Here is a 57,671-nt window from a genome sequence, read left to right on the forward strand (position 1 = left end):
TAGTCGCCGCGTCGGGTCTGCAGGTCGAGGGGGTTCACGGAGGTGGCCAGCACGCGCACCAGCACCTGACCGGGTCCTGGAGTGGGTCTCGGCAGGTCTCGGGTGGCGAACGCGGTGTCCGCGTCACCGAAGCGGACCAGTTCCACCACGCGCATCGAAGTCGACATGCCGCAACCTTAGATCTACATATCGCGAATCGTCAATATGTGCGGTGCGTTACGATCGCCGCATGTTCTCGGAGGCGGAGTTGCTGGCTGTGTTCCGGGCCCTGTCCAACCCGACCCGCCGTCAGATGCTGGTGTGGCTCAAGGAGCCGATGAGCTTCCCCGGTCAGGAGCCCGGCGACGTCGAGATCGGCGTCTGCGTGACCGACATCCAGCGGCGCGTGGGTCTGGGGCAGTCAACCACCTCGCAGTACCTCGCAACGCTGCGGCAGGCGGGGTTGGTGATCGCCACCCGCCGGGGCAAGTGGACCTACTACCGCCGCGACGAGGCGAACATCGCCCGCCTCCTGGAGACCCTGCGCGACGTGTTCTAGGCGCCCGCGCGTCAGGGTGACTGCGGTTGCCGCAGCCCCTGGAGTAGCAGTGCGATCAGTCGGCGGGGGTCGTAGCGCGGGTCGCTGTCACGCCCGATGCAGAGGTTGCCGATGCCGCGCATCAGTTCGTAGGCGTGCGTGCCGGGCTTGATTTCACCTGCGGCGACCGCGGCGTCGAGCAGTTGGGAGCAGACCGGCACCAGGCGGTCGAGGAAGTAGGCGTGCAGCGCGTCGAATCCGCTGTCCGATTGCAGCGTGTTGGCGAGTCCGTGCTTGGTGACCAGGAAGTCGACGAAGAGGTCGACCCACTGGCGGAGCGCGGCGAGCGGGGAGTCGGCGTCGGCCAGCAGGGTCGCGCCGGCCTCGGCGCACGCTTCGACCTGATGGCGATAGACGGCGACGGCGAGGTCCGCCCGGGTCGGGAAGTGGCGGTAGATCGTCCCGATGCCGACGCCGGCCCTGGTTGCGATCTCGCGGATCGGCGCATCGATGCCGGAGGTGGCGAACACCTCGGCGGCGGCGGTGAGCAGCGCCTGCTGATTGCGCAGCGCATCGGCCCGCTTGCTTCGGCTCGACGCCTTCACTGGCTGGTCTGAAGTGGGCACCGCGCTCTCCGTCCGGTTGCTGGTTGACTAAGCGGAACAGTGTTCCGTATCGTATCTGGAACAAGGTTCCGCTTTGAGTTTAGTCGAGCTGGCGCCTCATCGCCGCTCACCCCCAGCGCCGCAGGGTCCGGGACCGGCTCCGTGCAGTTCGCCAACACGCACAAATCCGCCATGGAGGAACACAGCCATGCAGTACCGCACCTTGGGTCGCACCGGTGTGCAGGTCAGCTCCCTCGCGCTCGGCGCGATGAACTTCGGGAGGATCGGGCGCACCACCCAGGACGAGGTCACCGCCGTCGTCGATGCCGCCCTTGAGGCCGGCATCAACCTCATCGACACCGCCGACGTCTACAGCGGCGGCGAGTCCGAAGAGATGGTCGGCAAGGCCGTCGCCGGCCGCCGTGACGACGTCGTGCTGGCCACGAAGGCCGGCATGCCGGTGGGGGAGGAGCGCCATCGCCGGGGCAGCTCGCGCCGCTGGCTGGTCACCGCGCTGGAGGACAGCCTGCGCCGCCTCGGCGTCGACCACGTCGATCTCTACCAGGTCCACCGATGGGACCCGAGCACCAGTGACGAGGAAACCCTGTCCGCGCTGACCGACCTCCAACGCGCCGGAAAGGTCCGCCACTTCGGCTCGTCGACGTTCCCCGCGCACCGCATCGTCCAGGCGCAGTGGGCCGCCCGCGAGCACCGGCTGAGCCGCTACGTCACCGAACAGCCCAGCTACTCGATCCTTCAGCGCGGGGTCGAGACCCACGTTCTGCCCGTGACCGAGGAGTACGGCCTCGGCGTGCTGGCGTGGAGCCCCCTGGCCTCGGGCTGGCTGTCCGGCGCGGTCCGCGAAGGCCGGAAGGTCGCCACCAACCGCTCCACCTTCATGCCGCAGCGCTTCGACACCGCACTCCCGTCCAACCGGGCCAGGCTCGATGCGGTCGAGCAGCTGGCCGAGGTCGCCGACGGCGCCGGGCTGACGATGATCCAGCTCGCCCTCGGCTTCGTGACCGCGCACCCCGGCGTGACCAGCGCGCTCATCGGCCCCCGCACGCTGGACCACCTGCACTCGCAGCTCGCCGCCGCCGACACCGTGCTCTCCGGCGACGTGTTGGACGCGATCGACGCCATCGTCGCGCCCGGTGTCGACCTCGCCGCGCACGAGAAGAACGACACCCCACCCGCGCTGCTCGACCCGTCGCTGCGTCGCCGGTAGCCGCTCGGAGAGTAGTACTCGCGCGGGCGCCCCGGTCATCTCCCGGGCGCCCGCCGGGACGGGCGTACGGCCGACCCGGCGCCACCGAAGCCCGGGGCAGGTCAGCGGGTGCGCTCGTAGTGTCGACGCGCCTTCTCGCGGTTGCCGCAGACGGCCATCGAGCACCAGCGGGCGCGGTTGGCGCGGCTGCGGTCGAGCAGGAACAGCTGGCACTCGTCGTTGGCGCAGGGGCGCAGCCGGCCGGGCATGTGCTGCTCGGTGGCGGCCCAGGCGAGGACCATCTCGACGGCCAGCCGGGCGTGCGGGGGAGTCTCGACCGTCCACTGAAGGCCGTCCGAAGTGAACTCCGGGATCTGGTGGACCCCTTCGAGCAACGGACCCAGCGCGGTGGGCGAACACTCTCCGCGCACCACGTCCCGCAGGGCGTCCCGCGTCTTGCGCAGCAGCGCCAGTTCCGTAGGGCTGCCGTCGCCGCCGTGCTCGCGCGCCCAGCGTCTGGCTCCGGCCGGGTCGCCGAGCGCGTCCTGTTCCTCGCCGTTGATCAGCGGCCTGCTGTTGAGCAGGTCCAGCAGTGCGTCCATCGGTCACCCCTCTCTTTCTAACCGGATCGAGTCGCTTGACAGGTTAGCTCACTCATGCTTGCCTGGCGAGAGGCTAACCGGATTGAATGCTTGAAGGGGTTAGATATGAGCTCAGTACGCCATCGGACCGCCGTCGTCGACGGTCATGAGATCTTCTACCGCGAGGCCGGCCCCGCCGACGCCCCTGCGATCGTGCTGCTGCACGGCTACCCGACCAGCTCGTTCATGTTCCGCGAACTGATCCCGCTGCTGGCCGACCGCTACCGCGTCATCGCGCCGGACCACCTCGGCTTCGGCCACTCCGACGCCCCGCCCGCGACGGAGTTCGACTACACCTTCGACGCCCTCGCCGACCTCACCTCCGCGCTGCTCGGCCAGCTGGGCCTGGACCGCTACGCCCTCTACGTCCAGGACTACGGCGCCCCCATCGGATGGCGCCTCGCGCTCAGGCACCCCGAACGGATCTCCGCCCTCGTCACCCAGAACGGCAACGGCTACGAGGACGGTTTCGTCGAGTCGTTCTGGGACGGCCTCTGGGCCTACGGAGCGAACCCCGGCCCCGACACCGAACCCGCCGTCCGCACCGCGCTGAGCCGCGACGCCATCCGCTGGCAGTACGTGCACGGCGTGCCCGACCCGAGCCTGGTCAGCCCGGACACCTGGGAGCACGACCACGCCCTCGTCTCCCGCGAGGGCAATGACGAGATCCAACTGGCGCTGTTCCGCGACTACCAGAACAACCGCCCGCTCTACCCGCTGCTGCACGAGTTCCTGCGCAGCAGCGACGTCCCGGTGCTCGCCGTCTGGGGCCGCAACGACGAGATCTTCGGTCCGGCCGGCGCACGGGCCTTCGCCCGCGACGCCAAGGACGCGGAAGTGCACCTGATCAACGGCGGTCACTTCCTGCTGGAGAGCCACCTGGACGTCGTCGCGGGCTATCTGCGCGGCTTCCTCGGGCGGGTGCTGGCGCCGTGAACCCTTAGAGAAAATCGCGTTTTCGAAAATTTGATTTTCGATATGTGGGGCGGGTACGGTTCACCTGTCAGCATCGAACGACCGGATCAGGAGCGTCATGGCCGAGGCACCGGAGGCATCGCGTCGGCGCAAGCTCACCCCGGAGCGGGAGCAGGAGCTGCTGCGGGTGACGGCGGAACTGGTCGGCGAGGTCGGGTACGACAGCCTCACCATGGCGGAGGTGGCCCGGCGGGCCAAGTGCAGTACGGCCACGCTCTACCGGCAGTGGGAGAGCAAGCCGCGGCTGGTGATCTCCGCGTGGCGGGCGCACGGCCGCGAGCGGCTTGAGGCGTTCGCCGGGATCGACACGGGCGGCCTCCACAGCGATCTGACGACCTATGTGCACCTGCTGGTCACCAACGACCCGGACAAGGAGACCTTCGCGTCGCTGCCCCAGGCGATCGTGCAGGACGAGGCCCTGATGGGCGTCGTCCGAGAGGTGCTGATCCACCCCATCGTCAACGACCTGACCAGACTGCTGGAGCGGGCCGTGGACCGGGGGGAGATCGCCGCGGGGCACCCGGCCCTCGCCGTCGCGGAACAGGTCGTGTTCGGTCCCTGGCTCGCGCTGGACATCCTCTACGGCTCCCCAGCCACCGAAGAACAGCTCATGACCGTCATCGACACCGTTCTGCTGCCGGCTCTCAAGGCTCCGCCCACCGCAGGCTGAGCGGGTCCACCGCCGAATGACCGGGTCCACTGCCCGGTAACCAGGTCCACGGCCGGGCAACCGGGTCCACGGCCCGGTGACCGGGTGAACTGACCACCACGGAGCCGGTTCCGGTTCCGGTTCCGCACGAGCACCGCTCGCAGTCGGCCGCGCGCACCCCGGCGCGCGGCCGACGACTTCACCGTGCCACGACGCGGCCCGAAGGCCGTGTCCCTCCCCGGCACGCCCATCCACCGATCCGCGGATCCGCCTCGGGCCGGAGTCCGTCGCGCCCTCGCGCACCGGTGGCACCACACGCCCATCTGCACTTCCTGATTCGGAGTATCAACCGCATGGCTACGTTCCTGCACGGGGTCGGCAGCTTCGCCTTCCGACGGCGTTGGCTGGTCGTCCTTCTGTGGACCCTCGTCCTGGGCGCCGTGGGGGTCGGCGCCGCGAGCAGTTCGGGGTCGCCCAGCACCGCCATCACGCTGCCCGGCACCGAGGCACAGCGGGCGATGGACCTGCTGGCGGAGAAGTTCCCGGCCGCCAACGCCGACGGGGCCACCGCCCGCGTCGTCGTCCGGGCTCCCGACGGCGAGCAGATCGGCGCCGCCGAACACCGGGCCGCGCTGGAAGCGACCCTGACGGACGTGAAGGAGTCCTCCGACCGCGTCGGCCAGGTCACCGACCCCTTTGCCGCCCGCGCGGTGAGCGCCGACGGCAGCACCGCGTATGCGCAGGTCACCTACACGGCGGCGGACACGGAGCTGACCGACCGCGACCACAGCGGTCTGGAGCGGGCCCTGGAGTCGGGCCGGGACCGGGGCCTGACGGTGGAGGCGTCCGGCAACGCCCTGGCACCCCCCGCGGTGAGCCACACGGCCGAGGTCGTCGGCTTCGCGCTCGCCGCCGTCATCCTGGTCATCACCTTCGGTTCCCTGGTCGCCGCCGGGCTGCCGCTGCTCACCGCGGTGGTCGGCGTGGGCGTCACCATGGCCGCCATCACCGCCCTCAGCGGCCCCCTCGACCTCAACAGCAACACGCCGGCCCTCGCCACCATGCTGGGCATCGCGGTCGGCATCGACTACGCCCTGTTCATCGTCTCCCGCTACCGCTCGGAGCGCGCCGACGGGCACGACGCGCAGGAGGCCACCGCCCGGGCCAACGGCACGGCCGGGTCGGCCGTCGTCTTCGCCGGGCTGACCGTGGTCATCGCCCTCGCGGGCCTCACCGTGGTGAACCTGCCCATCCTCACCTCGATGGGCCTGGCCGCCGCCGGGGCGGTGATCGTCGCCGTACTCGTCGCCACCACCCTGGTCCCCGCCCTGCTGGGCTTCGCCGGGGAGCGCGTCCGCGGCAAGGCCCGCAAGCGGCCCGCCGCCGGACCGACCGGCCAGGACCGGTCGCCGCAGGACCGCACACCGAATGACCGCACGCCGCAGGGTCGTACGCCGCTGAGCCAGCGCTGGATCAGCCACGTCCTGCGCAAGCCCGCGAGGACCCTGGTCCTGGCCGTGCTGGCGCTGGGAGTCATCGCCCTGCCCGCCACCAAGCTCGATCTCGGACTGCCCGACGACGGCTCCAAGTCCGCCTCCTCCACCCAGCGCAAGGCGTACGACATGCTGGCGCAGTCGTTCGGCCCCGGCGTCAACGGCCCGCTGACCGTGACCGTCGACGACCGCGACCCCGCCGTCGCCCGCGACGGCGCAGCGGAACTCGGCAAGACCCTCGCGGCCCGGCCCGACGTGGCGGCGGTGACCCCGGCCGCGTTCAACGAAGCGGGCGACACCGCCATCCTCACCGTCGTCCCCCGGAGCGCTCCGGACAGCGACGCCACGGAAGAACTCGTCGACGAGATCCGCGGCCTGGCCGACACGATGGAATCCGACACCGGGGCGCGCGCCCTGGTGACGGGCACGACCGCGCTCAACATCGACATCTCCGCGAAGTTCAGCGCCGCGATCCTGCCCTATCTGGCACTCGTCGTCTCACTGGCGGTCCTGCTGCTGATCCTGGTGTTCCGCTCAGTCCTCGTCCCCGTCAAGGCGGCCCTCGGCTTCCTGCTGTCGGTGCTGGCCTCCCTCGGCGCGCTCGTCGCCGTCTTCCAATGGGGCTGGCTCAAGGACCTGTTCGCACTGGAGCAGACCGGTCCCGTGATGAGCCTGATGCCCATCTTGATGGTCGGCATCGTCTTCGGCCTGGCCATGGACTACCAGGTGTTCCTGGTCACGCGGATGCGGGAGGCGTACGTCCACGGCGCCGACGCCCGGGCCGCCGTCGTGAGCGGATTCCGGCACAGCGCCACCGTCGTCACCGTCGCGGCCCTGATCATGATCTCGGTCTTCGCCGGCTTCGTCGGCTCCGACGACTCCATGATCAAGTCCCTGGGCTTCGGGCTGGCGGTCGCCGTCGTCTTCGACGCCTTCGTCGTCCGCATGACGATCGTGCCCGCCGCGCTCGCCCTCCTCGGCGACCGCGCCTGGTCCCTGCCCCGCTGGCTGGACCGGGCCCTGCCGGAGGTCGACATCGAGGGCGAGAAGCTCACCCGGCCGACGCCCCCGCCCACCGGTCCGTCCGCCGGTGCCGCGCAGCGCGAGCCGAGCCGTGCGAACGTCGGGGACGCGTCTCACTGACCCGTCCACCCCGGCACAGGCGGTAGGGGGCCCGACCGAAGAGGCCCCCTACCGCCCGCGGGGCTGTCAGCACCGTGGACTTTAGGCCAGCCTTGGCCAGCCTCCCGCCAACAGGGCCCGTACCAGCGCCGTTGTGGATACGTTGAAGGCCCTCGACCGTGGGACGGGAGGGGCAGGGAGCAACAGACGCGAACAGGAAGAGATCGCATGGTCGCGGCACAACCGGCGCTCTGGCGCAAACTCGCGGTGCTCGTGGCCCTGATGCTGGCCGCCTTCACGTTCAACACCGCGGAGAACTTGCCGATCGGCCTCCTGGAGCTCATCTCCGACGACTTACGGGTCTCCCTGTCCGCGGTCGGCTACCTGGTCACCGGCTACGGCGTGACCGTCGCCGTGGTGTCCCTGCCGCTGGCCCACGCCACCCGCGCCATGCCCCGGCGGCACGTCCTGACGGTGCTGCTGGCGGCGCTCGTCGTGTCCAGCCTGATGTCGGCGCTGGCCACCTCCTACTGGGTGCTGCTCGCCGCCCGGCTGGTCACCGCGCTCGCCCAGGCGCTGTTCTGGGCCGTGATGGGGCCGGTCGCGGTGGGCCTGTTCGCTCCCGAGGTGCGCGGGCGCGTGGTCGGGGCGCTGTCCGTCGCCGGTTCGCTGGCGTTGGTCCTCGGTGTTCCCGCCGGCACCTGGCTGGGGCAGCAGAGCAGTTGGACCGTGCCGATCGCGGTGCTGGCCGGGCTCGGGCTGGCCTCCCTGGTGACGATCGCCGCACTGCTGCCGACCTCCCGCCCGGAGGAGGGGCACGCCGCGTACGGCACCGCGCCCGACACCCGCCGGTTCGGCATCGTCCTGGCGACCACGACCCTCTCCGTCACCGGCGCGTTCGCGGGCTTCACCTACGTCGTGAAGTTCCTCGGCGAGGTGAGCGGGTTCTCGGACGGCACCGTCAGCGGGCTGCTCGCGGTCTTCGGGCTCGCCGGCGTCGCCGGGGTGAGCATCACCGGGGCGTTCTTGGACCGCTTCCCCCGCGGCGCCCTGACGACGGCCGTGACCACGCAGGCGGTCGGACTCCTCGGCCTGTACGCGACCGGTTCGTCCCCGGTGGCGGCGGTGGTGTTCCTGGCGCTGCTCGGCGGTTCGCTGGGGCCCGTCTTCATGGCCACCCAGAACGAGATGCTGCAGTGCGCGCCGGCCCGCACGGAGATCGCCCTCGCCGCCAACTCCGCCGCCTACAACGCCGGCATCGCGGCGGGCGCCGCACTCGGCGGGCTGGTGCTGCCGCTCACCGGCGTGCGCGGCGCGTTCCTCGTCGGCGGGCTGCTGACCGTCGCGGCCTGCGCGGTGCTCGTCGTCGGAGAGCGCCTGTGGCCCGCGGCGAAGACGGCACCGGTCGAACCGGAGGAGTCGACGCAGGACGGGGTCGTCGAACGCCGCTGACGCCGACGGGCACACGGGCCCGTCGGCGTTCGCGAGGCCCGGCCGGCCGGTGTCACCAGGCGTACGCCTCCGGCGCCGGCCCCTTGGGACCGGGGAACAGCGCGTCGAGTTCCTTCAGCCGGTCCCCGTCGAGCGAGATCCGCAGCGCGCCGAGGCCGTCCTCCAACTGCTCGACCGTACGGGGCCCGAGGATCGGTGCGGTGACGCCCGGCTGGTGCAACAGCCAGGCCACCGCGACCTGTGCCGGCGCCCGTTCGAGGTCGGCGCACCACTTCTCGTACGCCGCGACCGCATCGCGATGGTGCTGGAGCTGCCGGGCCGACTTCGGCAGGCCGGTGCGGCCCCCGGCGGCGGCGCGGCGCAGCGCCCCGCTGAGCAGTCCGCCGTGCAGGGGGCTGTAGGGCAGCAGCCCCACGCCGTAGTTGCGGCAGGCCGGCAGCACCTCCAACTCGACGGTGCGCTCCAGCAGGTTGTACACGGACTGTTCGCTGACGGGGCGCACGCCGCCGCGGTGCAGGGCGTGTTCCTGGGCCCGGGTCAGGTGCCAGCCGGCGAAGTTCGACGTGCCGAGATACGTCACCTTGCCCTGGGCGACGAGGAGTTCCAGCGCCTGCCAGGTCTCGTCCCACGGCGTCCGCCGGTCGACGTGGTGCACCTGGAGGACGTCGAGGTGGTCGGTGCCCAGGCGCCGCAGGGAGTCCTCGCACGCCTTCTTGATGTGGATCGCCGAGAGCCGCCCCGCGTTGGGCTCGCGCCCCATCATCCCGTACACCTTGGTCGCGAGGACGATCCGATCGCGGCGCGCGGGGTCCTTGGCCAGCCAGGAGCCGATGATCTGCTCCGTCTCGCCCGCCCCGAGCCGTGAGCCGTAGGTGTTCGCGGTGTCGACGAGATTGACGCCCCGGTCCACGGCCCGGTCCAAGATGGCGTGCGCCTCCGGCTCGGGGGTGTGCACGCCGAAGTTCATCGTGCCCAGACCGAGCCGGCTGACCGTGAGACCCGAGCGGCCGAGTTGTGTGTACTTCATGGGCGGTGCCTTCACCTCTCGACGGCGGAGCGGGACGTGGCCGAGCGGACGGCGTCCAGCCGCCGCCCCAGGTCGGTGACGAGCGGCCCCGGGGCCCGCTGGACGACGTAGTGGTCACCCGGGAGCCGTACGACGGTGGCGCGCCCGGTGGTGTGCCGCGTCCACGGCCGGGCGGGCACCTCGTCCCGCTCGCCGTAGTACGCGACGACGTCGCAGGCCAAGGGGGTCGTGGGCGGTCGGTGCCCGGCGTACAGCGCCAGATCGGCCCGGAACGCGGGCAAGGTCAGTTCGACGAGCTCCGCCAGCAGCTCCGCGTCGGCGAGCCCCGTGGCGCGGACGGCCGCCCGGGTCATGCGCTCCAGGGCGGCGTCGTCGAGGCGGGCGTGTTCCGCGGGGTCGACGCGGTCCGGCGAGCAGCCGGCGACCCCCAGCAGCTCCGGCGGCGCGAGCGCGGCGACGTCCCGGGCGAGCCGGGCGCCCAGGCTGTGGCCGAAGTAGACGAGCGGCCGGGGCGCGCCGTGGCGGCGCAGGGCCCCGACGGCGTCGGCGACCTCGCGCGCCGCCGCCGACGAGTCGGTGTGGAAGGGCTCGGTGAACCGTGCGCCGCGGCCCGGCAGACAGACCGCGGCCAGCCGCCAGGACGGCCGGATCCGCGCCACCCAGGAGTTGAAGGCGGACGGGCCGCCGCCCGCGAACGGCATGACCACGAGGTCGAGTTCGGGCTCCGGCGGATCGTGCAGGAGCGTCAGGGCGGGGGGCGTGCGCAGCGCCCCCGGCCCCGTCTCGTACGCATCGGCCATGGTGCCTACTTCCCTTCGTCGGGGCCCGCCGGGGCGGGGGCTTCGGGCTCCGCCGGGTGCTGCGGGCGCAGCCGCGGCACCAGGGCGGCGACGGTGGGCGCCTCGAAGAGGTCGCGGACGCCGACCGCCGCGCCCAGTTGGGTGCGGATGCCGGCCACCAGCCGGGTGGCGAGCAGGGAGTGGCCGCCGAGGTCGAAGAAGCTGTCGTCGACGCCGACCCGGTCGATGCCGAGGACGTCCGCGAACAGGTCGCACAGCGCCTTCTCGTCGGGGGTGCGCGGGGTGCGCACGGTGCGCTGCCCCTCGGCCCGCGGCGCGGGCAGCGCGGCGCGGTCGAGCTTCCCGTTGGCGTTCAGCGGCAGGGCGTCGAGCCGGACGAAGGCGGCGGGCACCATGTACTGCGGCAGGAGGCGGGCCAGGTGGTCCCGGAGCTCCGCGGGCTCGGGCCCGTCGCCCCCACCGCGCGCGCCGGCCCCGTCGCCCCCACCGCGCGCGCCGGCCCCGTCGCCGTTCGGCACGTAGTAGGCCACCAGTCGTCTGTCGCCCGGCCGGTCCTCCCGCACCGTCACCACAGCGCGGGCCACCGCGGGATGGGTGACCAGGGCGCTCGACGCTTCGCCGGGTTCGATCCGAAAGCCCCGGATCTTGACCTGGTCGTCGACGCGGCCGACGAACTCCAAGGTGCCGTCCTGGCGGCGGCGGACGACGTCGCCGGTGCGGTACATCCGTTCGCCCGGGGCGCCGAAGGGATCGGCGACGAACCGGTCGGCGCTCGCCCCGGGGGCGTTGCGGTAGCCGCGGGCGAGCCCCGCCCCGGCGATGTACAGCTCTCCGGGCACGCCCGGCGGGACCGGCCGCAGACGCGGGTTGAGCACCCGGGTGCGGGTGTGGGGGAGGGGACGGCCGATCGGCGGCGGCTCCTCGCCGTCCCCGAGCCAGGCCGCGGTGGTGTAGACGGTCGCCTCGGTCGGCCCGTAGAGGTTGGCGATCCGGGCCCCGGGGGCGGCGCCCCGCACTTCCGCGACGACGTGGGCGGGCAGCGCCTCGCCCGCCAGCACGACGTCACCGACGTCGAGTGCGGCGTCGAGGTGGGCGACGACGTTCGACAGGGCGGACGGCACCGCGCTGACGAGGCTCCCGCTGCTCCCGTTGGGGCGCCTCGCCGGGCGCTCGGCCAGGGCCAGCGTGTCGCGTACCACTTCCACGCCGCCGCCGCAGAGCAAGGGGCAGAGGATTTCGAAGACCGACACGTCGAAGGTGAGGGACGTGGCGGCCAGGACGCGGGAGAGCCGGCGCGGCCCGAAGGCGTCATCGGCCCACCGGGCGAGGTTCACGACGGCCGAGTGCGGGACCAGGACTGCCTTGGGGCGGCCCGTGGAGCCGGAGGTGTGGATGACGTACGCGGGGTGCTCGGGGCGCAGCGCCGTCGTACGGTCCGCGTCGCACGGGTCAGTGTCGCGGGCGTCGGCGTCCGGGCCCGTACCCCGCTCGTCGTCCAGCAGGAGCCGCGGCACGTCCCCGAAGGGCAGCCCCGCGTCACGGGCGGTGGTCAGCACGCAGGCGGGCGCGGCGTCCGCCATGAGCAGGGCGATCCGCTCGGCCGGGTGGCGCACGTCCAGGGGCAGATAGGCGGCGCCCGTCTTCAGCACGGCCAACAGCGCGACGACCATGTCGACCGAACGCGGCAGGGCCAGCGCCACCAGCTGCTCGGGCCCGACGCCCTCGGCCAGCAGCCGCCACGCCAGCCGATTGGCCCGGGCGTTCAGCTCCGCGTAGGTCAGGTGGTCGTCGCCGCAGCTCACGGCCGGCGCGGCCGGAGTGCGGCGGACCTGGTCCTGGAAGAGCCCGGGCAGCGTGCCCGGTGGCGGCGCGGGCACGGCAGGCGCTTCGAGGTCGCGTTCCTCTTCGGGCAGCAGGACGTCCAGCGCTTCGAATGGCACGTCGGGTTCGGCCGCCGCCCGGGTGAGCAGCAGCGCGAGACGGCGGGCCAGGGTCTGCACCGTGTCGCGGTCGAAGAGTTCGGTGCTGTACTCGACGAAGCCGTCCAGGCCGGTGGGCGCGCCGTCGGCGCCGTGCCGTTCCGTGAGGTCGACCAGCAGGTCGAAGCGGGAGGCACCGGGGTGCAGCAGCTCGGTGTCGACCTCCAGGCCGGGCACGGCGCAGCGGGGCCGCGGCACGTTCTGCAGTGCCAGGGAGACCTGGAAGAGGGGGTGGCGGCCGACGGCCCGGGGCGGGTTCAGGTCCTCCACCAGGTACTCGAACGGCAGGTCCTGGTGGGCGTAGGCCCCCAGCGCCGCGTCACGCGCCCGGCCCAGCAGGTCCCGGAAGGTGGCCGCGCCGGAGGTGTCCAGCCGGAGGACGAGCGTGTTGACGAAGAAGCCGACAGAACGCTCCAGGGCCTGGTCCGTGCGGCCGGCCACGGGCGAGCCCACGGGGACGTCGTATCCCGCGCCGAGCCGCGTCAGCAGCGCCGCGAGCCCGGCCTGGAGCACCATGAACAAACTGGTGCCGGTGCGTCGGGACAGCTCGGTCAGGGCGCGGTGCAGCTCCGGGCCCCAGGCGACGGGCAGCGTCCTGCCCCGGTGGGTGGGGTGCGCTGGTCGCGGCCGGTCCAACGGGAGGTCCAGTTCGGCTGGCAGGTCGGCCAGGCGCGTGCGCCAGTAGTCCAGTTGCCGTGCCAGGACGCTGTCCGGATCGCCGGGGTCGCCCAGCAGGGCGCGCTGCCAGAGCGTGTAGTCGACGTACTGGGCGGGCGCTTCGACGTCCGCGCCCACCGGCGCCGTCCCGGCGCGGCGCGCGTAGGCCGCCGTCAGGTCCTCGGTGATCGCCGCCAGCGACCAGCCGTCGCAGGCGATGTGGTGCACCGTCAGCAGCAGGTCGTGCCGCTGCGGGCCGAGCCGGTACAGATCGGCGCGCACCGGCAGCTGGCGCGCGAGGTCGAAGCCGGGCGAGACGGCGTCGTCGAGGAGGGCCGGCAGGGTTGCGTCGGTGGCGTCGTGCACGGCCATCGGCACGGGGGCGTGCGCCGGGTCGAGGATCCGCTGCCCCGGTTCGCCGTCCTGGTCGGGCAGTACGGTGCGCAGGGCCTCGTGCCGGGCCACCAGGTCCGCCAGGGCGGCCCGCAGGGCGTCGAGGTCCAGGGCGCCGGTCAGCCGGATCAGCCACGGCACGTGGTACGCCCGGCTCATGCCCTCCAGGTGGTGCAGGAACCACAGGCGGCGCTGGGCGAAGGAGAGCGGCAACGGGTCGGGGCGCACGCCCGGCAGGACACCGGGACGCGCCGCGGAATCGGCACCCGTGCGGCCTTGCGCGTCGATCAGCGCGGCCAGGGCGGCGACCGTCGGGGCGTCGAAGAGCGCCCGGACCGAGACCTCCACGCCGCACGCGGCGCGGACCCGGGCCACCAGGCGGGTGGCCAGCAGAGAGTGGCCGCCGAGCGCGAAGAAGTCGTCGTCCGCGCCGACGCCAGCGACGCCGAGGACTTCCTCGTACAGGGCGCACAGGGTCCGCTCGCGCTCCGTGCGCGCGGGGCGGCTCCGGCCGGACTCCAGCACGGGCGCCGGCAGCGCGCCGCGGTCCAGCTTGCCGTTGACCGTCAGCGGCAGCCGCTCCAGGTACACCACGGCCGTCGGCACCATGTAGTCGGGCAGCCGCTCCCGCAGCCGGGCCCTGAGCGCCGCGGTCACCCGCGCGCCGTGACGGGCCGTCAGAGGGCTGTTGGCGTACGCGGCCGGCTCGGCGAGCCCGGTGGCCGGCTCGTACGCCGCCAGGGCACCGCCCGCGCGGTCGAAGAGGACGTCCAGCGTGTCCACCGCCGTTGCGGAGGGGGCGACCGCGACCCGGTAGCCCAACTCGCCGCCCAGCGCGTACCACGCGTCCGGTTCGACCCCGCGGGGCGCACGCGCCAGCAGTTCGCGCAGCTCCGGCAGGTCCGCCCCGTGGTCCAAGGCGCGGCTGGCCGCGACCTCCTGGGACGTGCGCGGGTTGGGGACGCCGGCCACCCGCAGCCGCTCGGGCCGCTGCGTGCGCAGCCGGTCGGCGAGGACGCCCGCGGACGCCAGGTCCTCGGGCCAGCGCAGTCGGACCGGCTCCGGCGCTGCGGGCGCGGGCGACGCGTCCTGCTTGTGCAGCACCGCGTCGTACCGGTGGCGGGTCATCTCGTTGTGGTGCCGACCGCGGCGCACCCGGACGTCCACCGGGCCCGCGGCCGGCAGCCGCCGGGCGACGGCGTGGAAGAAGTCCGGTGCGGCCAGCAGTTCTGCCTCCAGGGCCAGTTCGCGCTCGACGGCGCCCCGCAGCGCGGCCCTGTCGTCGTCCGCGGACGCCTGGCGCAGGGCCACGGCGGCGGAGAAGCAGCGCAGGGACCTCACGTCGCGGACGTCCCCGACGAAGAGGGCACCGCCCGGGCGCAGCAGCCCCCAGGCCCGGCCGAGGACGTCGTGCAGGTAGTCGGCGTCGGGGAAGTACTGCACGACGGAGTTGAGCACCACCGCGTCGAAGTGCGCGGCCGGCAGGTCGCCCAGGTCGTGGGCGGCCCGGTGGCGCAGCCGGACCCGGCCGGCCAGGTCGGGACGGGACGCCGTCTCGCGGCGCAGCGCCTCGATCGCCCGCGCGGACAGGTCCGTACCCCAGTACTCCTCGCACTCGGGGGCCAGCCGGGACAGCAGCAGACCGGCGCCGGCGCCGATCTCCAGGACGCGGCGGGGGCGCAGCTCCCGAATGCGTTCCACGGTCGCGTCCCGCCACTCCCGCATGTGGTCGACCGGCAGCGGGGCGCCACCGGCATAGCTGTCGTGCCAGCCCGTGAAGTCCTCGCCGAAGGCGGGGGCGCCGCGCGTGGCGACCCCCGTGTACTGGGTGTCGAACACCTCCGCCCAGTCGTCGACCTGCGCCGCGGCCGTGCCGTCCCCCGTCGCCCGGGCCCGGCGGTCGGGGACGACGTAGGCGACCAGCCGCCGCTCGCCCGAGGCGTCCTCGTGGACGACGACGGCGGCCCGGCGCACCGCGGGCTGGGCCTCCAACTCGGCCGCGACCTCCCCGGGCTCGATGCGGAAGCCGCGGATCTTCACCTGGTCGTCGGCGCGGCCGACGAACTCCAACTCGCCCCGCACGGTGCGGCGGACGACGTCGCCGCTGCGGTACATCCGGGCGCCGGGCGGCCCGAAGGGGTCGGCCAGGAAGCGGCCGGCGGTCAGGCCGGGGCGGTTCAGATAACCGCGGGCCACGCCCGGCCCGGCGACGTACAGCTCCCCGGGCACGCCGCTGGGCACCGGGCGCAGAGCCCGGTCGAGGACGTGGACGGACAGGTCGGCGATGCCGACGCCGATCCGGCTCGGGGCGCCGGTGGCGGCGTCGGACCGGGTGAGCGCGGTCAGGGTGACGTGGACGGTGGTCTCGGTGATCCCGTACATGTTGACCAGCGCCGGGGCGTCGTCGGCGTGCCGCTCGTACCAGGGCGCGAGTGCGCCGAGGTCGAGCGGCTCGCCGCCGAACACCACGGTCCGCAGCGCGAGTCGGTCCCCGGTCGCCGGGTGGTCGCGGTCGGCGTGCACCAGGGCCCGGAAGGCGGACGGCGTCTGGTTGAGGACCGTGACCCGCTCGTCGGCGAGCAGGGCGAGGAAGCGCTCCGGCGAGCGGCTGACCTCGTAGGGGACGACGACCAGCCGTCCGCCGTGCAGCAGCGCGCCCCACAGCTCCCAGACGGAGAAGTCGAAGGCGTAGGAGTGGAAGAGGGTCCACACGTCGTGCTCGGTGAAGCGGAAGGCGGCGGCGGTGCGGGCGAAGAGACGGACGACGTTGCGGTGGGTGACGATGACGCCCTTGGGTCGGCCCGTGGAGCCGGAGGTGTAGATGACGTACGCCGCGGAGTCCGCGGTCAGCGCGGCGTGGCGGCCGACCGCGGTGGGCGGGCTCGCCGGGCAGTCCGCCACGTCGGCGGCGGTCCGCGGATCACGGAGCACCAAATGGGTTGCCTCGGTGCGCAGTTCCACCGGATCGAGGCTGAGCAGCAGCGCCGGACGGGCGTCCCGCAGGGTGCGCTCCAGACGCTCCCTGGGATGGTCGAGGTCCAGGGGGAGATAGGCCGCGCCGGACTTGAGGACCGCGAGGACCGCCACCACCAGGTCGATCGAGCGCGGCAGCGCCAGGGCGACGAGCCGTTCGGGCCCCGCGCCGCGCCGGATCAGCGCCCGGGCCAGCCGGTTGACGCGCTCGTCCAGGGCGGCGTAGCCGAGGCGGTCCGGCCCGCAGGTGACGGCCGTGCGGTGGGGGTGCAGCGCCACCTGCGTCTCGAAGAGGTCCACCAAGGTGACGTCGGCCCCGACGGGCGCGAGGTCCGCTCCCCGCCGGTGGCGCACCGACGCACTGCCCGATCTGGTCATCGCCATCGCTCATCTCCTTCCTCGTACGTCCAGCGGTTCGCGGCCCCACCCGGGGCGGCGTGGGGCGGGCTACGGCTTCGGACGGCTCCCCGGCGCCAGGACCCGCAGGAGGTTGCCGCCGAGCACGAGGTCCCGTTCGACGGCCGGCACCCCGGCGAAGACCGTGGGCCCGTGCACGACCTCGTCGACCAGCCGTTTGAGTCCGCCCGCCAGGCGGCCCAGCGGCCAGTCCGTGCCGAAGAGGACCTTGTGGTTGAGCCCCAGGCGGAACAGCCGGTTCAGATGGCCCGGCCAGTCCCGCAGGGTCGGCGTGCTCGCGAAGCCCCCGATGTCCAGATAGACGTTGGGCCGGTACGCCGCGAGATAGCCCGCGACGTCGACGTGGGTGAGACCGGCGTGCCCCAGGACGAAGGGCACGGTGGGGAAGTCCCGTGCCGCGCCGTCGATCAGCAGCGGGTGGGCGGACTCGTAGTCCAGGCTCGCGGCCGTGGGTCCGGTGTGCACGAAGACCGGCAGCGACCGGGCGGCGCAGATCTCGTAGTACGGGTAGAGGCGGGGGTCGGAGGGCGAGAACCCGCACGGCGGATAGAGCTTGACCCCGTCCAGTTCGTACCGCTCCACCTGGTCCTCGAAGGCGCGGGCGCCGTCGGGGCCGCGCCGCGGGTCGATGCCGACGTACACCCAGAACCGGCCGGGGTGGCGCTGCCGTACGGCGTGGTGCAGCCGGGCGGCCTCCTCCGGCGGCGGGCTGCCGGGCAGCCGCAGCGAGAAGTCCGGCACCAGCAGCACCGCCTTCTCCACTCCGGCGGCGTCCATCTCGGCGACCAGGCCGTCCGCGAGGTGGTCCTGGTGCTGTGCGGCGTACCCCTGGACGATCCGGTCCACGGACGGGGCCGGCCCCCGGGCGGCCAGCCCGGCGTGCACGTTGCCGGCGACGTCCGCCACGAACTGCCGGGGGATGCACCGGGCGGTGGCCACGTGGCAGTGGCCGTCGTAGATGCCGGTCATCCGATGCAGTGCTGGACCAGGCCGCGGATGGTGACGCCGTCCGCGGGGTCGTACGTGGCGAAGTCGAAGGGTGCGTCGGCCTGTTCCTCCAGGTGGGAGATGAGGCCGACGACCGCCATCGAGTCCAGTACGCCGGTGTGGCTGAGGTTGGTCTCCGCGTCCACGGCCACCTGGGCGTCGCCGGCCGTCCACTCCTCCACCCATGAGATCAGGGACTTCTCCAGGGTCAGCGCCTCGTCGCTCATGTCCGTCCACTCCTGTCCGTCGGGCCGGCTCCCTGGTCGGTGGCCGGGGTCTCGCCGGGCCGCGCGCGGCCCTCCGCTGTGCGGTCGCCCGCCCGGCCGACCAGTCGCAGCGCATTGCCGCTCGTCACCAGTCGGCGGTCGCGCTCCCGCAGCCCCTCGACGGCCGGGGAGCCGGCGGCGAAGGCGGTGACCAGTGAGGTCAGGGACTCCGACAGCCGGTAGGACGGCCAGCAGGTGCCGAACAGCACCTTGTGGCTGATCCCGGTGCGCAGCAGCGCGCGCACGTGCGCCTGCCAGCCGTCCGCGTGCAGCACCGAGTGGAACTGGCTGATGTCCAGGTGCACATTGGGGCGGTGGGCGCACAGGTACGTCGACTCGTCGACGTGGGTGACGCCGCCGTGCCCCAGGACGAAGTCCACCCCGGGGAAGTCGCGCGCGGCGCCGTCGAGCAGCAGCGGGGCGCCGTACGTGAAGTCCAGCGGCCCCCAGCCGGGGCCGGTGTGGCTGATGACGGGCAGCCCGTACTGCCGACAGACCTCGAAGTACGGGTACAGCCGGCGGTCGCTGGGCGAGTAGCCGCACAGCGGGTACAGCTTCAACCCGGCGAAGCCGTACGCGCTCACGCAGTGCTCGAACAGGTCCACGCCGTCCTGCCCGGCCCGCGGGTCCACGCCCCAGAAGACGTGGAAGCGGCCGGGGTGGCGCAGCGTCACCCGGTGGTGCAGCTCGGCGAGTTCGGGGCGGTCGAGCCGGCAGTCCGCCACATGCGAGAAGTCCGGCACCACCAGGAACGCCCGGTCCACGCCCGCCTCGTCCATCTCGGCGACCAGCTTGTCCGCCTCGTCGTCCTGGTGGACGGCGAGCACCTGGTCGAGGATGCGGGATGGGCGCACGCCGTGGCCGTGGGCGGTGAGCCGGTGGTGGACGTTGGCGGCCTGGTACTCCAGGAAGGCGCGGGGGATGGCGAGTTCGCTGCCCAACTGGACCTGGGCGTCGACGACGGGGGAGCCCGGGGGGTCCGCCGCGGGCGGGGCGGCCCGCGTCCCGTCGCTCACCGCGCGCCCCCGCGCCCGCTCCCGTTCGCGCTCCCCTGCCCGCTTCCGCTGCCGTGCCCGCTCCCGCTTGCGCTTCCGACGAGCACGGCTTCGCCGGCGCCGGCGAAGTGCTCAGCGGCCTTCCCCCTGCTCAGCTTGAGGTTGCCGGTCATGAAGGCGGGGTCGGAGCGCAGCGGTCGCTCGGAGAAGACCAGCGAAGTCACCCGGTGGTCGGCGTCGAGGGCGTGGTTGACCTCCGCGATCCGGGTCCGCAGCGAGGAGCGCAGCTCCGGGTCGCCCGGGTCGGCCGGGGTGACGATCGCGCCGATCCGACCGGAGTGCGGCGTCGGCACCACGACGATCTCCGCGAGGCCCGTCACCGCGGCGAACGCGGCCTCCACCTCCGCCGGGTGCACCTTGCGCCCGGTGCCGAGCACGATCACGTCCTTCTTGCGTCCGACGAGGGTGAGGTACCCGTCCTCGTCCAGCCGCCCGTAGTCGCCGGTCAGGATCGACCCGTCGGGGCGGAAGGTGTCCTCGGGCGCCGACTCCCCGTCGGTCTCGAAGTAGCCGAGGCTGAGCGGTGCGGGGCGGTCGATGACGACCTCGCCGTCGTCGAGGACGGTGACCGCCTCCGGGTCGATGAGCCGGCCGACCGTGCCCGGGCGGGCGGCGTCCTCGGTGTTCCAGGCGATCATGCCGGTCTCGGTCAGCCCGTACGCCTCCAACAGCCGTACGTCCCGGGACCAGTACCCGTCCAGGGTCTCCCGGCGGATCGGGGCCATGCCGGTGATCAGGAAGCGGATGTGCCCGCCGAGGAAGTCGTGGAGGGTGCCGCCGGCCTTGCCGCCGGCGTAGAGCTGGAGCGCGGTGTCGTAGAAGACCGGCGGTCCGATCAGGAAGGTGGGCCGCTCGCGGCGCACCGAGGGGAAGACCCGCTGGTACGGGGCGAGGACCAGGTCGGCGCCGAGCCACAGGCAGCAGTACACCGACAGCCGCTGCTGGTAGTTGGAGAGCGGCAGGAAGATCAGATGGCGGTCGTCGCCGGTGAGGCCGAAGGCGTCGACGAAGCGGTTGATGACGTAGGCGGTGCCGGCGGCGCTGATCTCCAGGCCCTTCAACCGGCCCGAGGTGCCGGAGGAGTAGACCAGGCTGTGCAGGTCCGGCCGGTCGGTGACCTCCGCCGTGGCCGGTACCGCGCCGGCCGGGGGCACGCCGTCGGGCCGCACCACCGCGGGCGCGGTCGCCGGCACGGGGTCGTCCGCGATCAGCAGCGCGAGTCCGTGCTCGGCCACGAACTTCTCCGGGTCGGGGACGTCGGTCGCGTCCGGGAACGCCTTGAGGAGCGCGCCGACGGCGAGCGCCGCCAGGTCCCAGGTCAGCCAGTCGATGCTGTTGCCCGCCCGGATGCCGATGACGTGACCGCGCCGAACTCCCGCGGCCGTCAGCTGTTCGGCGCGGCGGGCGGCGAGCGCGTGCAGTTCGCTCTGGGTGATCTCGCGGCGCGTGCCCGAGACGTCGATCTCCACCACCCGGGCGGTGCCGTGCGCGCGGTATCGGTCGGTGAGGCTGGACAGGCTCATGCTCACTCTTCGGTCCCCTCTCGTGCTGTCAGTGGCGTGGTGCGGGACGGTGGGACGCGGGGCTCACCGGGGGTTTCGGGCAGGGCTTCGCACGGGTTCGGGCAGTACGGACGGGAAGGCCGCCAGCCGCTCGCTCAGCCCCCGGTCGACCAGGAAGCCGATGCGTCCGCCGAGCATGTCCTCGTAAGCGCCGCTGTCGGTGTCCCAGGCGACGCGGACGTGCAGCACGCTGCCTCCGTCGTCGTCGGGGGTCACCGTCGTCTCGCGCTCCAACGTGCGCCACAGCCAGCCGGGTTCGGCCGCGAGCCGCACCCCGCGGTCAATGACCTCGGCCCGGTCCGCCCAGACGACCGGGTCCGAGCCGAGGCGCCCGGCGAACTCGGGGTCGAAGCCGACCGTCGACCGCAGGCCGTCGGCGGCGAAGGGGTCCAGGGCCCGCGGCGCCGCGTGCAGGGCGGCCAGGACGTCCGGTACGGAGTGCGGCAGCCGCACCGTGCGGGTGACGGGCGACAGCAGGGCGCCCGGCTCGTCGGCCGGCCCGCGGTCCGCGGCGCCGCGCGGTGCGGCTGCCTCGGCCAGCAGCGCGTCCAGGACGGACAGGCAGTGGTCGAGTTCCGCCACGGTGATGACCATGGGCGGCTGCACCCGCAGCACCCTCGGGTTGTAGAGGGAGTACGTGGAGGTGATGCCCTCTTCCAGCAGCCGGCCGAGCACCCGTCCCGCGGTCGCCTCGTCGTGGAACTCGATGCCGTGCATCATGCCCAGACCCCGGTGCGCGGCCACCACGCCCGGGTGGCGTCGCGCGGCTGCGGCCAACCGCTGCCCGATGGTGGCGGCCCGGTCCCGGACGGTGGCCAAGAACGCCTCGTCGGAGGCGATGGCGACGGTCTCCAACCCCACCCGGCAGGAGAGCGGATTGCCGCCCAGGCTCGATCCGAAGGTGGAGGGCAACTCCCGCAGCACGGCCCACACCTCCTCGGTGCCGAGCACCGCCGACACGGGCAGCACCCCGCCGCCGAACGCCTTGCCCACGCACACCAGGTCCGGCGTGATGCCGAACTGCTCGTGCGCGAAGAACGTGCCGCAGCGGCCGAAGGCGGTCTGCATCTCGTCCAGCACCAGCAGGGCACCGGCCTCGGTGCACAGCCGGCGCACCTCCCGGAAGTAGCCGGGCGGCGGCACGATGACGCCGGCCTCCGCCTGCACCGGCTCCAACAGGACGGCGCCGACGCCGTCGTCCAGGACCTGGGCGAGCGCGTCCACGTCACCGAAGGGCACCTGTTGGAAGTGGTCCATGAACGGGCCGAGTCGGTCCCGGTGCTCCGGCCTGCCGGAGGCGCTGAGCGTGGCCAGGGTCTTGCCGTGGAAGCAGCCGCGGGCGCTGACGACACCGGGGCGGCCGGTGGCGGCCCGGGCCAGTTTGAGCGCGTTGTCGATGCTCTCCCCGCCGCCGTTGGCGAGGTAGGAGTACGGCAGCCGGTTCCCGGTGGTCCGCGCGAGGCGTTCGGAGAGCCGGATCTGCACCTCCTCGAACATGATCTTGGTGCTGTTCAGCACGCCGCTGTCCAACTGGTCGCGCACGGCCTGCACGATCCGGGGGTGTGCGTAGCCGAAGGACTGGTTGCCGTACTGGTCGAACAGGGCGAGGAAGGACGACCCGTCCTCGTCCAGGACCCGGCTGCCCTCGCCGCGGCCCTGTACTCCGCACCCCATGACGAAGGCCATCCGCGCGTAGGTGGGGTGGTTGTGGGCGGCCTTCCCCTCAGCCAGCAGTTGGCGCCGGGTGCGCATGCGTGACCTCCTTCGGGAGGTCGCCGGCGTAGGTGTCGTAGTCGCCGAAGAAGAACTGCAGCATCCGGTTGCGGCGGTGCTCGTCGGCGCGCGCCCGCCGCGCCGCGTCGACCGTGTCCAGCACGGCGACCAGGCTCAGGGGCGCGCCCTGGAAGCGCACGTCGCGGTAGGGCTCGTGCAGGGCGACGAATCCGATGGCCCGGTAGAAGCTCCGCAGTCCACCGGAGTCGTCGTCGACGAAGAAGTCACCGAGGACGTGCGTCGCACGGTGCACGCGCACGCTGTGCACCAGCGCCTCGCGCATCAGCGCGACGCCGATGTTCCGGCTCCGCACCGTCGGCAGCGTCATCAGGTGCCCGAATTCCACGAGCCGGTTTCCCGGACGCAAACCGGAGAGGTCGACGGTGTCGTCACAGGGCAGTCCGAGCGGGGAGTCCGGCACGACCTTGATGGTGCCCACCGCGTTATCACCGTGATATCCCACGATGTACTGGGCTTGGCCGTCGAACCGGTCGAAGGTGGCGGCGGTGTCGGTGGCGTCGGCCAACCTCTCCTGGTCCTGCACGTATACCGCGTCGCGCAGTTCGAGTACGTCGGCGTGTTCCGCTTCGGTGGAAGCCAGGCGAAATGTCACGTGCACGGTCGAATCCTCCGGATCACTTGTGGACCAACTTGCCGAAGTACTCGATGTAGCCGCGGTGGAAATACCGGATGCGGCCCCTGACTTCCCGGTGCAGATCCGGTAGCCGCTCGATGGGGAGATTGGGCATCAAATGGTGTTCGACGTGGTAGTTGTTGCCGTTGGTGAACCACGTGGCGAATCGGTTGGAGCGGATCGTGCGGGTGTTGGCGAACGGATCGCGGTTCAACGTCTCGCACCCGTAGTGCTCGGGCAGTTCGATCGCGGCGTGCACCGGAGCGGCGACGAGCACCAGGGGCAGCAGCCACGCCCACAGGACGACGGCCGTCCCCGTCCACCAGGAGAGCAGCGCCAGCGCGAGGACCGCGCCCGCCGTCAGGAGGTGGTCGCGTCGTATCCGGCGCGAGACGCGGGCGTTCTCCCCCGCGAAGTCCCTCCGGCGCAGCGAGCGCCACAGGTTGGCGGCGAAGAGTCCGTAGTGGTGGACCATCGTGAACCGCGCGGCCCAGTCGAAGCCGGCGGCGAGCCTCGACCGGTCGCCCCTGGTCCCGTACTGGTCGCCGTAGTCGAAGAACTCCCGGTTCTGCGGGGTGCCCAGGTCACGGTGGTGGCGCATGTGCGTGGCCCGGTAGGCGGCGAAGGAGATCAGCATCGGCATCCCGAGGACGACGCCGCAGACGGTGTTGGCCCGGCGCCGGCGGTACGCCAGGTTGTGCAGCGTCTCGTGCTGGAGCTCCGCGGCGTGCGCGAACATGGCGCCGGTGAGGACCACTCCGACGATCCGGCTCCAGAGGGCCGGCTGGAGTGCGAGGGCGACGCCGGTTGCGGTGAGGACGGCGCACAGCCCCACCTTGAGGGTGAAGACCCAGCCGCGCGGCTCGGTGCGCAGACGTTTCAGGGTCGCCTTCAGTTCGGCCGTGTCGGGGGGACCGTTGGGCTCGTGCGATGCGCTCTGGCCTGTCGGGGCCTCCATGGTTCTGTCTCCGTTTCCGCTGGTGGCAGTCGGTGCTGACCGGTGGGGGAGGGCGGCCCGGGGCACGGGCGGCCCGCGGTCCGGGCGGTGTGCGTGGAGCAGCGAACGGCGAGCAGTGAGCAGTGAGCGTCGAACGGTGCTGTGGCGCGGGCGTGCGTGAAGGGCGCACCGGCGCGGAGTTCGGCTGCGGCGGGGCGAGGTGACGTGGGGCGCGGGTCAGGGGGCCGGCAGCGGCTCGGGACAGACCTCGCGCAGCAGGGTCTGCGGGCCCGCCGCGGCCACGGCGTCGAGCAGCGACAACAGCCCCTCCAGGTGGCTGTCGGTCGCCTGCTCGTCGTAGAGGTCCGGATGGGTGTCGAGGATGAGCTCCACCGTGCCGGCCGTGTCGATCTGGAGCAGGTACGCGGTCAGGTCGACCGTCAGCGGGATCGAGGCGGTGTGCACGGTCGCCGGCGCACCGGCGAAGTCCAGCCGGTGGTCGAAGAGCATGACGTTGACCATCGCGGCCCACAGGCGCCCCGACCCGCCGCGCTCGGCGACGTCGCGGGACAGCTCGGCGGTCGGGTAGCGCGAGTGCAGCAGCACCTCGCGCACCCCGCGGGAGACGCGCCGCGCGTGGTCGGCGAGGGCGGCTCCGGCGTCGTAGGGGACCCGTAGCGGAAGGATGTTGGTGACCATGCCGGGCGCCCTGCGCGCCTGTGGGCTGAGCCGTCCGGCCGTGGGCAGCCCGAGGAGCACGTCCGAGGTGCCCGCCGCCGCTCCCACGTAGGCCGCGATCGCGCTCACCGCGAGGTCCGACCAGGTCACGCCCAGGCTCTGCGCGGTGTCGCCGAGCTTGGCCACGAGCTCGGGCGCGAGCTGCCGGCGCCGCCGCCGGCCGGCGCCCACCGCGGCTCGCCCGCGGGACGGCCCGACGGGCTCCGGCAGGTCGGCGAAGGCGTCGAGCCAGTGCTCGCGGTCCCTGGCGAACCCCTTCCCCGCCCGGTACGCCGCCTCGCCCTCCACCAGGCGCGAGAACGGCGTGAGCGCACCGTCCGCGCCGCTGCGACCGGCGGCGAGTTCGCGGTACACGGCGGCGGTGCGGTTGAAGACCAACGCCAGGCTCCAGCCGTCCATCACGGCGTGATGGACCTTCCGGTAGAGCAGGAACCGATCCGGCGCCGTCTCGATGAGCGCGGCGGTGCACAGCCGCTCCGGGTCCGCGGGCAGCCGGACGTCCGCCTCGATCCAGGTCAGCGCCGCCGTGCGGGGATCGGGATCGTCGCTCACGTAGATCCGGTGCAGCGGGGACGGCTCCGCCTTGACGAACTGCCGGTGCTCCCCGGCCACGGTGTCGATGCGCAGGCGCAGCGCATCGACCTCCCGCTCCACCTGCAGGTGCGCTGCGGTTATCACGTCGGGATCGATGCGCCCGTGGATCTCCAGATAGTCACAGATGGAGAAAACCGGATTGGTCAGGTCATGGGTCTGCGCAGTCCAGGTGCGTAATTGCGGTGGCAGTAGCGGTAAACCTTCGTCCATAACATTTCGCACAGCATCCTTCTCCGGACGGCGTATTCGCGGGCAGGCGAACGGACCCATCGATGAGATCGCCATGAAAGGCAGAGGTGATCGCGCGTTCTCATATTGCGCTTGATCGCTTGGATGTGAAGTGCTGGATATTGATCGACCAACCCCGCGGGCGGGGTCGAGGTGTCGCACGCACAGTAGTTGGGCCCCATGAAAGTGGCGCACGGATCACATGGAGTGATTCAGACATTTTAGCCGTGCTGCAACTTACGACTTTCCTGGTGGCATGCGCAAAGACATTACCGCACGACTCAACCTTCACCAAGATGATTTCACGATGAAATCAAGCCAGGATGAGGCCGGTCCTGGCCCGGAGAGGGTGAAGGCGTGCCCGGATACCGGAAGACGGCGCGGGCCCTCTCCGACGGTCTGACCCGGCTCCCGACCGCGCGCCGCGTCACGCATCGGGGCGACGACGGGAGCTGTGCGCGCTGCGCTCCGTCAGCGGGCCGCGCAGGACGGGCAGGACGACCGGGGCTCGACGCAGACGTCGTCGATCACCGGGCCGTTCGCACCCGTCGCACCCGTCGCACCCGTCGTGCTCACGAAGGCGACGGTCGTGGTGGACACGTTGGCCACGAAGGCGAACTGGCAGTGCACGCACCCCCATGGCGGCGTAGGTCTTCCCGATGGCGTCGAAGGAGAAGCCCTGGCACCTTCCGGTACTTCCCGGCTTCCCGGGGGAGTGCGTCTACAGGAAGGGCGTGTTGGCGTCGAGCCCCGACAGCACCCTGCCGTACAGCTCCAGATTGGCGGCGGGGTTGACGAACGAGTGCACGCTCAGGGCGTTCAGGTCCCGTACGATCCGCTGGATCGGGACCTCCCGGTGCAGGGCCGAGGCGCCCGAAGCGGAACCGATCAGATCGGCGGCCTCCTTGCACAGCCGCGTCAGATACCCGCACTGCGCCCTGACCCTGGCCCGCTCCTGCGTCGTGTACGGCTGTGCGTCCCGCGCCTTGGATTCGATCAGCGCCACCATGTCGTCGGCCAGCAGCTCCGCGGAGGAGACCTTCATCGCGGCCTCGGCGAACTGAAGGTGCGTCACCGGCGCCTCGTGCTGGCGCTCGTAGAACGTGTACGTGATGCCCCGCCGGTGGATGCGCTCCTCGAACTCCGCCAGGGCCGCCCGCCCCATGCCGACGGCGTTCGCAGCAGCCCAGGCGCAGAACAGCAGCAGCACCGGCATCCGGTAGAACGGGTCGGCGCCGTTGCGCCGCGACGGGAACGAGCCCGCGAGCAGCGGCTCCACCGGCAGGACGCGGTGGGCCGGCACGTGCACGTCCCGAGCCACCACGGTGTTGCTGCCGCTCCCCACCAGACCGGTGACGTTCCAGTCGTCCAGCACCTCGAGGTCGGTCATGGGGATCGCCAGCCACAGCATCTTCGGCGGGCCGTCCCCGGAGTGGTCCAGTGCGGTCAGCAGGTGCCAGTCGGCGTCCTGACAGCCCGTCGCGAAGGGGGAGTTGCCGTTCACCACGTAGCCGCCGTCCACCGGAACGGCCTTCGAGGTCGGGATGAGGGTGCCGCCGACCCGTACGTCGGGACCGGTGAAGATCTCGTCCTGAGCCTCGTCGGGGAACAGGGCCGCGATGAACGCGTTCCCGACCTGGATCATCGCCACGTACCCGGCCGAACCGCACGCGGTGGAGACCTCGCTCAGCGCGTCGATCTGCGTGCGCAAGGTGGACTGGTAACCCCCGTAGTGGCGGGGGACGTTCATCCGGTGGATCCCGGCGTCCGAGAGCGCCGCCACGACCTCGCCCGTCACCCGCCGCCGCTCCTCGGCGCTCGCCGAGTGCGAGCGGACGAGCGGTAGTCGTTCGCGTACGCGTTCGACGAGGTCGGTGTCCGAACGGGGTGCTGATGAACCGGCCAAGGGACGACCTCCAGCCTCGGGTCACGACAGACCCCTCACCGTGGCGCCGATCCCCGGCGGCTGTCAATGCCGCCCCTGCCGCGACGACACCGTGTGGCGCGGGGAAGACGTGTCGGCAACGAGGAGCACACCGCACGTGGGACGAACGAATTCGTCTTCCGGGACCTGCGGATCACGAGCTACTTCGGCTGAACTCCCGCGCCTCGTCCGCCGCGTCCGGCCAACACCTCACCACGCACCGCGTGAAGTCGCTGCCGAGCCGTTCGAGGAGCCGACCCGTCGTCGCGAGCCTCGCCCCGGCGACGGTGTCGGCCCCGAAGGCGTCTGCACCGTGCAGCGCGGTCGCGGCAAGCCGACGGTTGGCGCGTACGCCGACCATCACGGCGCGGAAGCTCGTTTCGTCGTCGAGGAAGTACCGGTGCCGTCGGCCCCGACCGTCACGGCCGCGACGGATCAGCGCGTGCCGTTCCAGGAGCGCGGCGGCCTGCGAGACGGACGCGGCGCTGACCTTCAGGCGCTGCGCCAACTCGGCGGCCGTGCAACTGCCGGACTCGGATGCGTACAGCCAGGCCAGCACGCCGGCCGCGGTGCGCGACAGCCCCGTCTCGACCAGCGCCGCGCTGAACTCGGTCACGAACACGGCCTTCGCGTGCGGAGCGGGGCCGGAGTGCTCCTCGATCGGCCGTGCCGCGGGGCGGGGCCTGCGCCGCGCGCGGTGGCTCGCCGCCAGGTGCGCCATCTCCGCGTGGTAGCGCCCGGGCCCGCCGTTGCGTGCGACCTCGCGCAGCACGGTCGACGCGGGGCGACCCAGGGCGCGGGCGATGGCGGCGTACTCCAGGCCCCGCGCCAACCCTTCGCCGATCTGCCGCCGTTCGGCCCTGGTCAGCCTGCGTCCTGGCATGTCGGCCGACTCCTTCGATCCGGTCGATTGGCCGCCAGTATCCGCACCGGGCACCGGGCGTGGCAACGCACCTTCAGCCACGTGCATTAATCGGCACGGTCGTTGCAATCGGCAAATGCGGTACTGACCAGCGACGACGCCGCGAATTCAACAGAACGGCCATTGACCGGCAATTCGGCCCGTTTCTAACGTCGAAACGCAGTGATCCTCCATCGACCTGCGAGGTGACACCATGGCGGAACTCGCCGTTGAGCTGCCCACCGAACGCCCCCCGGGGTGCCCCTTCGACCCACCCGCGGAACTGGCCCGGATCGGCGCGAGGGCGCCACTGACCCCGCTGGCCTTCGCGGACGGCCACGAGGGGTGGCTGGCCACCGGCCACGCCATGGTGCGCCGCGTGCTCGCCGACCCGCGGTTCAGCGCGCGCATCGAACTCGTCCACCCACCGGCCCCGGGCCCGCTGAGGACGGATCCCCCCGCGGACCCCGGCATCTTCATCAGCCAGGACGCACCGGAGCACACCCGCTTCCGCAAGTTGCTGACCGGCAAGTTCACCGTACGCCGGATGAAGCAGCTCACCGAGCGCGTCGAGCAGATCACCGCCGAGCACCTGGACGCCATGGAGCGGCACGGCGGGCCGGTCGACCTCGTCACGGCCTTCGCCCAGCCGATACCCGCCACCGTGATCTGCGAACTGCTCGGCGTGCCCTACGAAGACCGGCAGCGCTTCGAGGCCTTCATCGCCAGGGTCTCCAAGGACGACGCCACCCAGGAAGAGCAGTACGAGGCGTTCGCCGCGCTGAAGGACTACGTGCGCCGACTCGTCGTGGCCAAACGCGCCGCACCCACCGACGACCTGCTCAGCGACCTCACCACCGGCGACCTGACCGACGAGGAACTCACCGGCGTCGGCGTGCTGCTCCTCGCGGCGGGTCTGGACACCACGACCAACATGATCGCGCTGGGCACCTTCGCCCTGCTGGAACACCCGGACCAGTGGGCGGCGCTGTGCGCGGAGCCGGAGCTGGTCGACACGGCGGTCGAGGAACTGCTGCGCTACCTCACCATCGTGCCCCTGCTGTCGAGGGTCGCCCTGGAGGACGTCGAACTCGACGGCCACCTGGTGAAGGCCGGATCGACCGTGATGCTGGCGTCGTTGACGGCCAACCGCGACCCGGCGAAGTTCCCCGATCCGTACGCCCTGGACCTGCGCCGCAACCCCGTCGGGCACGTCGGGTTCGGCCACGGGGTCCACCAGTGCCTCGGTCAGCAACTGGCCCGGGTGGAGATGCGCGTCGCCTTCCCCGCGCTGGCAGCCCGGTTCCCGGGGCTGCGCCTCGCCGTCCCCGGCGACGAGGTGCCGTTGCGCAGCACGAAGAGCTCCATGGCCATCTACGGTGCCAAGGCCCTTCCCGTCACCTGGTAGTGCACGATGGTCATCGTCGGTTGACGGTGCCGGCCGCGGTCGGCAGTCGCGAAGGGAGGACGACGTGAGGCTCACGGTCGATCGCGAGGTGTGCGTCGGGGCCGGGATGTGCGTGCTGACCGCACCAGGGGTCTTCGACCAGGACGACGAGGAAGGGCTGGTCACCCAGTTGGTCGCGGACCCCGTCGGTCAGGACGCCGAGGCGGTGGAGAAGGCGGTCGGGCTGTGCCCCTCGGGAGCGTTACGCCTGAAGTGAGTTCCGTACGCCGGTGAGCCGACCGGCCGCCCCCGGTGGGAGCCCTCTCGGGGACGGCACCCCGGCCGCAGCCCCTCGGACGGCGCGGTCGGGGTGTGGCCCGTGCCAGACGGCCGGCACGACTTCACCCCTCGCCCGTGACGCCGATGGTGGCCGTGACGGGCCCGTCGGGGCGGATGGTGAGGCCGAAGTGGGCGGACGGCGTGCGGTGGAGGGCGGGTGTGAAGCGGGCCAGCAGGCGGTCGAGGACGATCGTCATCTCGCGCACGGCGAACTGCGCGCCCAGACAGGCCCGCGGGCCGAAGCCGAAGGGGAAGTAGGCCGCCGGGTGCGCGGGCCGGTGCCCGGAGTCGGTGAAGCGCCCCGGGTCGAAGCGCTGCGGATCGGGCCACAGGGCGGGGTCGCGGTGCGTGAGGTAGGGGCTGATCAGCACGGTGGCGCCGATCGGAATGCGGTGGCCGCACAGGGTGTCGTCGGCGAAGGCATGACGGCGCAGCAGCCAGGCCACGGGGTAGAGCCGCACGGCCTCGCTGACGACGGCGCGCAGGGCGGCGAGCCGGGCCGGTGACCCCGGGGCGCCGGCGCTGCGGACCTCGGCGAGCACCCGGGGGTGCCCGTCGAGCAGGACGAAGACCCAGGCGAGGGCGTGGGCGGAGGTCTCGTGTCCGGCGGCCACCAGGTTGAGGGCCTCGTCGCGGACGATGCGTTCGGGCAGGTCGCCGGCGCGCAGCAGGGTGGGCAGCAGCCACGGTGCCGAGCCCGTCCGGTCGGCTTCGTCGATGGCCCGGTCGATGACGGCGTGGACGGTCGCGACATGCGCGGCGATGACGGGGTCGGCCGCCGGGTCGCCGGTGGGCAGCGCGGGCACGGAGGCGAAGATGGTGTTCACGGCGTCCAGGTCCCGGTAGGTGTCCTCGTCGCCGGGGCGTCCGGTCAGACACCGCCAGATCACGTCGAGGGCGTAGTGCCGCATGTCGGCGGCGACGTCCCGGGGGCGGCCGTCGGCGGCGGACTGGGCCCACAGGTCGGCCACGGCGTCCGCGGCGGCGTGCATGGCCTCGTCGTACGTGCCGATGGCGCGCGCGGTGAAGTGCGGCTGCAACAGCCTGCGCTGGCGCTTCCACGTGTCGCCGGTCGCGGCGACGACCCCCTCGCCCATCAGGAAGCGGGTGCGGGTCAGCCGCTTGCCGTAGCGGTCGGTGCGCTTGGCCAGCACGTGTTGGACGGCGTCGGGCCCGGTCACCAGCACGCTGGTGCCGTTGCCGTCGGGCAGCGCGGCGACGGGCCCGAACTGTTGCGCCCGGGCGAGCCGTTCGACCAGGTCCGCACCGTCGCCGCCGCGTCCGGACGCCCGCGCGGGCGGCACGGGTGCCTCGTTCTCGTTCACCGTGTGACCTCTCCGAATCTCGCCGAGGGGGCCGCGCCGGCTGCCGGGGCGTCCGGTCGCGGACCGAGCGTGCCCAGCGCCCAGAGGGCGAAGGCGTCCGCGAGGACGGGCACGTCGTACGGCAGTGGACGGGGAGCGGCCTGATCGGGTCGGGAAACGATTCTTCCGTCGTTGCCCTGTTGGGTCAGCAGATACGCCAGACCCGCACCCCACGACGGGGCGGAGCCGCGGCCGGTGGCCAGGAGCGCGTACGCGGTGCTCAGCGCGTCGCTGGGCTCGCCCGGCACCTGCCCCCAACCGCCGTCGGCCCGCTGGCACTGCGCAAGCCGGCGGGTCGCCGCGGCGACGGCCCCGGCTATCTCCTGCCGACGGCGGGCGTCCTGGAGCGGCGCTGCGGCGCGCAGCGCCGTGACCACGCGATAGATCGAGTTGGACTCGCTACGACTCCAACTGCGCTCGTACGTCACGCCGTTGACGTGCTCGGCGAGCAGGAAGTCCACCGCGGCACGGAGGACCTCTGGACGTCGGGCGGGGTGCCCGGCCAGTACGGTCACGGCGCCGGCCGTCATGGTGACCTCGGAGGGGTGCCCGGGTAAGAAGGTGGGTATCCCGCCGTCCGGATTGGCGTGCTGCACCAGGTTCGTGAGGCCGGCGTCGAGCTGCTGCGCGTAGCGGAGCGGATCGACGGAGCCGAGGAACTGCAGGCAGTACGCGGTGTCGTCGCTGTCCCCCTGGGTCACTCCGGCCGTGTATCCCCACCCGCCGTTCGGGAGTTGCTGACGTGCGAGGAAGTCGCCCATGGCGAGCAGCGTCGAAGGGCCCGCGCCGTCCGACGGCGCCGCGGGGGCTGCGGCGGCCAGCGCGATGCCGCTGATGGCCGTGCAGAAGACGTTCATCCCCTCGATGAACGGCATGCCGCCGTCGTCGTTCTGCACCGACAGCAGCCCCGCGACGCCCCGGCCCACCAACGGATGGCCGGGCGCGCTGCGGTGCAGGGCGATCAGCGCCAGGGCGTGGGCGAGGACGTTGCCCTGCCAGACCCTCTTGGTGCTTCCGTGCTCCAACTGCCGTACCAGGAAGGCGACGTGGGCATCGACGGGTTCGCCGCCGGCCAGCAGCCGCAGCACCCTGGACGCGCACAACAGCAGCTCCACCCAGGGCGCGAGGCCCCGGTAGCCGATCTCGGCGGCGAGGTCCGGGGGAGCGAAGCCGGGCACGTCCAGGGCGGCGAGGACCGTGGTGAACAGCAGTCGCTTGCGGTCGGCGGTGAAGTGGTCGAACCCCACCAGCCAGTCCAGCGCCCGGCCGGGCGCCGCCGCGTCGGGACGGCCGAGCGCGGCGGCGGCGAGCGCGCGGTCGAAGGCGTGCGCGGTGGGGCGGGACGACAGATGGCGCCGTGCGCGCCGCAGGGCCGGGGCGTTCAACTCCGTCTCCCGCAGCAGGGCGACCACCAGCGCGGTCTCCAGGGTGCGGCTGGCGCAGGGGCTCGCGACGGCCCCGTCGGCCCCCACGCGCGCGGCGAGGTCCGCCGCGAGCCGATCGCGCGCGGTGGCCAGGCACTGCGCCCCCGGGTTCTGCGGACTGCGGGTGGGCTTCCGGTCAGCACTTCTCACGACGCACTCCTGGCGGTAGGGGAACGCGGAGGCGGAGCAAGGGAGGTCCTGCTGGGAGCAGCGGAGGCACTGAGGAACACCGCCCACGGTAGCCACTGCCACCACATGGTGGTAGAGGTGCCGATGAGCCGGCTGATTCACGCCGGCCCTCGGCGCTCGAACGGTGCGATCCGCGGTGACCAGCGACGACGCTACGATGCGTCGAACGCGAGCCCGATGCGCTCACGTTGCACGAAGGGGGACGTGTGTCCGTGCTCGGTGTGGCCCTGCTGCTGGTGCTGGGCGTCGTGGTCGTGGGTGTGACGTGGCTGCTGTCCGAGTGGCGCCCCAAACTCCGCTGGGTCAACCGCGACGGCCGCAAGTGCCCCGACTGCGGCGGCGGCCGTACGCGCACCGTCGTCAGCGACGACCGGTTGAACGGGATGCTGGAGTGCCGTACGTGCAGCCGGGTGTGGAACCCGGAGGTCCACCGCCGCTGAGGCCGCGGCTCGGGGTGCGGTGCAGGTCGAGCTCACTTCACCTGGTCGTAGCGGCCCAGGAAGCGGAACGCACCCTTCTGCACGCGGTACAGGAACGCCGACTCCCTGAGCTGGAGCATCTGGGTGACGTCGGACTGGTAGTGGAGCGGCTTGGCCACGCCTTCGTAGGAGGAGCGGAAGACGTGCTCGGCCACCTCTCCGGGGGCGACGGACGTCCTTGAGCCGAAGGCGGTCAGGGCGGTGGCGATCAGCCCCACCGCGTCGTGGGCCTCGGCTGACCAGCGGCCAGGGGCCGTGCCGTACCGTTCGCGGTGGGCGGCGGTGAACGTCCGTGCGGCCTTCGTCGTCGCCGACTGGGGCTCCGCGTAAGGGGCTTCGAACACCCAGCCCTCGGCCGCCGCGCCCGCCGCCTTCAAGAACTCCGGGCGCATCGCGGGCTCGAAGCCGGCGCGTGCTCCCTTGAATCCGGCTTCGGCGAGCGCCCGGGCGCAGGCCGCCGCGCGGACCGCCGAGGTGCCGGCGAAGACCACGGCCTGCGGCTCGGTGCCCAGCGCCGCGCGGACCACCGGCGTGAAGTCGTCCCGAGCGGCCGGCATCACGTGCAGCGGAGCCGTGCCGCCCCGGTCGTGGTTGGGCGGAGAGCTGCCCAGGCTCCGGACGGCTGCACGGATCGCCTGGCCGGCTTCGGCGTCCTGGATGATCGCGGTTCGGCGGCTGTCGGCCACCTGGGTCAGATAGGAGAGCACGGGGTAGTGGCGGTACGAGAGTGGCGCCCGGACCATGCACAGGGTGCGGATCCTGTCCGCGTCGGGTCCGGCGTCGTTCTTGTCCAGCGAGACGAAGAAGAAGGGCATCGACGCAGCCGCGTACCGGGGCGCGGCGACGCGCGCCGCGGCAGCGCTGTTGGGGCCGATCACTGCGCTCACCGCGGGGTCGCTGACCAGGCGCCGCGCGGCCTGCTCGGCCCGCCCGGCCTCCCCGCGGTCGTCGTGGACCACGAGGGCGAGCCGGAAGGGCACGTCCTTGCGGGCGTTGTGCGCGTCGACCGCGATCCGCGCCCCGCGCTCCTGCGCCCTGCCGACGTCCTTGAGGCCACCGGAGAGGTCCGCCTGGAATCCGATCGTGCGGGTGGGCACCTGACGGCCGGCCGCCGGCCCGCCCGGGTCGCGGCGCGTCAGCAACACGGCGGCGGCGGTCCCGGACGCGGCGACGGCCGCCACCGCCGAACCGCCGATCACCAACGCCCGGCGCCGGGTGGGCGGGCGCTCCTCGGCACCACCGGACCCGACCTGCACCGCGGGCGGCCGGGGCGGCGGGTCCAGGGCCCGCGCCGAACGGTCGGCCACCAGACGCAGCGCCTCCGGCGGCAGCCAGCCGCCGCCGTCGGACTTCGCGTACGCCTCGCACACCTCCCGCAGCCCGGCCGCGGTGGGCCGCTGCGCGGGCGTCTTCGCCAGACAGTCGGTGATCGCCCCGGCCAACTCCGGCGGCAGCAGCGCGTCGAGCCCGTCGAGGTCCGGCTCCTCGTGGACCGTGCGGTACAGCACCGCGCTGGGGTCCCCGGTCCCGAACGGCCGCCGCCCGTTCGCCGCGTACGCCAGTACGCAGCCCAGGGCGAAGACGTCGCTGGGCGCCGCCACCTCCTCGCCGGGGATCCGCGTCTGCTCCGGGGCGAGGTAGCCCGGCGTGCCGATCACCGCGTCCGGCGCGGTGAGCAGGGTGAGGCCCGCGCCCTGGGCGATGCCGAAGTCGATCAGCCGCGGCCCGTCCAGGGCGAGCAGGATGTTCCCCGGCTTGACGTCCCGGTGCACCAGACCCGCCGCGTGGACCTCGGTCAGCGCCTGCGCCAGCCGGGCGCCGAGCGCGGCGACGGTGCCCGCCGGCAGCGCGCCGAGGGAGGCCACCGCCTCGGCGAGCGAGGGGCCGGCCACGAACGCGGTCGCCAGCCACGGCGCCGCGGCCTCCGCGTCGGCCGCCGTCACCGGCACCAGCCACCGCCCGGCGAGCCCCCGCGCCAACTGCACCTCGCGGCGGAAGCGGGCCCGGAACGCCGGGTCGGCGGCGTGCTCGGCGCGGATCACCTTCAGGGCGACGGGCGTTCCGTCGCCGGCCCGGGCCAGATAGACCGTGCCCATGCCGCCCGAACCGAGCCGGGCGAGCAGCCGGTGGCCGCCGAGCGACTCGGGGTCCTCGGGCCGTAGTGCGCGCATGCGTCGTCCCTCGCTGTCCGTACGGTCCGTGCCGGGCCGTCAGGCGGGCAGGCTCACGGGGCCGACATAGGTGTACCGGCCCTTCCTGATCGTGTGGTGGTGGACCTGCTCCGCCTGGAGGTAACGGCTGTCGTCGAACGCGAAGGTGTGCGTCAACCCCTTGAACCGGACCTTCGCCAAGGCGTCCGCCAACTGCCGGCGACCGGCGTCGCCCGGGAGTGCGGAGATCCGGTCCGCCAGCATGCGGGTCGCGTCGTACGCCTCCGCCGCACCGGCCGTCGGGGCGGACCCGTAGCGCTCGCGGTGGGCGCGCGCGAAGGACCGCACCGGCGCGGCGTCCGGTCCGATGTGGGAGGTGACCGCCTGCCAGCCGTCGCTCGCCGCGCCCGCGGCCTCGATGAACTCCGGCGTCGCCGAGTGCACGTCGAGGAACCGGGGCCCGGTGAAGCCGCGTTCGCGCACGGCGCGCGCGACCCGGGCGGCCCGCTGCGGCGTGCCCGTGTAGTAGAGGCCGTCGACCTTCCGCGCGAGCATGTCGCCCAGTACGGACTCCGGCTGGGCCCGCTCCGGAACCACCCGCACGTACAGGTCCTGCTTGAGTATCCGGGCCGCCTGCGTGGCCAGGTAGGTCAGCTCCCAGCGCGTGATGCCGCCCACGCGGTCGATCAGCATCGTCGGGCGCTTGACGCCCTGTGCGAAGAGCGCCGTCATCGTCGCGTAGGACGTGTACGGGCCGATCGGCGCGGCCCGGAAGTACCACTTCGGGACCTCGTGCAGCGCGGCGTGGGCGGTGGTGGTCGACAACTCGGACACCGAGACCAGCGGCAGCACGGCGCGCTCGTAGACCTCCACGGCGGCTGCGGTGGAGACGGGCCCGGTCGGTCCGACGACGGCCAGCACCTTCGGATCGGCGGTCAGCCGCCGTGCCGCGCCGGTGGCACGGGCCGCTTCCCCCTTGTCGTCGACCACGTCGAGCAGGAGCGTGAACGGCTTGTCCGCCCGGTCGTTGAACTCCTCCACGGCCAGCCGGGCGGCCCGTTCCTGCGCGATGCCCTCGGCCTTCCGCGGGCCGCTGAGGTCCGCGTGCACGGCGATGGTCCGCGTCGGGCCGGCCACCGGCTTCTTGTCGTCGTCGCGCAGCCCGGCCCACAGCGCCGTCCCGCCGCCCGCCGCCAACAGCGCCGCACCGCCGGCGGCCAGCGCGAGGAACCGGCGCCGTCCCGGCACGGGCTGCTGCACGGTGCCCTCCGGCAGGAGCGTCGGCTCGATGCCCGGCAGCGCCAGCATCGCGTCCGAGCGCTGGGCGATCAGCAGCACCACCGGATCCGGCAGCCAGTCGACGGAGCCCTCCGGCGCGTCCTCCGTCAGCGCCTCGTCCACCTCGGCGGCGCCCGGCCGCTCGGCGGGGTCCTTGGCGAGACAGCGCCCGAGCAGCTCCCGCAGCTCCTCGTCCGCTACACCCGTCAGATCGGGCGCGTCGTGCACGGTGCGGTACAGCAGCGCGTCCACCGCGCCGGTGCCGAACGGCAGCCGGCCCGTGGCGGCGTGCACCAGCACGCACGCCAGCGAGAACACGTCGCTCGCCGCGCCCACCTCACGGGCCCGCGCCTGCTCGGGGGAGAGGAAGCCCGGCGTGCCGACCACGACCCCGGCCGAGGTCAGCTCGGTCGCCTCGGCCGACGTGGAGCGTGCGATGCCGAAGTCGATCAGCCGCGGGCCGTCCATCGCGAGCAGCACGTTGCCCGGCTTGACGTCGCGGTGCACCAGACCCGCCGCGTGCACCGCGGCCAGCGCCCGCGCCAGCACCTTCCCCAGCAGCCGCACCGCCCGCGGCGGCAGCTCACCGCACTCCACGACCGCCTCGGCCAGCGACGGCCCCGGCACGAACGCGGTCGCGAGCCACGGCGACCCGGCCTCGGTGTCCGCGCCCAGCACCGGCACCACCCACGGGCTCCGCACCCGGCGGGCCGTGGCCACCTCCCGCCGGAAGCGGGCCCGGAACGCCTGCTCCTCCGCGTACTCGGGCTGGATCACCTTCACCGCGGCGAGGTCGCCGTTCTCGGCGCGCGCGAGATAGACGACGCCCATGCCGCCGGCGCCGAGCCGGCTGAGCAGTCGATAGCCGCCGAGACGCGAGGGGTCGGACGGAAGCAGTCGTTCCATCACTTGCCCTCCTTCCCGGCGGACGGCGACGCCGCACCGCCCGGGGATGGTGCACCGGATGACGGCCCGCCGGATGAGGACTCACCGGCCTTCCCCTTGGGCTGGAAGCCCATTTCCCCACGTGCCCGGAGCTCCATCGCTGGCAGGGCCTCACTCACGATCTTCATCAGCGCGTTCTCGTCGTATCCGCGGCCCCCGCACACCGACGTCGAGATCACCGCTGAGCCGTACGTCACCTGCTGCCACCAGTACGGATACGGACCGCCGTGCACCTCGCTGACGCACTCCCCGGCCTCCATCAGCGAGTCCTCGCTGTACAGGTTGGCGGCCTCCCCCTGCCGGGACGGCTGCGGTATCAGCTTGATCAGCCGCTCGCCCTTCCGCAGCACCTGCTCGTCGCAGTCCAGGGCCTCCTCCATCATCCGGGACTGCTCCCAGGCCGCGTCCAGCGCGGTGCGGTGCAGCGTGACGGTGGCGGAGAGCCGCACCCGCCCCTTGCCGGCGGTCGGCGGCACCTCGAAGTGCCGCGTGAGGGAGGCCAACACGTCGTCGGGCAAGGGCTCGCGGTTCCAGACGCAACTGCCCCCCAACACCGACCAGGTGCGCGGATCGTTCTCGTACGGCACTGACTTGCTCACCTCGGCACCGAAGTCCCCGGGCCCGGCGATCAGCTTGGCGACCACCTTCCGCGCCTGCTCCCCCGTCGTGGGCTGCAACGCGGCGTCCGCCTCCGCCATGGGCTGCACCGGCGACCCGGCCGGATCCGGCGACGCGACGACCACGCCGCTCGCCGCCGGCTTCCCCCCGTCCCCGCCCCCGGTGCAGCCGGCCACCAGCACCCCGCACACGGCGAGGGTTCCCCACCCCAGCCGGGCTCTTGCATACGTCACGATCCCCGCCCTTTGCATCGTGTCCGTCCGGCGCACCCCGAGTGCCCCGCGCGCCCGCGCTCCTGTGCGCCGGTCCGCGCCCATACCGATGCGCGCCGGGCGCCGCTCGGTTCCCGGACGACGCGGACCGAATCGTATCCTTGATCTGTCAACACGAGTCGTCGTACGGCCCGTTGGCTACATGGCCACGGCTTCGCTCGGGCGCGACGGGCACCGAACTCGGCGCGCCGGCGCGCGCCGGGGGCGCCTCACTCCGTGCTCCCGGATTTCCCTTTCCGTACCTGCGGCGGACGGATAGCCTGCCCTCGCCTGGGCGCAGCGATACAGGGGGAGTCAGCATGTCCATCAGGCCGCAGTACCGGCGTGTGTCGGCCTTGCAGCGACAGTTCTTCAACCGAGAGGGCACGCTCGCGGCCTACGACGGGGAACTGCGCGCCATCGGCGACGGACCCCGCATCTTGAACGTCGTAGGTGTGGGCGGCATCGGGAAGTCCCGGCTGCTGCAGGAGTTACGCAACCGCACCCCGGAGAACTGCCGGACCGCCCGTCTCGACCTGCAGCTGCCGACCATGCGCCAGCAGGAGGACGCCCTCGCCGTGCTCCGCATGGAGTTCGGCGCCCAGGGAGTGAAGTTCGACCGGTTCGACATCGCCTACGCCGTGCTCTGGCAGCGCGTGCATCCGCAGTTGCAACTGAACCGGCAGAACACCCCCTTCGCGGAGGAGAGCGACATCCTCACGCGGATCCTCGACGACGCGATGGGCATCCCGGTCTTCGGTACGGCGGCCGGCTTGGTGCGGCTCACCGGGCACGCTGTGAAGAACCGCCAGCGCCGTCAACGGATCGAAGCCGACACCACCTTGAACGAACTCGACGGGCTCAGCAACGCGGAGCTCGGGCACGCGGTGTCGTACCTCTTCGCCGACGAACTCAGGGCCTCCGCTGAAGAGGCACCCTACGTCGTGTACGTCGACGCCTACGAAGCGCTCGTCCCCACGCCCCTGCCCGGCGGTCGCAGCTTCGGCACCGACGCCTGGCTGCGCGACCTGCTCGGCCAACTGCACGGCGGGCTGACCGTGCTGGCCAGCCGCGAGCCCTTGCCCTGGGCGGTGTACGACCCCGAATGGGAGTCGGTGATCAGCAGGACCGACATCGACGGGCTTCCCATGGACGCCCGGCTGGAACTACTCGCCCAGGCGGGCATCACTGAGATCCCCCGGCAGCGTTCGATCGCGGAGGCCAGCGAAGGCGTGCCCTTTTACCTCCATCTGGCCGTCGACACCCATCTGCAGAACGCGGCACGGCAGGAGCACTCGGCCACATCCGAGGAGATCGTCCAGAGGTTCCTCCAGCACGTCGCCCCCGACGAGGTGCGGATCCTGGAGCTGCTGAGTGCGGCCCGGACCTTCGACTTCGGGGTGTTCCAGGCCATCTCCCGAGCCTTCGACCTGCCTGCGAACCTGCTGGTCTGGGAGTCCCTCACGGCCTATTCCTTCGCCTATCCCCTGCCCGAAGACTGGTACCGACTGCACCAGTTGATGATCGGCGCACTGCAACGCCACCGTTCGACCGCGGTTCAGCGACGGGTGCACGGCGTCCTGCGCGCCCACTGGGAGGGGCTTGCGGACCAGATGGAAGGCGGCCGGGGCCCGAGCGGAGGCAGGGCCCGCCTCTCACCCCTGCGTGAAGCCGTCTACCACGGACTGCGCGCCGCCGACATCAGCCCGGATGGGATCCTGAGGCATGCCGACCGGGCCGTCACGCTCAGCGGCAGGCAGGCCGTCGACGGGATCGTGAAGGACCTCAGGCAGCATCTGGCGGAGAGGAGCGAGGACGCGGGCGATGAGGCGGCCGTCGGATTCCACGACGCCGCGGACTGCCTGGACGCCGAGTCGAGGCTGGAGCTGGGGGACGCCGCGGGCGCCATAGCGCTCACCCCGGACCTGGACCGGCCGGTGCGGGACCTGGTGTCCGCGCGGCTCGCCCTCGCGGGGGCCAACGCCCGCCGCATCGCCGGTCAGAGCAGCCTGGCCGTCGCGATCTTCGAGCGGGTCTGGACGGAACACGGAGGCGAGGCGCGCCCGGCCGCCGGCCTCTGCGTCGCCGACCTCCGCATGTGGCAGGGCGACTTCCCCGGGGCGTTCTCGCTGGCAGAACAGGTGCACGGGATCTGCACCGGCGACGAAGCAGTCACCCGGGGCGACCTGAAGCGGCTCATGCACCTCGGGTACCGATTCCTGATGGACTTCGAGAGCTCGGGACGCCTCCTCGCCGAGGCCGAGGCCGAGTACCAGGCGTCGAACGCTCTGGTGGGCCTGGCGAACGTCATGACCAACCGGGCCGAGTTGTACGCCTTCACGGATCCGCAGGCGGCGGTGGAAGCGGCTTCGTCTGCGCTGGAGGTGCAGCGCGACCTCGGCGCACAGCACGAGATCGGCAAGGCGTACACCGCCATGGCCATGGCACAGACCAGGCTGGGGCAGTACGACAGGGCTTCGTCCTCCTTCCTCAACGCCAACGCGGCTCTCGACCGCGCCGGCTACCGCTCCGGTCGGGCCCGGGCCGACATGTTCCGCGCCTTCCTCCTGCTGCGGCAGGGCGACCGGCAGGGCACCCGCGAACTGCTGGTGCACGCGGCCCGGGAGTTCGAGGCCTGTCAGGTCTATCCCTCACTGATCCTGGTGATCCACCGGGCCGCGGAGCGGATCGGCATCGACGATCCCGAGTTGGCGGCGCTCGCCGACAGGGCCCGTCCCGTCGTGCGCCCGCTCGGCCCCGTCGACGAATTCCAACGGCGCGCCGACTCCGTCCTGTCCGCGTTCCTGGAGGCGGGCGAGTGAACTGGCTGGAGTTGTACGAGCAGGCCCAGGGATCGGGCGAAGCCGCAGCCGGCTACTACAACCGGAACGTCGGGGTGTCGACGCCCGAAGGGAAGGTGAACGTACGCATCCCCCTCGAAGGCGCGGACGTCATGGACGTGCGGGTGTGGAACGAGGAGGACGTGCTCGCGTGCATTCGACCGTACGTCGCCCGAGCACCAGAGCTGCGCCACGTGTCGCTGACTCCCCGGTTCCAAGTCCACCACTTCATCGAGGGCCGGGTACTCGACGGTTTCTCCCCCCGGGGGAGTGCGGTGCCCGACCACGTCATCGGCGACGTGGTGGACGTGATGGACCAGCTCGCCCGCATTCCGCAGGAGAAGGCGCTGCCCCTGCCGTCAGACTGGCCGGCTTCGGGCGACAGCAGCGGGTTCGGCAGGCTGCTGGCCCGACTCACCCAAGAGATCTACGACGCGCACCGGGACGAGTACGGCCCGGTGTTCGCCGGCTTGGGAATCCCGGACGAGCCGCTCGCGGTCCTCGAACCGCGGTGGGGCGCGGTCACCGGCCGTCCCTTCGTGGTGCTGCACGCCGACCTCCACCGCAAGAACATGATCGTCTCCGACGGGGCGACCTGGTTCCTCGACTGGGAGCTGGCGCTGTGGGGCGACCCCCTGTACGAGATTGCGGTCCACTTCCACAAGATGGACTACCCCGACCACCAGCGCGCCGGGCTCCTGAGGCAGTGGCGCACCCGCCTTCCGGAGAAGTGCACGGCAGGGCCGGACGCGGAACTGGACCTCTACCTGGCACACGAGCGCATCAAGTCGGCGATCGTCGACACGATCCGCTACTCGAAGCAGCTCGCGGAAGCGGACGAACCGGGACGGGAGTTCCTCGTCGCCCGCCTGGTGCGGAAGGTGAACTCGGCTCGGACGGTGTGGGGGGAGCCCCCGTCGTTGACGCCGGACCGGATTGCTCGGGTACTTGCACCGTGGGTAGAGAGATAGACATGGACGCCATGGCGCTGTACGAAGAGGCATGCGCGCACGAGCACGCGCTGTCCGGGTTCTACAACCGCAACGTACGGGTGGAAGTCGGCGCACGCCCCGTACTGGTGCGGATTCCGGGCCCCGGTGCAGAGCCGATGGACCTCACCCTCTGGCCGGAGCCGGAAGTGTTGGAGGCCATCCGCCCGTACGTGACCCGGGCCCCGCGCCTCCTGCACGCTGCTGTGGATCCGGTGTTCCAGATCCACGAGTTCATCGAGGGCCGCCGGGTCGACGAGGTCGCGCAGGACGGCAAACCCTTGCCGGATCTGGTTCTCGACGGCGTGGAACAGTTCTTCGCGGAAGTCCTGCAGGTACCGGCCACCGCTCTCGGCCCGGTGCCGCCCGGGTGGCCGGACGACGGGGACACCCGTGGTTTCGCCCGACTCCTCCTCGACTTCGCCCAGGGTCTGCGGGACCGGGCGGACGCTTCGGTGGACGCACTGTACCGAGCTCTGGGCGTGCCCGAGGACCCGTGCGGGCTGCTCATCGAACGGGCTGACGCCGAACTCGTCCAGCGGCCCTTCAGACTGCTGCACGGGGACATCCACCGGAAGAACATGATCCTTTCGGATCGGGCCGGGCTGGTCGTCCTGGACTGGGAACTCGCTCTGTGGGGGGATCCCGTCTACGACCTCGCCGACCACTTGCACAAGACCGCGTACACGGCTTCGGACCGCGCGAGGATCATCGCGGGCTGGGAGCGGGTGGCCCCGGTCGATTGCCGCGCCGGAGCATCGGCCGGCCTCACCTTCTACCTCGGCTGCGAGGAGATCAAGTCCGCGCTGGTGGACACGGTGCGCTGGGGGCGTCGCATCGCGGCGGCCGGTGCGGGGCGCGAGCGCCGGGTGCTGGCCGAGGAGCTGCACGCGAAGCTCTCCGCGGCGAGCCCGCACTGGGATGCCGGGCTGCCGCCGGAGGCAGCGGAGATCGAGGACGCAGTGCTGCGCCTGCTGGGATGAGTGCGCATCTGGCACCTCCACACCTCTGTCGGTGGCGCGGCGCCGCGGTGGTGGGTGCTGCCCGACCTCACGGTCGGTGAACGCGGCGGCTGACGCTTCAGGTTGGCAGCCACAGGCAACCCCCGCGCCCCGTCCGCCCTCTTCTTGATCGAACGTCAGCCGGACGGAGAGCACGTCCGGAGGTCCCGGCTGCCCTCGTGGCGGTTGCGGGACCGGTCCTGGAATCGGACGTAGTTGCACATGTTGCAACCAATCATGATTTCAGCGGTAGATCTGGCTTCTCATGCCATCTAGGTATTGCGCCCGCCATATGCCCATGCCTTAGTGTCACGTCCAATCGCGGTCGAACCCGCGATCGATCATCGATCAACTCCCTGTCTCAGCAGACTCCTTGGAGGAGTGTGAACATGAGCAAGAAGAACTCCGATCGACCTCTTGGACGTCGTTCCGTCCTGACCGGCGCCGCCGTCGTCACCGGTGGTGCGGCCCTGTCCGCCGCCCTGCCCGCGAGCGCGCGGGCCGCAGTCGGTGCGCCCGGTGCGGCCGGGGGCGGTGTCGGGGCCGCGGCGCTCGCGGACCTCGTCGACGTCGCGCCGCAGGACGCCCGCTACCCCGACCTGGTGCGCGGGACCAATCAGCGCTGGGTCGCGAGCCCCGAGCGGGTGCGGCTGGTGACCACGCCGGACCAGGCGCTACGGGCGGTGCGGGAGGCGGCGTCGGCCAACAAGCGGCTGACCGTGCGCAGCGGCGGGCACTGTTACGAGGACTTCGTCTTCAACAAGGACGTCCAGGTGGTCGTCGACCTGTCGGCGATGAACCAGGTGTACTACGACACCCAGGAGAGCGCGTTCGTCGTCGAGGCCGGGGCGTCCAACCTCCAGGTGTACGAGACCCTGTACAAGCTGTACGGGGTCACCATCCCCGCCGGCTCCTGCGCATCGGTGGGCACCGGCGGTCACATATCCGGCGGGGGCTACGGTCTGCTCTCCCGGCTGATGGGGCTGACCGTCGACTACCTCCACGGCGTGGAGGTGGTGTGCGTGGACGCGAACAGAAACGCCCACCTGGTCAAGGTCACCCGCAACACCCCCGCCGACACCGCCGAGGGCGCCCGCAAGCGGGACCTGCTGTGGGCGCACACCGGGGGAGGCGGCGGGAACTTCGGGCTGATCACCCGCTATTGGCTGCGGGACCCCAAGGCGCAGGGCACCAACCCGGAACAGGCACTGCCCAAGCCGCCCTCCGAGGTCCTGGTGCAGGCGGCGGCCATCAAGTGGAACCAGATCACCCAGGACTCCTTCACCCGGCTGGTGAGGAACTGGGGGACCTGGCACGAGCAGAACAGCGGTCCCGACTCGCCCTACCGTTCGCTGTTCGGGCTGCTGAAGCTCAACCACGTCTCCAACGGGCAGATCGGTCTGATCACCCAGATGGACGCCACCGTCCCCGATGCCCGCGGTCTGTTCGACCGTTACATCCAGGCCGTGTTCGCCGGGGTCAGCGCCCCGCTGGGAGCGATGACGACGCGCATGGGGGAGCACCAGGCCCTCGTGCAGTTCGAGGAGCCGCGCCGGCTCCCGTGGTACATCGCCACCGACTCGCTCAGCGGCGGCAGCCCGCACCTGTACGGCAAGTACAAGTCGTCGTACGCGAAGAAGGGGTTCTCCGACTTCCAGATCGCGGCGCTGTACAAGCACCTGTCCAACACGGCCTACCGGAACGCCGACGCCCTGGTCCAGGTCGACTCGTACGGCTGTCGCATCAACACCGTCCAGTCCGCCGACACCGCCGTGCCGCAGCGCGACTCGGTGCTCAAGCTCCAGTTCCAGACCTACTGGACCGACCCGGCCACCGAAGCCGGGCACGTGAAGTGGATACGGGAGCTGTACCGGGACATGTACGCCGAGACCGGCGGCGTACCCGAACCCGGGCCGGTCAACGACGGCTGCTACATCAACTACCCCGACAAGGACCTCGGGGACCGGGCCTGGAACACCTCTACGACGGCGAGTTGGGAGAGCCTGTACTACGCGGGCAACTACCCGCGCCTACAGCAGGCCAAGAAGGCGTGGGACCCGACGAACTTCTTCCACCACGCCCAGTCGATCCGCCTGCCGTAACACCGACCGGATCGTGTGAGCCCGGACTCAAGCCCCTGCGTCCGGGGTTGCCGACACACCTCGGTGGATCGACGACCTGCACGTAAGTACACGCGGGCCGGGACCGCTTCCCAGCGGTCCCGGCCCGTCGTGCTGCGGTGCTCAGCGACCGGCGGCCGGCGGCGTGCACGGCTGGGTGGGGCCGGCCGGCGGGAAGAGGATGGCGCGCAACTCGGCGATCTCGCACTGGGTGGCCACCAGGTCGAGGGTCTCGAACGCCAGGTCCCACTCGACCGCCCCGGCCGCGGTGCGGGTGAAGCGCTCGGTGATGCCGTACGTGATGTCCCGGTTCTCGGGGCCGACGACGGCGCGGCCCACCCACTCGCGGTAGGTGACGTTGCCCTGGCGCACGGTGTGGCCCGGCGTCAGGTTCAGGGCGTGGGCCCGGGTGAAGAAGCGCTCCAGGTACGCGCGGGCGCTTTGGCGGTCGACCAGCGGGGTGTCGAGGCCGGGTCCGGTGAGCTTCGCCAGGTTGCCCACGCCCGCCACCAGCGCCGCGGAGTCCCGGGTGTTCCACGCCGTGAGCCGGTCGTCGGTGCGCGGCGGGGCGGGCGCCACCGGGGTCAGGTTCGCGAACAGCTTCGGCAGCGACGGCGACATGGCGCGGAAGAGCTCCGTCTGGTCCCAGAAGCGGCGGCCCTGCTCCACTCTGCTGCCGTCGAGCACCAGCCGGTGGGTGGTGATGTAGTCGAAGGGGATCTCCTTCTCCTTGCCCGGCTCCCCGGTCTCGTCCGGCACGGTCACCGTCCCGGTGTTGCGCGCCTTCACGTACAGCACCCGGCCGTCCTTCGAGGACACCGTGCCCGGCAGGGGCTCGAACGTGTAGTCCGGCACCTCCTTCAGCAGGCTCTTCATCTGCGCGCAGATGGCCGCCGCGCCGATCGGCGCCGACAGGCCGGTGTCCATCAGCGTGCCGTTCGCGGTGAACAGCTGCATGTACGCCTCCACCGTCGGCCGCTCGCCCCACGCCCGGTACGCGGCCATGAAGGCGGCGGCGTTCGGCGGCAGTGGCGCGCGGTCGGACCCTGCCGCGGGAGCGGCGGAGGGCGCCGGGGCAGAGTACGGCGCGCACGGGTCGGCGGTGGTGGTGCCGGTCGCCGAGGCCGTACCCGTGCCGAAGGGGAGCAGGGCGGCGGCGGTGGCGAGGACGAGCAGAGAGGTCAGACGGCGTCGCATATGAGCTCCAGAGCAGGTGGGTACGGGGCGTCGGCCCGGCTGCGGGCCGTTCGCCCGTGCAGTGCTCACAGTCTGTCCCCGCCCCTGTCACCAGGGCGATTACCTCCGACGTCATGGCCAACGGGCCGTCAAGCGCACTCGTGGAGAAGGCTTTTCAGAAGCTGATGCGGGCACGGACGGGCAGATGGTCGCTCCCGGTCCGCCCCAACGTCGCGACCTGCGTCACCCGCGCCGAGCGCGCCAGCACCTGGTCGATGCGGGCGAGCGGCCGGGACGCCGGCCAGCTGAAGGCGAACGGGTCCTCGGGGGCGTGCAGTTGGGAGCGGACGGGGTCGAGGCCGCGGTCCTCGGTGGTGGAGTTGAGGTCGCCCAGCAGCACCAGCCGCTCCACCTCCTCCGCGCGGATCGCCGCCGCCAGCAGCCGGGCGCTCTCGTCGCGACGGGCGGTGGTGAAGCCCGTCGCCGCCACGCGCACCGACGGCAGATGGGCGACGTACACCGCCACCTCGCCGTGCGGGGTGCGCGCGGTCGCCCGCAGGCCCCGGCTCCAACCGTCGGGAACGCTCTGCGGCTTGATGTCGACCGGGCGCGCGTCCACCAGCGGATGGCGCGACCACAGACCGACCGTGCCGACGACCGCGTGGTGCGGGTACTCCTCGGCGAGCGCCGTCCGGTACGCCTCGCGCGTGCTGTCGGTGACCTCCTGGAGCGCGACGAGGTCGGCCCGCTCCCGCACCAGCGCCCGCGCCGTCCCCGCCACGTCCCGGTTCCCGTCGCTGACGTTGTGCTGGAGCGCCGTCAGGTCGTACGCGGCGTTCTCGTCCGCGAAGAACGCCCCGCCGTACGCGACCGTCCACGCCACCACCGGCACCAGCGCGGCGCCGACCGCGACCGCCGAGCGGCGCACCAGCGCCACCAGCGCCAGCGGCAGGGCCACCAGGCCCAGCCACGGGAGGAAGGTCTCCAGCAGGCTGCCCAGGCGCGGTCCGCTGTTCGGGACCAGCCCCGGGAAGAGCAGCAACAGCGCGGTCAGCAGCCCCGCCACGGCCGTCGCGTACTCCCACGCCCCGAGCCGACGCCAACGGCGCCCGCCCTCCGCGGCCTTCTTCACCCGCCCCATGAGCCTCCCCAACCCCAGACATCACTAGAAGTCAAAAGTTCAACGTATCGTCCACGACGACGTCGACCGCAGGCCGGGCGGTTGCGCCGACGGGAGGGCGGCCCGCGTGGGATCAGCCCACGTGGACGCGGGGGCGGCGGGCCGGGTCCGGCTCCGCGCGGCGCAGCACCTCACGGGTCACCGGCGCCGTCTCGCCTTCCCCGAAGACCAGGAACTTCAACAGATGGCTCACCGGATGGCCCTCGGTCCAGGTGAAGTACGCGTGCGGCACCTCGCCCGTACGGTCCCGCAGCCGCATCAGCACCGCCGCGATGGTGTTGGGGACCGTGGGGCCCGACACCCGCAGCCGGCGCACCCCGTGCGCCTCCGACCCGTGGACGGACAGGTCCTCGGTGAAGTCGGAGGAGTCCCGGACGACGACTTCCAGGAAGAGCACCGGGCGCCGGCCCCGGAGGTGGGTCTCCTCGCGCTTGCGGTACTCCGCCGCCCGGTACTCCGACTTGGTGTGCACGCTCGGGTCGTGGGCGATCAGCCGCAGCGGACCGCGCGCCGCCGCCTCGTCGACGAACCGTTCCGCGGTCCGGTCGAAGACGACGTCCTCCGCGCGCAGCTCGAAGGAGCGGTGGATGCGGGAGGCGAAGGAGGTGACCAGGATCGCGAAGATGAACAGCCCGGCGATCTTGATGCCGTCGGGGCGTTCGATCACGTTGGTGACCGTCGTGTAGAGGAACACGGCCGTGATCACCCCGAAGCCGACCATCGCACGGCGGTCGCCGCTGTGCCGGGCGAAGACGGTCACCGCGAGGGCGGCGGAGAGCATCAGCACCAGCACGCCGGTGGCGTACGCGCCGCTCTGCCTGTCCACGTTCGCGTCGAAGTAGAGCGTGATGCCGACGGCGATCGCCATGAAGACCAGCACGAGCGGGCGCACCGCCCGGGTCCACTCGGGTGCCATGCCGTAGCGGGGGAGGAATCGGGGGACCAGGTTCAGCAGTCCGGCGAGGGCCGAGGCGCCGGCGAACCACAGGATGCAGATGGTGGAGACGTCGTACACCGTGCCGAAGGCCTCGCCCAGCTCCTGGTGCGCGAGGTAGGCGAGGGCGCGGCCGTTCGCCGGCCCGCCGGACTGGAAGTCGGCCTCCGGGATCAGCATCACCGTGGCGAGGCTGGACAGCAGCAGGAAGCTGCTCATGATCAGCGCGGCCGTGGTCAGCAGCTTGCGGGTGTCGCGGATGCGGCCGGCCGGGTTGTCGTACGTGTCCGTCGGGTCGCCCTTGATCTGCGGCATCACAGCCACACCCGTCTCGAAGCCGGACATGCCGAGCGCCAGCTTCGGGAAGACGATCAGCGCCACGCCGATCATGGCCAGCGGTGAGGAGTGCTCGCCCAGCATCGCGTGCCACCAGTCGCCGATGACGACCGGGCCGGTCAGCACCTGCCATGCGGAGGCCGCGATCACCACCAGGTTCAGCAGCAGGTAGACCGAGACCAGCGGCACCGCGACGCCGATGGCCTCCCGGAAGCCCTTGAGGAACACCGCGCCGAGCAGTCCGATGAGGAAGAGCGTGATCCACAGGTTCTCGCCGTGCAGCACGGCCGGGGCGTAGGGGTTCTCCACGATGTGGGCGGAGGCGTCCGCCGCGGAGAGCGTGATGGTGATGATGAAGTCCGTGGCCGCGAACCCCAGCAGCACCAGGACCAGCAGCTTCCCCGTCCACCACGGCAGCAACCGCTCCAGCATCGCGATGGAGCCCTCGCCGTGCGGGGAGCGGCGGGCCACCCGCCGGTAGACCGGCAGTGCGCCGAAGAGCGTCAGGGCGATCAGGACGAGGGTGGCGAGCGGGGAGAGCAGACCGGCGGCGAGGACCGCGATGCCGGGGGCGTAACCGAGGCTGGAGAAGTAGTCCACGCCGGTCAGGCACATCACCCGATACCAGCGGTGGCCCTTGGCCTGGGAGGGCGGGGTGCCGTGCGGGCCCGGGTGGCGGGCGGTCTGCTCGCTCAGGCCCTGCAGCAGCCAGGCGCGGCAGCGGGCGGTGGCGCCCGCCGCGCCGCCGGTGCCCGTGCCTGGCTGAGTCCCGGCCATGCGTGCTCCCTGTCCCGGGCCGGACGAGCACGGGCCGGCCCCCTCGACCCGGCCCGTCGCACACCGATCCCACGTAGCCCGCCGTCGCCCCCCTGACCTGCGGGCCGACGGCCTTTCGGCCATCCTCACCCGACCGCGCTCGACCGGCAGCCCGTACGGACTCCGTACAGGTTGCGTCAAGAGCGCTGACCCCGCCGTATGGGACGTGTCAACGCAGGGCGGCGAACCCCCCGAAAGGAGGTTTCCTCGAACAGTCCGAAAACCGTGCAGTTCCGATCCGAGCAGGAGTTCACGATGGCCGACCTGGCCTTCGTCGTCACCACGATCGCGGTGTTCGCGCTGGTGGCTCTCATCGCCAAGGGGGTGGCGAAGCTATGACCGCCGAAAACGTCGTCGGCCTGATCGTCGCCGTCGCCCTTCTGGGCTATCTCGTCCTCGCCCTTCTGTACCCGGAGAGGTTCTAGCCCCGATATGAGTCCCGTACTTGCCGGTGTGCTCCAGCTGCTGGCGCTGATCGTGGCGCTGGCCCTGGTCCACCGCCCGCTGGGCGACTACATGGCCCGGGTCTACTCCTCCGACAGGCACCTGCGCGGGGAGAAGTGGATCTACAAGGCCATCGGTGCCAACCCGACCACGCAGATGCGCTGGCCCGCCTACCTCAGGGGCGTCCTGGCCTTCTCCGCCGTGTCGGTCCTCTTCCTCTACCTGCTCCAGCGCCTCCAGGGGGCGCTGCCGGGCTCGCTCGGCTTCCAGTCGATCGACCCCGACCAGGCGTTCAACACCGCGGCCTCCTTCGTCTCCAACACCAACTGGCAGTCGTACTACGGCGAGCAGGCCATGGGCCACGTCGTGCAGACCGGCGGCCTGGCGGTGCAGAACTTCGTCTCCGCCGCCGTCGGCATGGCCGTGGCCGTCGCCCTGGTGCGCGGCTTCGCCCGCAGCGCCACCGGTGAGCTGGGCAACTTCTGGTCCGACCTGGTGCGCGGCGTCGTGCGCATCCTGCTGCCGATCGCCGTGATCGGCGCGATCCTGCTGGTGTCCATGGGCGCGATCCAGAACTTCGCCGGCATCCACGAGGTCGGTCAGTTCATGGGCGGCAGCCAGGAGTGGAACGGCGGCGCGGTCGCCTCCCAGGAGGTCATCAAGGAGCTGGGCACCAACGGCGGCGGCTACTTCAACGCCAACTCCGCCCACCCCTTCGAGAACCCGAACCCGCTCTCCAACCTGCTGGAGATCTTCCTCATCCTGGTGATCCCGCTGTCGATCACCCGCACCTTCGGCCGGATGGTCGGCAACGTCAAGCAGGGCTACGCCATCCTCGGCACGATGCTGCTGATCTGGATCGGCTTCACCTCCCTGATGATGTGGACCGAGTTCGCCCACCCGGGCCCGGCTTTCCAGGACGCCGGCGGCGCCTTCGAAGGCAAGGAGGTCCGCTTCGGGATCGGCGGCTCGTCGATCTTCGCCGTGGCCACCACCCTCACCTCCACCGGCGCGGTCAACAGCTTCATGTCCTCCTTCACCGGCTACGGCGGCGGAATCGCGATGCTCGGCATGCAGCTGGGCGAGATCGCCCCCGGCGGCGTCGGCTCCGGCCTCTACGGCATGCTGATCATGGCGATCATCGCGGTGTTCATCGCCGGTCTGATGGTCGGCCGCACGCCCGAGTACCTCGGCAAGAAGATCGGCACCCGCGAGATCAAGCTGGCGGCCTGCTACATCCTGGTCACGCCCACGCTGGTGCTCGGCTTCACCGCGCTCGCGATCGCCCTGCCGACCCCGCCGGACTCGATGACCAACACCGCCGAGATGGCGGTCGGCGGCTCCGGGGCGCACGGCTTCTCCGAGATCCTGTACGCCTACACCTCCGGCGCCAACAACAACGGCTCCGCCTTCGCCGGCCTCAACGCTGACACCGAGTGGTTCAACACCACCATCGGACTCGCGATGCTGCTGGGCCGCTTCCTGCCGATGGTGTTGGTCCTCGCGCTGGCCGGCTCGCTCGCCGAGCAGAAGCCGGTCCCCGCCACCGCGGGCACCCTGCGCACCGAGAAACCGCTGTTCACCGGCTTGCTCGTGGGCACCATCCTGATCATCACCGGACTCACCTACTTCCCGGCGCTGGCGCTGGGTCCGCTCGCCGAAGGGCTCGCGTCATGAGCACTGTCACTCCGACCCGAGCGCCCCACTCGGACGTGCCCACCGGGCACAAGCCGGACGGAGGGCGCGTCGGCGGGGGTCTGTTCGACCCCAAGCAACTGCTGAAGTCCCTGCCCGACGCGGTGCGCAAGCTCGACCCGCGGGTGATGGTCAAGTCACCCGTGATGTTCGTGGTGCTCGTCGGCTCCGTCGTGACGACCGCACTTGCGCTGAGCGACCCGGGCGACTGGTTCGGCTGGGCGATCACGGCCTGGCTGTGGCTCACCGTCGTCTTCGCCAACCTGGCCGAAGCCGTCGCCGAAGGCCGCGGCAAGGCGCAGGCCGACACCCTGCGCAAGGCCAAGACCGACACCGTCGCCCGCCGGCTGACCGAAGGCCGCGAGGAGCGGGTCCCGGGCACCGAACTGCGCATCGGCGACCTGGTCGTCTGCGAGGCCGGCGACGTCATCCCCGGCGACGGCGACGTCGTCGAAGGCGTCGCGTCCGTCGACGAGTCCGCCATCACCGGCGAGTCCGCACCCGTCATCCGGGAGTCGGGCGGTGACCGCAGCGCGGTGACCGGCGGCACCAAGGTGCTCTCCGACCGCATCGTCATCAAGATCACCACCAAGCCGGGCGAGACCTTCATCGACCGGATGATCGGCCTGGTCGAGGGCGCCTCCCGACAGAAGACGCCGAACGAGATCGCGCTCAACATCCTGCTCGCCTCGCTCACCATCGTCTTCCTGCTGGCCGTCGTCACCCTCAAACCGTTCGCGGTCTACGCCGGCGCCGACGACCAGACGTCCCTGATCGTGCTCGCCGCCCTGCTGGTCTGTCTGATCCCGACCACCATCGGCGCGCTGCTCTCCGCCATCGGCATCGCCGGCATGGACCGGCTGGTGCAGCGCAACGTGCTCGCCATGTCCGGGCGCGCGGTGGAGGCCGCCGGTGACGTGTCCACGCTGCTGCTGGACAAGACCGGCACCATCACGCTCGGCAACCGGCAGGCCGCCGAGTTCGTGGCCGTGCGCGGCTGCACCGCCGCCGAACTCGCCGACGCCGCCCAACTGTCGTCGCTGGCGGACGAGACCCCCGAGGGCCGCTCGATCGTCGTCCTCGCCAAGGAGAAGTACGGGCTGCGCGAGCGCCACCAGGGCGAACTCCAGCAGGCCGAGTGGATCCCGTTCACCGCCCAGACCCGGATGTCCGGCGTCGACGTCGACGGCCGCAAGGTCCGCAAGGGCGCGACCGGCGCCGTACTGGCCTGGGTGCGCGAACAGGGCGGCGAGGTCGGCCCCGAAGCCGAAGGGCTCACCGAGGAGATCTCCAAGGCGGGCGGCACTCCGCTGCTCGTCGCCGTCGAGGACAGCGAGGGCGCCCGGGTGCTGGGCGTCATCCACCTGAAGGACGTCGTCAAGGAGGGCATGCGGGACCGCTTCGAGGAGCTGCGCCGCATGGGCATCCGCACGGTGATGATCACCGGCGACAACCCGCTGACGGCGCGCGCCATCGCCGAGGAGGCCGGCGTCGACGACTTCCTCGCGGAGGCCACGCCCGAGGACAAGATGGCGCTCATCAAGCGGGAGCAGGCCGGCGGCAAGCTGGTCGCGATGACCGGCGACGGCACCAACGACGCCCCCGCCCTCGCCCAGGCCGACGTGGGCGTGGCGATGAACACCGGCACCTCCGCCGCCAAGGAGGCCGGGAACATGGTCGACCTCGACTCCAACCCGACGAAGCTCATCGAGATCGTCGAGATCGGCAAGCAGCTCCTGATCACCCGGGGCGCCCTGACCACCTTCTCCATCGCCAACGACGTGGCGAAGTACTTCGCCATCATCCCGGCGATCTTCACCGCCGCGTACCCCGGTCTCGACACGCTGAACGTCATGCAGCTGGCCTCGCCGGAGTCCGCGATCCTGTCCGCGGTCATCTTCAACGCGCTGATCATCATCGCCCTGGTGCCGCTCGCCCTGCGCGGCGTGCGCTACCGGCCGAGCAGCGCCGACAAGATGCTCCGCCGCAACCTGGCCGTCTACGGATTCGGCGGACTCGTCGCCCCCTTCGTCGGCATCAAGCTCATCGACCTGCTCATCTCCGCAATCCCTGGCATCGGGTGACCTCCATGAACACCTCCGTACGCAACACGGGACGGCTCATCGCGGCGGGCCTGCGGGCCCTGCTCGTCCTCACCGTCGTCTGCGGCGTCCTCTACCCGCTCGCCGTGACCGGGGTCGCCCAGGCCCTCTTCAACGACAAGGCCAACGGCTCGGAGATCTCCTCCGACGGCAAGGTCGTCGGCTCCTCGCTCATCGGCCAGAAGTACAACCTGCCGAAGAAGGACCCGGCCGACCCGGAGGAGGCCGACCGCCCCGACCTGCGGTGGTTCCAGCCGCGGCCCTCCAACGGACTCGGCAGCAACTCGGTCAACACCCAGTACTCCCTGATCCTGTCCGGCGCCACCAACCGCGCCGGCGACAGCAAGCAGCTGATCGAGTGGGTGAAGACGGCGAAGGCGGCCGTCATCGCCGACAACACCACGGCCGGTTGGCAGCCGAAGGCCGCCGACGTCCCGCCGGACGCGGTCACCTCCTCCGGCTCCGGACTCGACCCGCACATCTCGCCCGAGTACGCCGAACTCCAGGTCCGCCGCGTCGCCGAGCGGAACAAGCTCGACGTCGACCGGGTGGAGAAGCTGGTCGACGACCACACCAGCGACCGGATCCTCGGCTTCATCGGCGAACCCCGGGTCAACGTCCTCGAACTGAACGTCGCCCTGAAGGAGCTGACGCAGAAGGGCTGACACGGCAGAGCCGATGCAGAAGAGCTGACGCGAAGGTCTGACTCAACGACCGGCGCAGCAACGGCAGGGGGGCGCGCGACCGGCCACGGCCGAAAGCGCGCCCCCGACCGTTTTTCGGATGATCTCCACGCGCGGCGTCCCTACTGTGTGGCTCATGCAGCTTCAGTCGCAGAGCACGGACCCGGGAACCCCGGACCGCCGTGGCCCCGGGCGCTACCTGATCTGGCTGGCCACGAGCCAGAAGCGGCGCGTCGCCGCCGGCGCGGTGCTCGGCAGCGCCTGGATGGTCGGCCTCACCCTCATGCCGTACCTGCTCTCCCGGGCCGTCGACGACGGACTGAAGGACGGCGACCGCTCCGACGTCGTCGCCTGGGCCGGCGTGCTCGTCGCGGTCGGCGTCGCCAACGCGCTCGTCGGCGCCCTGCGGCACCGCACCATGACCAAGGTCCGCATGGACGCCGCCTTCCGCACCGTGCGCGTCGTGGTGCGCCACTCCGCCCGGCTCGGCGCGGCCCTCCAGCGCCGCGTCAGCGCCGGCGAGGTGGTCACCATCGGCTTCGCCGACGCCGCGGCCATGGCCAACGCGCTCACCTTCACCGGCCCCGGCGTCGGCGCGGCCCTCGCCTTCGTCATCGTGGCCGTCCTGCTCTTCGCCGTGGACCCGCTGCTCGCCGCGGTGGTCCTGCTCGGCGCCCCCCTGATCGCGCTCCTCGTCGGCCCGCTCCTCGGCCGGCTCCAGGGCGCGGAGACCGCGTACCGCCATCACCAGGGCAAACTCGCCGCCCGCTTCGGCGACATCGTCGGCGGGCTGCACGTCCTGCACGGCATCGGCGGGAAGCAGACGTACGCCGAACGCTACCGGCGCGAGTCGCAGGCACTGCGCCGGGAGGGCCACCGGGTCGGCGCCGTCACCAGTTGGATCGAGGCCCTGAGCATCGGGCTGCCCGCGCTCTTCCTCGCCGCCGTCACCTGGCTCGCGGCGCGGATGGCAGCGCAAGGCGACATCACCGTCGGCGAACTCATCGCCGTGTACGGGTACGCGGCCGTCCTCGTCGTCCCCGTCGCCTTCCTCATCGAGGGCGGCGACGACATCACTCGCGGCCTAGTCGCGGCCCGGCGCGTACTGCGCTTCCTGGAGTTGGAGCCCGACACGGCGCAGCCCACCGGGACGGGCGTGGACGACGGGCCCGCGTCGCCCGCAGCACTGCACGATCCGACGTCCGGCGTCACCGTCCACCCCGGCCGGCTCACCGCACTCGTCAGCGAACGGCCCGCCGACGGCGCCCTCGTGGTCGACCGGCTCGGCCGCTTCGCCCCCTCCGACGCCACCTGGGGCGGCGTCCGGCTCGACGCGGTCGACCTCGACCGGACGCGGATGCGCATCCTCGTCGCCGACAACGAAGCCGACCTCTTCACCGGCCCGCTGCGCACCGTCCTCACCGGACGGCACGAGCGCACCGCGCACGACGTGGCCCGCGCCCTGCACACCGCGGTCGCCGAGGACGTCGTACGCGGACTGCCGCACGGCCTCGACTCCCTCGTCGAACCGCGCGGACGCAACCTGTCCGGCGGTCAGCGCCAGCGCGTACGGCTCGCCCGGGCGGTGCTCGCCGACCCCGAGACCCTGCTCGCGGTCGATCCGACGTCGGCGCTGGACGCCCACACCGAAGCGGCCGTCGCCGAGCGGCTGCGCACCGCCCGGGCCGGCCGCACGACCCTGCTCACCACCACGTCGCCGCTGGTGCTGGACCGGGCCGACACCGTCCACTACCTGGTCGACGGCCAGGTGGTGGCCACCGGCAGCCACCGGGAACTCCTCGACACCCAGCCCGGATACCGGGCCCTGGTCTCCCGCGGCATCGACGACCTCGATCCCGATCCCGCCAGCGACACCGACAGCGACAGCGACAGCGACGGTACCCAGCCCACGGAGGTCGCGCGATGACGTCCCGCAAACCCGCCGCCGCACGGGGCGTCGACGCCGACGGCCGTACGCTGCCGATCGCCACGCCCGCCCAGGTCGGCCGGGCCGCCCTGCGCCTCGTCCGGCTCGCCCCGGGACCCTTCGCGGCGATGATGGTGCTCAACGCGCTCGCCGCCGGCGCCGGTCTCGTTAGCCCCTGGCTGCTCGGCGACATCGTCGACGAGGTCACCGCCGGCACTTCGGTCGCCACCGTGGACCGGCTCGCTCTCGCCATCCTCGGCTTCGCCCTCGCCCAACTCCTCCTGGCCCGCTGGGCCCGCCACATAGGCCACCGCTTCGGCGAGCGGGCCCTTGCGCACGTGCGGGAGGAGTTCACCGACCGCGCTCTGAACACCCCCGCGTCCGTCGTGGAACGCGCCGGCACCGGGGACCTGACCACCCGCGGCACCACCGACGTGGCTGCCCTCGGCGTCACCCTGCGCGACGCCGCGCCCGACGTGTTCGTCAACGGCGTCCAGG

General features: G+C 72.1%; 44 protein-coding genes (2 of these 44 cut by a window edge). 19 read left to right on the forward strand and 25 right to left on the reverse strand.

Annotation, left to right across the window (positions count from 1 at the left end):
* Positions 1-167, reverse strand: the beginning of a protein-coding gene (locus ABZ842_RS06830) for a zinc-binding dehydrogenase (RefSeq protein ID WP_361532840.1). Its footprint begins 847 nt before the window's first position; the window shows 167 of its 1,014 coding nt (coding positions 1-167); the start codon lies at positions 165-167; its stop codon lies beyond the left edge, outside the window.
* Positions 168-229: 62 nt separating this feature from the next.
* Between ABZ842_RS06830 and ABZ842_RS06835 the strand changes: the two genes are divergently transcribed.
* On the forward strand, positions 230-538 hold the full coding sequence (locus tag ABZ842_RS06835) for a metalloregulator ArsR/SmtB family transcription factor (RefSeq protein WP_361532843.1): 309 nt from the start codon (positions 230-232) through the stop codon (positions 536-538).
* A gap of 11 nt (positions 539-549) precedes the next feature.
* On the opposite strand, the gene ABZ842_RS06840 is transcribed toward ABZ842_RS06835, so the two are convergent.
* Positions 550-1,143, reverse strand: a complete 594-nt coding sequence (locus tag ABZ842_RS06840) for a TetR/AcrR family transcriptional regulator (protein WP_361532847.1) — start codon at positions 1,141-1,143, stop codon at positions 550-552.
* Between the two features lie 187 nt (positions 1,144-1,330).
* Here ABZ842_RS06840 and ABZ842_RS06845 point away from each other — a divergent pair, with 187 nt between their 5' ends.
* A complete protein-coding gene (locus ABZ842_RS06845; protein WP_361532850.1) occupies positions 1,331-2,350 on the forward strand; it encodes an aldo/keto reductase in 1,020 nt (339 codons plus the stop codon).
* 101 nt (positions 2,351-2,451) lie between these two features.
* On the opposite strand, the gene ABZ842_RS06850 is transcribed toward ABZ842_RS06845, so the two are convergent.
* The gene (locus ABZ842_RS06850) at positions 2,452-2,931 is read right to left on the reverse strand and encodes a CGNR zinc finger domain-containing protein (protein ID WP_361532853.1); all 480 of its coding nucleotides are present in this window, start codon (positions 2,929-2,931) and stop codon (positions 2,452-2,454) included.
* A gap of 105 nt (positions 2,932-3,036) precedes the next feature.
* On the opposite strand from ABZ842_RS06850, the gene ABZ842_RS06855 reads away from it, so the two are divergent.
* The 4 genes from ABZ842_RS06855 (at position 3,037) to ABZ842_RS06870 (ending at position 8,661) form a co-directional block, all read left to right on the forward strand.
* Positions 3,037-3,906 carry an alpha/beta hydrolase gene (locus ABZ842_RS06855; RefSeq protein ID WP_361532856.1) on the forward strand — a complete coding sequence of 290 codons (870 nt, stop codon included), beginning with the start codon at positions 3,037-3,039 and terminating at the stop codon, positions 3,904-3,906.
* Between the two features lie 97 nt (positions 3,907-4,003).
* Positions 4,004-4,615 carry a TetR/AcrR family transcriptional regulator gene (locus ABZ842_RS06860; RefSeq protein WP_361532859.1) on the forward strand — a complete coding sequence of 204 codons (612 nt, stop codon included), beginning with the start codon at positions 4,004-4,006 and terminating at the stop codon, positions 4,613-4,615.
* Positions 4,616-4,947: 332 nt separating this feature from the next.
* Complete coding sequence (locus tag ABZ842_RS06865; protein ID WP_361532862.1) at positions 4,948-7,230, forward strand: MMPL family transporter; 2,283 nt, start codon at positions 4,948-4,950, stop codon at positions 7,228-7,230.
* 207 nt (positions 7,231-7,437) lie between these two features.
* Positions 7,438-8,661, forward strand: coding sequence for an MFS transporter (locus ABZ842_RS06870; protein ID WP_361532865.1), 1,224 nt, complete (start codon positions 7,438-7,440; stop codon positions 8,659-8,661).
* A 52-nt stretch (positions 8,662-8,713) separates the two neighbouring features.
* Here ABZ842_RS06870 and ABZ842_RS06875 read toward each other — a convergent pair whose 3' ends face one another.
* The 14 genes from ABZ842_RS06875 to ABZ842_RS06940 all read right to left on the reverse strand — a co-directional run bounded on the left by ABZ842_RS06875 (position 8,714) and on the right by ABZ842_RS06940 (position 28,488).
* Positions 8,714-9,688 carry an aldo/keto reductase gene (locus tag ABZ842_RS06875; RefSeq protein WP_361532868.1) on the reverse strand — a complete coding sequence of 325 codons (975 nt, stop codon included), beginning with the start codon at positions 9,686-9,688 and terminating at the stop codon, positions 8,714-8,716.
* An 11-nt stretch (positions 9,689-9,699) separates the two neighbouring features.
* Entirely contained in the window at positions 9,700-10,488 is a 789-nt protein-coding gene (locus ABZ842_RS06880; RefSeq protein ID WP_361532871.1) for a thioesterase domain-containing protein, read from the reverse strand.
* 5 nt (positions 10,489-10,493) lie between these two features.
* Positions 10,494-16,874: an amino acid adenylation domain-containing protein gene (locus tag ABZ842_RS06885; protein WP_361532874.1), complete on the reverse strand. Its 6,381-nt coding sequence runs from the start codon at positions 16,872-16,874 to the stop codon at positions 10,494-10,496.
* A gap of 63 nt (positions 16,875-16,937) precedes the next feature.
* Positions 16,938-17,876 (reverse strand): amidohydrolase family protein, encoded by a 939-nt coding sequence (locus ABZ842_RS06890; protein ID WP_361532877.1) that lies wholly within the window; start codon positions 17,874-17,876, stop codon positions 16,938-16,940.
* Positions 17,873-18,121, reverse strand: coding sequence for a hypothetical protein (locus ABZ842_RS06895; RefSeq protein ID WP_361532880.1), 249 nt, complete (start codon positions 18,119-18,121; stop codon positions 17,873-17,875). The genes ABZ842_RS06890 and ABZ842_RS06895 overlap by 4 nt, the downstream gene beginning before the upstream one ends.
* A complete protein-coding gene (locus ABZ842_RS06900; protein WP_361532883.1) occupies positions 18,118-19,176 on the reverse strand; it encodes an amidohydrolase family protein in 1,059 nt (352 codons plus the stop codon). The genes ABZ842_RS06895 and ABZ842_RS06900 overlap by 4 nt, the downstream gene beginning before the upstream one ends.
* Complete coding sequence (locus tag ABZ842_RS06905; RefSeq protein ID WP_361532886.1) at positions 19,173-20,738, reverse strand: AMP-binding protein; 1,566 nt, start codon at positions 20,736-20,738, stop codon at positions 19,173-19,175. The genes ABZ842_RS06900 and ABZ842_RS06905 overlap by 4 nt, the downstream gene beginning before the upstream one ends.
* 63 nt (positions 20,739-20,801) lie before the next feature.
* Positions 20,802-22,529: an aspartate aminotransferase family protein gene (locus ABZ842_RS06910; protein WP_361532889.1), complete on the reverse strand. Its 1,728-nt coding sequence runs from the start codon at positions 22,527-22,529 to the stop codon at positions 20,802-20,804.
* Positions 22,501-23,169 carry a GNAT family N-acetyltransferase gene (locus tag ABZ842_RS06915; RefSeq protein ID WP_361532892.1) on the reverse strand — a complete coding sequence of 223 codons (669 nt, stop codon included), beginning with the start codon at positions 23,167-23,169 and terminating at the stop codon, positions 22,501-22,503. Before ABZ842_RS06915 ends, ABZ842_RS06910 begins: the two co-directional genes overlap by 29 nt.
* A gap of 16 nt (positions 23,170-23,185) precedes the next feature.
* Positions 23,186-24,142 (reverse strand): fatty acid desaturase, encoded by a 957-nt coding sequence (locus tag ABZ842_RS06920; protein ID WP_361532895.1) that lies wholly within the window; start codon positions 24,140-24,142, stop codon positions 23,186-23,188.
* 216 nt (positions 24,143-24,358) lie between these two features.
* Positions 24,359-25,663 carry a condensation domain-containing protein gene (locus ABZ842_RS06925; RefSeq protein ID WP_361532898.1) on the reverse strand — a complete coding sequence of 435 codons (1,305 nt, stop codon included), beginning with the start codon at positions 25,661-25,663 and terminating at the stop codon, positions 24,359-24,361.
* Between the two features lie 489 nt (positions 25,664-26,152).
* Positions 26,153-26,281 (reverse strand): hypothetical protein, encoded by a 129-nt coding sequence (locus ABZ842_RS06930; protein ID WP_361532901.1) that lies wholly within the window; start codon positions 26,279-26,281, stop codon positions 26,153-26,155.
* A 121-nt stretch (positions 26,282-26,402) separates the two neighbouring features.
* On the reverse strand, positions 26,403-27,587 hold the full coding sequence (locus ABZ842_RS06935; RefSeq protein WP_361532904.1) for an acyl-CoA dehydrogenase family protein: 1,185 nt from the start codon (positions 27,585-27,587) through the stop codon (positions 26,403-26,405).
* Between the two features lie 172 nt (positions 27,588-27,759).
* On the reverse strand, positions 27,760-28,488 hold the full coding sequence (locus ABZ842_RS06940) for a helix-turn-helix domain-containing protein (RefSeq protein WP_361532907.1): 729 nt from the start codon (positions 28,486-28,488) through the stop codon (positions 27,760-27,762).
* A gap of 232 nt (positions 28,489-28,720) precedes the next feature.
* Between ABZ842_RS06940 and ABZ842_RS06945 the strand changes: the two genes are divergently transcribed.
* Both ABZ842_RS06945 and ABZ842_RS06950 read left to right on the forward strand, forming a co-directional pair.
* Positions 28,721-29,914 (forward strand): cytochrome P450, encoded by a 1,194-nt coding sequence (locus tag ABZ842_RS06945; protein WP_361532910.1) that lies wholly within the window; start codon positions 28,721-28,723, stop codon positions 29,912-29,914.
* 64 nt (positions 29,915-29,978) lie between these two features.
* Positions 29,979-30,170, forward strand: a complete 192-nt coding sequence (locus ABZ842_RS06950) for a (4Fe-4S)-binding protein (RefSeq protein WP_361532913.1) — start codon at positions 29,979-29,981, stop codon at positions 30,168-30,170.
* Between the two features lie 124 nt (positions 30,171-30,294).
* Here ABZ842_RS06950 and ABZ842_RS06955 read toward each other — a convergent pair whose 3' ends face one another.
* Both ABZ842_RS06955 and ABZ842_RS06960 read right to left on the reverse strand, forming a co-directional pair.
* Positions 30,295-31,557 (reverse strand): cytochrome P450, encoded by a 1,263-nt coding sequence (locus ABZ842_RS06955; RefSeq protein WP_361532916.1) that lies wholly within the window; start codon positions 31,555-31,557, stop codon positions 30,295-30,297.
* A complete protein-coding gene (locus tag ABZ842_RS06960) occupies positions 31,554-33,170 on the reverse strand; it encodes a prenyltransferase/squalene oxidase repeat-containing protein (RefSeq protein ID WP_361532919.1) in 1,617 nt (538 codons plus the stop codon). The genes ABZ842_RS06955 and ABZ842_RS06960 overlap by 4 nt, the downstream gene beginning before the upstream one ends.
* A gap of 245 nt (positions 33,171-33,415) precedes the next feature.
* On the opposite strand from ABZ842_RS06960, the gene ABZ842_RS06965 reads away from it, so the two are divergent.
* Complete coding sequence (locus tag ABZ842_RS06965) at positions 33,416-33,649, forward strand: hypothetical protein (protein ID WP_361532922.1); 234 nt, start codon at positions 33,416-33,418, stop codon at positions 33,647-33,649.
* A gap of 32 nt (positions 33,650-33,681) precedes the next feature.
* Here the strand turns inward: ABZ842_RS06965 and ABZ842_RS06970 are convergent, their stop codons facing one another.
* The 3 genes from ABZ842_RS06970 to ABZ842_RS06980 are packed head-to-tail and all read right to left on the reverse strand — an operon-like array spanning position 33,682 to position 38,912.
* Complete coding sequence (locus tag ABZ842_RS06970; protein WP_361532925.1) at positions 33,682-35,859, reverse strand: bifunctional serine/threonine-protein kinase/ABC transporter substrate-binding protein; 2,178 nt, start codon at positions 35,857-35,859, stop codon at positions 33,682-33,684.
* Between the two features lie 39 nt (positions 35,860-35,898).
* Positions 35,899-38,022 carry a bifunctional serine/threonine-protein kinase/ABC transporter substrate-binding protein gene (locus tag ABZ842_RS06975; protein ID WP_361532928.1) on the reverse strand — a complete coding sequence of 708 codons (2,124 nt, stop codon included), beginning with the start codon at positions 38,020-38,022 and terminating at the stop codon, positions 35,899-35,901.
* Positions 38,022-38,912 (reverse strand): hypothetical protein, encoded by an 891-nt coding sequence (locus ABZ842_RS06980; protein WP_361532930.1) that lies wholly within the window; start codon positions 38,910-38,912, stop codon positions 38,022-38,024. The genes ABZ842_RS06975 and ABZ842_RS06980 overlap by 1 nt, the downstream gene beginning before the upstream one ends.
* A gap of 338 nt (positions 38,913-39,250) precedes the next feature.
* Between ABZ842_RS06980 and ABZ842_RS06985 the strand changes: the two genes are divergently transcribed.
* The 4 genes from ABZ842_RS06985 to ABZ842_RS07000 all read left to right on the forward strand — a co-directional run bounded on the left by ABZ842_RS06985 (position 39,251) and on the right by ABZ842_RS07000 (position 45,862).
* Positions 39,251-41,752, forward strand: a complete 2,502-nt coding sequence (locus tag ABZ842_RS06985; protein WP_361532933.1) for a hypothetical protein — start codon at positions 39,251-39,253, stop codon at positions 41,750-41,752.
* Positions 41,749-42,741, forward strand: coding sequence for an aminoglycoside phosphotransferase family protein (locus tag ABZ842_RS06990; protein WP_361532936.1), 993 nt, complete (start codon positions 41,749-41,751; stop codon positions 42,739-42,741). The genes ABZ842_RS06985 and ABZ842_RS06990 overlap by 4 nt, the downstream gene beginning before the upstream one ends.
* A gap of 2 nt (positions 42,742-42,743) precedes the next feature.
* A complete protein-coding gene (locus ABZ842_RS06995) occupies positions 42,744-43,742 on the forward strand; it encodes an aminoglycoside phosphotransferase family protein (protein WP_361532939.1) in 999 nt (332 codons plus the stop codon).
* 407 nt (positions 43,743-44,149) lie between these two features.
* Entirely contained in the window at positions 44,150-45,862 is a 1,713-nt protein-coding gene (locus tag ABZ842_RS07000) for an FAD-binding protein (RefSeq protein ID WP_361532942.1), read from the forward strand.
* 141 nt (positions 45,863-46,003) lie between these two features.
* Here ABZ842_RS07000 and ABZ842_RS07005 read toward each other — a convergent pair whose 3' ends face one another.
* The 3 genes from ABZ842_RS07005 to ABZ842_RS07015 all read right to left on the reverse strand — a co-directional run bounded on the left by ABZ842_RS07005 (position 46,004) and on the right by ABZ842_RS07015 (position 50,283).
* Entirely contained in the window at positions 46,004-47,077 is a 1,074-nt protein-coding gene (locus ABZ842_RS07005; RefSeq protein ID WP_361532945.1) for a nuclear transport factor 2 family protein, read from the reverse strand.
* Positions 47,078-47,231: 154 nt separating this feature from the next.
* Positions 47,232-48,197 carry an endonuclease/exonuclease/phosphatase family protein gene (locus tag ABZ842_RS07010; protein ID WP_361532948.1) on the reverse strand — a complete coding sequence of 322 codons (966 nt, stop codon included), beginning with the start codon at positions 48,195-48,197 and terminating at the stop codon, positions 47,232-47,234.
* 112 nt (positions 48,198-48,309) lie between these two features.
* The gene (locus ABZ842_RS07015; protein WP_361532951.1) at positions 48,310-50,283 is read right to left on the reverse strand and encodes an amino acid transporter; all 1,974 of its coding nucleotides are present in this window, start codon (positions 50,281-50,283) and stop codon (positions 48,310-48,312) included.
* Between the two features lie 374 nt (positions 50,284-50,657).
* Here ABZ842_RS07015 and kdpF point away from each other — a divergent pair, with 374 nt between their 5' ends.
* The 6 genes from kdpF to ABZ842_RS07045 form a co-directional block, all read left to right on the forward strand.
* Positions 50,658-50,747: a K(+)-transporting ATPase subunit F gene (kdpF, locus tag ABZ842_RS07020; RefSeq protein ID WP_037823947.1), complete on the forward strand. Its 90-nt coding sequence runs from the start codon at positions 50,658-50,660 to the stop codon at positions 50,745-50,747.
* A 7-nt stretch (positions 50,748-50,754) separates the two neighbouring features.
* The gene (kdpA, locus tag ABZ842_RS07025) at positions 50,755-52,443 is read left to right on the forward strand and encodes a potassium-transporting ATPase subunit KdpA (RefSeq protein WP_361532955.1); all 1,689 of its coding nucleotides are present in this window, start codon (positions 50,755-50,757) and stop codon (positions 52,441-52,443) included.
* Positions 52,440-54,545 (forward strand): potassium-transporting ATPase subunit KdpB, encoded by a 2,106-nt coding sequence (kdpB, locus tag ABZ842_RS07030; protein ID WP_361532958.1) that lies wholly within the window; start codon positions 52,440-52,442, stop codon positions 54,543-54,545. The genes kdpA and kdpB overlap by 4 nt, the downstream gene beginning before the upstream one ends.
* Before the next feature lie 5 nt (positions 54,546-54,550).
* Positions 54,551-55,228, forward strand: coding sequence for a potassium-transporting ATPase subunit C (locus ABZ842_RS07035; protein WP_361532961.1), 678 nt, complete (start codon positions 54,551-54,553; stop codon positions 55,226-55,228).
* A gap of 154 nt (positions 55,229-55,382) precedes the next feature.
* The gene (locus tag ABZ842_RS07040) at positions 55,383-57,173 is read left to right on the forward strand and encodes an ABC transporter ATP-binding protein (protein WP_361532964.1); all 1,791 of its coding nucleotides are present in this window, start codon (positions 55,383-55,385) and stop codon (positions 57,171-57,173) included.
* On the forward strand, positions 57,170-57,671 hold the start of the coding sequence (locus ABZ842_RS07045) for an ABC transporter ATP-binding protein (protein ID WP_361532967.1). The gene runs 1,283 nt beyond the window's last position; the window shows 502 of its 1,785 coding nt (coding positions 1-502); its start codon is at positions 57,170-57,172; the stop codon falls past the right edge of the window. The genes ABZ842_RS07040 and ABZ842_RS07045 overlap by 4 nt, the downstream gene beginning before the upstream one ends.

Origin of the sequence: Streptomyces sp. NPDC047315 (genome assembly GCF_040643215.1) — a bacterium.
Taxonomy (GTDB): Bacteria; Actinomycetota; Actinomycetes; order Streptomycetales; family Streptomycetaceae; genus Streptomyces.

What these genes read in the sequence shown, in the direction of transcription:
- ABZ842_RS06970 (WP_361532925.1), bottom strand. Translation starts at nt 35,859, where the DNA reads ATGCGCGCACTACGGCCCGAGGACCCCGAGTCGCTCGGCGGCCACCGG.
- ABZ842_RS07035 (WP_361532961.1), top strand. Translation starts at nt 54,551, where the DNA reads ATGAACACCTCCGTACGCAACACGGGACGGCTCATCGCGGCGGGCCTG.
- kdpA (WP_361532955.1), top strand. Translation starts at nt 50,755, where the DNA reads ATGAGTCCCGTACTTGCCGGTGTGCTCCAGCTGCTGGCGCTGATCGTG.
- ABZ842_RS06975 (WP_361532928.1), bottom strand. Translation starts at nt 38,022, where the DNA reads ATGGAACGACTGCTTCCGTCCGACCCCTCGCGTCTCGGCGGCTATCGA.
- ABZ842_RS06910 (WP_361532889.1), bottom strand. Translation starts at nt 22,529, where the DNA reads ATGCGCACCCGGCGCCAACTGCTGGCTGAGGGGAAGGCCGCCCACAAC.
- ABZ842_RS06855 (WP_361532856.1), top strand. Translation starts at nt 3,037, where the DNA reads ATGAGCTCAGTACGCCATCGGACCGCCGTCGTCGACGGTCATGAGATC.
- ABZ842_RS06895 (WP_361532880.1), bottom strand. Translation starts at nt 18,121, where the DNA reads ATGAGCGACGAGGCGCTGACCCTGGAGAAGTCCCTGATCTCATGGGTG.
- ABZ842_RS06925 (WP_361532898.1), bottom strand. Translation starts at nt 25,663, where the DNA reads ATGGACGAAGGTTTACCGCTACTGCCACCGCAATTACGCACCTGGACT.
- ABZ842_RS06905 (WP_361532886.1), bottom strand. Translation starts at nt 20,738, where the DNA reads ATGAGCCTGTCCAGCCTCACCGACCGATACCGCGCGCACGGCACCGCC.
- ABZ842_RS06920 (WP_361532895.1), bottom strand. Translation starts at nt 24,142, where the DNA reads ATGGAGGCCCCGACAGGCCAGAGCGCATCGCACGAGCCCAACGGTCCC.
- ABZ842_RS06845 (WP_361532850.1), top strand. Translation starts at nt 1,331, where the DNA reads ATGCAGTACCGCACCTTGGGTCGCACCGGTGTGCAGGTCAGCTCCCTC.
- kdpB (WP_361532958.1), top strand. Translation starts at nt 52,440, where the DNA reads ATGAGCACTGTCACTCCGACCCGAGCGCCCCACTCGGACGTGCCCACC.
- ABZ842_RS06835 (WP_361532843.1), top strand. Translation starts at nt 230, where the DNA reads ATGTTCTCGGAGGCGGAGTTGCTGGCTGTGTTCCGGGCCCTGTCCAAC.
- ABZ842_RS06875 (WP_361532868.1), bottom strand. Translation starts at nt 9,688, where the DNA reads ATGAAGTACACACAACTCGGCCGCTCGGGTCTCACGGTCAGCCGGCTC.
- ABZ842_RS06865 (WP_361532862.1), top strand. Translation starts at nt 4,948, where the DNA reads ATGGCTACGTTCCTGCACGGGGTCGGCAGCTTCGCCTTCCGACGGCGT.
- kdpF (WP_037823947.1), top strand. Translation starts at nt 50,658, where the DNA reads ATGACCGCCGAAAACGTCGTCGGCCTGATCGTCGCCGTCGCCCTTCTG.
- ABZ842_RS06850 (WP_361532853.1), bottom strand. Translation starts at nt 2,931, where the DNA reads ATGGACGCACTGCTGGACCTGCTCAACAGCAGGCCGCTGATCAACGGC.
- ABZ842_RS06890 (WP_361532877.1), bottom strand. Translation starts at nt 17,876, where the DNA reads ATGACCGGCATCTACGACGGCCACTGCCACGTGGCCACCGCCCGGTGC.
- ABZ842_RS06945 (WP_361532910.1), top strand. Translation starts at nt 28,721, where the DNA reads ATGGCGGAACTCGCCGTTGAGCTGCCCACCGAACGCCCCCCGGGGTGC.
- ABZ842_RS06985 (WP_361532933.1), top strand. Translation starts at nt 39,251, where the DNA reads ATGTCCATCAGGCCGCAGTACCGGCGTGTGTCGGCCTTGCAGCGACAG.
- ABZ842_RS07040 (WP_361532964.1), top strand. Translation starts at nt 55,383, where the DNA reads ATGCAGCTTCAGTCGCAGAGCACGGACCCGGGAACCCCGGACCGCCGT.
- ABZ842_RS07015 (WP_361532951.1), bottom strand. Translation starts at nt 50,283, where the DNA reads ATGGCCGGGACTCAGCCAGGCACGGGCACCGGCGGCGCGGCGGGCGCC.
- ABZ842_RS06940 (WP_361532907.1), bottom strand. Translation starts at nt 28,488, where the DNA reads ATGCCAGGACGCAGGCTGACCAGGGCCGAACGGCGGCAGATCGGCGAA.
- ABZ842_RS06870 (WP_361532865.1), top strand. Translation starts at nt 7,438, where the DNA reads ATGGTCGCGGCACAACCGGCGCTCTGGCGCAAACTCGCGGTGCTCGTG.
- ABZ842_RS07000 (WP_361532942.1), top strand. Translation starts at nt 44,150, where the DNA reads ATGAGCAAGAAGAACTCCGATCGACCTCTTGGACGTCGTTCCGTCCTG.
- ABZ842_RS06860 (WP_361532859.1), top strand. Translation starts at nt 4,004, where the DNA reads ATGGCCGAGGCACCGGAGGCATCGCGTCGGCGCAAGCTCACCCCGGAG.
- ABZ842_RS07005 (WP_361532945.1), bottom strand. Translation starts at nt 47,077, where the DNA reads ATGCGACGCCGTCTGACCTCTCTGCTCGTCCTCGCCACCGCCGCCGCC.
- ABZ842_RS07010 (WP_361532948.1), bottom strand. Translation starts at nt 48,197, where the DNA reads ATGGGGCGGGTGAAGAAGGCCGCGGAGGGCGGGCGCCGTTGGCGTCGG.
- ABZ842_RS06880 (WP_361532871.1), bottom strand. Translation starts at nt 10,488, where the DNA reads ATGGCCGATGCGTACGAGACGGGGCCGGGGGCGCTGCGCACGCCCCCC.
- ABZ842_RS06885 (WP_361532874.1), bottom strand. Translation starts at nt 16,874, where the DNA reads ATGGCGATGACCAGATCGGGCAGTGCGTCGGTGCGCCACCGGCGGGGA.
- ABZ842_RS06995 (WP_361532939.1), top strand. Translation starts at nt 42,744, where the DNA reads ATGGACGCCATGGCGCTGTACGAAGAGGCATGCGCGCACGAGCACGCG.